Origin of the sequence: Salinivibrio sp. ML290 (assembly GCF_001995695.1) — a bacterium.
GTDB classification, from domain to species: Bacteria; Pseudomonadota; Gammaproteobacteria; order Enterobacterales; family Vibrionaceae; genus Salinivibrio; species Salinivibrio siamensis.
In genome coordinates this window covers 1-57,545 of the sequence record NZ_MUEY01000020.1, presented here as the reverse complement: position 1 = coordinate 57,545, position 57,545 = coordinate 1, and the positions used below count along the sequence as shown (strand labels likewise).

At 47.0% G+C, this 57,545-nt stretch carries 54 protein-coding genes and 1 riboswitch; of the genes, 22 read left to right on the top strand and 32 right to left on the bottom strand.

Features of this window, described 5'->3' with window-relative positions:
- Positions 1–4: 4 nt before the first annotated feature.
- From BZG23_RS15075 to BZG23_RS15060, 4 genes are all read right to left on the bottom strand, one after another.
- The gene (locus BZG23_RS15075) at positions 5–787 is read right to left on the bottom strand and encodes a substrate-binding periplasmic protein (RefSeq protein WP_077578353.1); all 783 of its coding nucleotides are present in this window, start codon (positions 785–787) and stop codon (positions 5–7) included.
- Positions 788–863: 76 nt separating this feature from the next.
- A complete protein-coding gene (locus BZG23_RS15070; protein WP_077607404.1) occupies positions 864–1,907 on the bottom strand; it encodes an efflux RND transporter periplasmic adaptor subunit in 1,044 nt (347 codons plus the stop codon).
- Entirely contained in the window at positions 1,904–5,212 is a 3,309-nt protein-coding gene (locus tag BZG23_RS15065; protein WP_077607403.1) for an efflux RND transporter permease subunit, read from the bottom strand. The genes BZG23_RS15070 and BZG23_RS15065 overlap by 4 nt, the downstream gene beginning before the upstream one ends.
- A gap of 121 nt (positions 5,213–5,333) precedes the next feature.
- Positions 5,334–5,627, bottom strand: coding sequence for an ArsR/SmtB family transcription factor (locus BZG23_RS15060; RefSeq protein WP_077607408.1), 294 nt, complete (start codon positions 5,625–5,627; stop codon positions 5,334–5,336).
- Between the two features lie 243 nt (positions 5,628–5,870).
- Between BZG23_RS15060 and BZG23_RS15055 the strand changes: the two genes are divergently transcribed.
- Both BZG23_RS15055 and BZG23_RS15050 read left to right on the top strand, forming a co-directional pair.
- On the top strand, positions 5,871–6,062 hold the full coding sequence (locus tag BZG23_RS15055) for a YgaP family membrane protein (RefSeq protein ID WP_069586663.1): 192 nt from the start codon (positions 5,871–5,873) through the stop codon (positions 6,060–6,062).
- 10 nt (positions 6,063–6,072) lie between these two features.
- On the top strand, positions 6,073–7,773 hold the full coding sequence (locus tag BZG23_RS15050) for an FAD-dependent oxidoreductase (RefSeq protein ID WP_077607402.1): 1,701 nt from the start codon (positions 6,073–6,075) through the stop codon (positions 7,771–7,773).
- Positions 7,774–7,845: 72 nt separating this feature from the next.
- Here the strand turns inward: BZG23_RS15050 and cysM are convergent, their stop codons facing one another.
- On the bottom strand, positions 7,846–8,736 hold the full coding sequence (gene cysM / locus BZG23_RS15045) for a cysteine synthase CysM (RefSeq protein WP_077607407.1): 891 nt from the start codon (positions 8,734–8,736) through the stop codon (positions 7,846–7,848).
- Between the two features lie 244 nt (positions 8,737–8,980).
- Here cysM and cysP point away from each other — a divergent pair, with 244 nt between their 5' ends.
- The 4 genes from cysP to BZG23_RS15025 are packed head-to-tail and all read left to right on the top strand — an operon-like array spanning position 8,981 to position 12,924.
- Positions 8,981–9,985 carry a thiosulfate ABC transporter substrate-binding protein CysP gene (gene cysP / locus BZG23_RS15040; protein WP_077607401.1) on the top strand — a complete coding sequence of 335 codons (1,005 nt, stop codon included), beginning with the start codon at positions 8,981–8,983 and terminating at the stop codon, positions 9,983–9,985.
- Positions 9,986–10,008: 23 nt separating this feature from the next.
- Entirely contained in the window at positions 10,009–10,875 is an 867-nt protein-coding gene (gene cysT / locus BZG23_RS15035; RefSeq protein ID WP_077607400.1) for a sulfate/thiosulfate ABC transporter permease CysT, read from the top strand.
- A 9-nt stretch (positions 10,876–10,884) separates the two neighbouring features.
- Positions 10,885–11,793: a sulfate ABC transporter permease subunit CysW gene (cysW, locus tag BZG23_RS15030; protein ID WP_077607399.1), complete on the top strand. Its 909-nt coding sequence runs from the start codon at positions 10,885–10,887 to the stop codon at positions 11,791–11,793.
- A 3-nt stretch (positions 11,794–11,796) separates the two neighbouring features.
- A complete protein-coding gene (locus BZG23_RS15025; protein ID WP_077607398.1) occupies positions 11,797–12,924 on the top strand; it encodes a sulfate/molybdate ABC transporter ATP-binding protein in 1,128 nt (375 codons plus the stop codon).
- Between the two features lie 58 nt (positions 12,925–12,982).
- On the opposite strand, the gene BZG23_RS15020 is transcribed toward BZG23_RS15025, so the two are convergent.
- The 6 genes from BZG23_RS15020 to BZG23_RS14995 all read right to left on the bottom strand — a co-directional run bounded on the left by BZG23_RS15020 (position 12,983) and on the right by BZG23_RS14995 (position 22,433).
- Complete coding sequence (locus tag BZG23_RS15020) at positions 12,983–14,464, bottom strand: putative bifunctional diguanylate cyclase/phosphodiesterase (protein WP_077607406.1); 1,482 nt, start codon at positions 14,462–14,464, stop codon at positions 12,983–12,985.
- 368 nt (positions 14,465–14,832) lie between these two features.
- A complete protein-coding gene (locus BZG23_RS15015; RefSeq protein WP_077607397.1) occupies positions 14,833–15,627 on the bottom strand; it encodes a peptidylprolyl isomerase in 795 nt (264 codons plus the stop codon).
- Between the two features lie 51 nt (positions 15,628–15,678).
- Positions 15,679–16,359, bottom strand: coding sequence for a respiratory nitrate reductase subunit gamma (gene narI, locus BZG23_RS15010; protein WP_077607396.1), 681 nt, complete (start codon positions 16,357–16,359; stop codon positions 15,679–15,681).
- A 2-nt stretch (positions 16,360–16,361) separates the two neighbouring features.
- Complete coding sequence (narJ, locus tag BZG23_RS15005) at positions 16,362–17,126, bottom strand: nitrate reductase molybdenum cofactor assembly chaperone (RefSeq protein WP_077607395.1); 765 nt, start codon at positions 17,124–17,126, stop codon at positions 16,362–16,364.
- A gap of 5 nt (positions 17,127–17,131) precedes the next feature.
- Positions 17,132–18,658, bottom strand: coding sequence for a nitrate reductase subunit beta (gene narH / locus BZG23_RS15000; protein ID WP_077607394.1), 1,527 nt, complete (start codon positions 18,656–18,658; stop codon positions 17,132–17,134).
- A 1-nt stretch (position 18,659) separates the two neighbouring features.
- Positions 18,660–22,433 (bottom strand): nitrate reductase subunit alpha, encoded by a 3,774-nt coding sequence (locus BZG23_RS14995; protein ID WP_077607393.1) that lies wholly within the window; start codon positions 22,431–22,433, stop codon positions 18,660–18,662.
- Between the two features lie 252 nt (positions 22,434–22,685).
- Between BZG23_RS14995 and BZG23_RS14990 the strand changes: the two genes are divergently transcribed.
- From BZG23_RS14990 to moeA, 3 genes are read left to right on the top strand one after another with little or no spacing between them, the layout of a single operon-like run.
- Complete coding sequence (locus tag BZG23_RS14990; RefSeq protein WP_077607392.1) at positions 22,686–24,563, top strand: histidine kinase; 1,878 nt, start codon at positions 22,686–22,688, stop codon at positions 24,561–24,563.
- On the top strand, positions 24,556–25,215 hold the full coding sequence (gene narL / locus BZG23_RS14985; protein ID WP_077607391.1) for a two-component system response regulator NarL: 660 nt from the start codon (positions 24,556–24,558) through the stop codon (positions 25,213–25,215). Before BZG23_RS14990 ends, narL begins: the two co-directional genes overlap by 8 nt.
- Position 25,216: 1 nt before the next feature.
- The gene (moeA, locus tag BZG23_RS14980) at positions 25,217–26,449 is read left to right on the top strand and encodes a molybdopterin molybdotransferase MoeA (RefSeq protein WP_077607390.1); all 1,233 of its coding nucleotides are present in this window, start codon (positions 25,217–25,219) and stop codon (positions 26,447–26,449) included.
- Between the two features lie 42 nt (positions 26,450–26,491).
- Here moeA and BZG23_RS14975 read toward each other — a convergent pair whose 3' ends face one another.
- The 9 genes from BZG23_RS14975 to BZG23_RS14935 form a co-directional block, all read right to left on the bottom strand.
- On the bottom strand, positions 26,492–26,947 hold the full coding sequence (locus BZG23_RS14975; protein ID WP_198532190.1) for a molybdenum cofactor biosynthesis protein MoaE: 456 nt from the start codon (positions 26,945–26,947) through the stop codon (positions 26,492–26,494).
- Between the two features lie 2 nt (positions 26,948–26,949).
- Positions 26,950–27,195, bottom strand: coding sequence for a MoaD/ThiS family protein (locus tag BZG23_RS16955; RefSeq protein ID WP_077607388.1), 246 nt, complete (start codon positions 27,193–27,195; stop codon positions 26,950–26,952).
- Positions 27,188–27,664 carry a cyclic pyranopterin monophosphate synthase MoaC gene (gene moaC / locus BZG23_RS14965; RefSeq protein ID WP_077607387.1) on the bottom strand — a complete coding sequence of 159 codons (477 nt, stop codon included), beginning with the start codon at positions 27,662–27,664 and terminating at the stop codon, positions 27,188–27,190. Before moaC ends, BZG23_RS16955 begins: the two co-directional genes overlap by 8 nt.
- 2 nt (positions 27,665–27,666) lie before the next feature.
- Complete coding sequence (gene moaB, locus BZG23_RS14960; RefSeq protein ID WP_077607386.1) at positions 27,667–28,203, bottom strand: molybdenum cofactor biosynthesis protein B; 537 nt, start codon at positions 28,201–28,203, stop codon at positions 27,667–27,669.
- Entirely contained in the window at positions 28,196–28,780 is a 585-nt protein-coding gene (mobA, locus tag BZG23_RS14955; protein WP_077607385.1) for a molybdenum cofactor guanylyltransferase, read from the bottom strand. The genes moaB and mobA overlap by 8 nt, the downstream gene beginning before the upstream one ends.
- 4 nt (positions 28,781–28,784) lie before the next feature.
- Positions 28,785–29,756, bottom strand: a complete 972-nt coding sequence (gene moaA / locus BZG23_RS14950; RefSeq protein WP_077607405.1) for a GTP 3',8-cyclase MoaA — start codon at positions 29,754–29,756, stop codon at positions 28,785–28,787.
- Positions 29,745–29,901, bottom strand: a riboswitch (molybdenum cofactor riboswitch). It overlaps the preceding gene by 12 nt.
- A gap of 70 nt (positions 29,902–29,971) precedes the next feature.
- On the bottom strand, positions 29,972–30,520 hold the full coding sequence (locus BZG23_RS14945; RefSeq protein ID WP_131825384.1) for a hypothetical protein: 549 nt from the start codon (positions 30,518–30,520) through the stop codon (positions 29,972–29,974).
- Complete coding sequence (locus BZG23_RS14940) at positions 30,511–31,134, bottom strand: MFS transporter (RefSeq protein WP_077607383.1); 624 nt, start codon at positions 31,132–31,134, stop codon at positions 30,511–30,513. Before BZG23_RS14940 ends, BZG23_RS14945 begins: the two co-directional genes overlap by 10 nt.
- A gap of 24 nt (positions 31,135–31,158) precedes the next feature.
- Positions 31,159–32,442: an MFS transporter gene (locus tag BZG23_RS14935; RefSeq protein WP_077607382.1), complete on the bottom strand. Its 1,284-nt coding sequence runs from the start codon at positions 32,440–32,442 to the stop codon at positions 31,159–31,161.
- A gap of 401 nt (positions 32,443–32,843) precedes the next feature.
- Here BZG23_RS14935 and BZG23_RS14930 point away from each other — a divergent pair, with 401 nt between their 5' ends.
- The 6 genes from BZG23_RS14930 (at position 32,844) to modC (ending at position 38,366) form a co-directional block, all read left to right on the top strand.
- Positions 32,844–34,457 (top strand): antiporter, encoded by a 1,614-nt coding sequence (locus BZG23_RS14930; RefSeq protein WP_077607381.1) that lies wholly within the window; start codon positions 32,844–32,846, stop codon positions 34,455–34,457.
- Positions 34,458–34,540: 83 nt separating this feature from the next.
- Positions 34,541–34,951, top strand: a complete 411-nt coding sequence (locus BZG23_RS14925) for a ribonucleotide reductase subunit alpha (protein ID WP_077607380.1) — start codon at positions 34,541–34,543, stop codon at positions 34,949–34,951.
- A gap of 13 nt (positions 34,952–34,964) precedes the next feature.
- Entirely contained in the window at positions 34,965–35,708 is a 744-nt protein-coding gene (locus tag BZG23_RS14920) for a HesA/MoeB/ThiF family protein (RefSeq protein ID WP_077607379.1), read from the top strand.
- 59 nt (positions 35,709–35,767) lie between these two features.
- Positions 35,768–36,619, top strand: a complete 852-nt coding sequence (gene modA / locus BZG23_RS14915; protein ID WP_077607378.1) for a molybdate ABC transporter substrate-binding protein — start codon at positions 35,768–35,770, stop codon at positions 36,617–36,619.
- Positions 36,616–37,299: a molybdate ABC transporter permease subunit gene (modB, locus tag BZG23_RS14910; protein WP_077607377.1), complete on the top strand. Its 684-nt coding sequence runs from the start codon at positions 36,616–36,618 to the stop codon at positions 37,297–37,299. The genes modA and modB overlap by 4 nt, the downstream gene beginning before the upstream one ends.
- On the top strand, positions 37,296–38,366 hold the full coding sequence (gene modC / locus BZG23_RS14905) for a molybdenum ABC transporter ATP-binding protein (RefSeq protein WP_077607376.1): 1,071 nt from the start codon (positions 37,296–37,298) through the stop codon (positions 38,364–38,366). Before modB ends, modC begins: the two co-directional genes overlap by 4 nt.
- A gap of 17 nt (positions 38,367–38,383) precedes the next feature.
- Here the strand turns inward: modC and norW are convergent, their stop codons facing one another.
- Positions 38,384–39,535 (bottom strand): NADH:flavorubredoxin reductase NorW, encoded by a 1,152-nt coding sequence (gene norW / locus BZG23_RS14900; protein WP_077607375.1) that lies wholly within the window; start codon positions 39,533–39,535, stop codon positions 38,384–38,386.
- Between the two features lie 9 nt (positions 39,536–39,544).
- Positions 39,545–41,044 (bottom strand): anaerobic nitric oxide reductase flavorubredoxin, encoded by a 1,500-nt coding sequence (norV, locus tag BZG23_RS14895; RefSeq protein ID WP_077607374.1) that lies wholly within the window; start codon positions 41,042–41,044, stop codon positions 39,545–39,547.
- Positions 41,045–41,228: 184 nt separating this feature from the next.
- On the opposite strand from norV, the gene norR reads away from it, so the two are divergent.
- Complete coding sequence (norR, locus tag BZG23_RS14890) at positions 41,229–42,764, top strand: nitric oxide reductase transcriptional regulator NorR (RefSeq protein WP_077607373.1); 1,536 nt, start codon at positions 41,229–41,231, stop codon at positions 42,762–42,764.
- 57 nt (positions 42,765–42,821) lie between these two features.
- On the opposite strand, the gene BZG23_RS14885 is transcribed toward norR, so the two are convergent.
- Positions 42,822–43,214, bottom strand: coding sequence for a nitrous oxide-stimulated promoter family protein (locus tag BZG23_RS14885; protein WP_077607372.1), 393 nt, complete (start codon positions 43,212–43,214; stop codon positions 42,822–42,824).
- 104 nt (positions 43,215–43,318) lie between these two features.
- On the bottom strand, positions 43,319–44,506 hold the full coding sequence (locus tag BZG23_RS14880; protein WP_158011389.1) for an NnrS family protein: 1,188 nt from the start codon (positions 44,504–44,506) through the stop codon (positions 43,319–43,321).
- A 334-nt stretch (positions 44,507–44,840) separates the two neighbouring features.
- Between BZG23_RS14880 and BZG23_RS14875 the strand changes: the two genes are divergently transcribed.
- Complete coding sequence (locus tag BZG23_RS14875; RefSeq protein ID WP_077578364.1) at positions 44,841–45,041, top strand: hypothetical protein; 201 nt, start codon at positions 44,841–44,843, stop codon at positions 45,039–45,041.
- 127 nt (positions 45,042–45,168) lie between these two features.
- The gene (locus BZG23_RS14870) at positions 45,169–46,332 is read left to right on the top strand and encodes a DEAD/DEAH box helicase (RefSeq protein ID WP_077607370.1); all 1,164 of its coding nucleotides are present in this window, start codon (positions 45,169–45,171) and stop codon (positions 46,330–46,332) included.
- A gap of 63 nt (positions 46,333–46,395) precedes the next feature.
- On the opposite strand, the gene BZG23_RS14865 is transcribed toward BZG23_RS14870, so the two are convergent.
- Together BZG23_RS14865 and BZG23_RS14860 are read right to left on the bottom strand one after the other, a co-directional pair.
- Positions 46,396–47,022, bottom strand: a complete 627-nt coding sequence (locus BZG23_RS14865; RefSeq protein ID WP_077607369.1) for a DsbA family protein — start codon at positions 47,020–47,022, stop codon at positions 46,396–46,398.
- On the bottom strand, positions 47,016–47,885 hold the full coding sequence (locus tag BZG23_RS14860; protein ID WP_077607368.1) for an MBL fold metallo-hydrolase: 870 nt from the start codon (positions 47,883–47,885) through the stop codon (positions 47,016–47,018). Before BZG23_RS14860 ends, BZG23_RS14865 begins: the two co-directional genes overlap by 7 nt.
- Before the next feature lie 167 nt (positions 47,886–48,052).
- On the opposite strand from BZG23_RS14860, the gene BZG23_RS14855 reads away from it, so the two are divergent.
- On the top strand, positions 48,053–48,955 hold the full coding sequence (locus tag BZG23_RS14855; RefSeq protein ID WP_069587831.1) for a LysR family transcriptional regulator: 903 nt from the start codon (positions 48,053–48,055) through the stop codon (positions 48,953–48,955).
- A 56-nt stretch (positions 48,956–49,011) separates the two neighbouring features.
- Here BZG23_RS14855 and BZG23_RS14850 read toward each other — a convergent pair whose 3' ends face one another.
- From BZG23_RS14850 to BZG23_RS14825, 6 genes are all read right to left on the bottom strand, one after another.
- Positions 49,012–49,491, bottom strand: a complete 480-nt coding sequence (locus BZG23_RS14850; protein ID WP_077607367.1) for a YaiI/YqxD family protein — start codon at positions 49,489–49,491, stop codon at positions 49,012–49,014.
- Positions 49,492–49,555: 64 nt separating this feature from the next.
- Positions 49,556–50,677, bottom strand: coding sequence for an alpha/beta hydrolase family protein (locus BZG23_RS14845; RefSeq protein ID WP_077607366.1), 1,122 nt, complete (start codon positions 50,675–50,677; stop codon positions 49,556–49,558).
- A 27-nt stretch (positions 50,678–50,704) separates the two neighbouring features.
- Entirely contained in the window at positions 50,705–51,463 is a 759-nt protein-coding gene (locus BZG23_RS14840; RefSeq protein WP_077607365.1) for a MipA/OmpV family protein, read from the bottom strand.
- A 75-nt stretch (positions 51,464–51,538) separates the two neighbouring features.
- Entirely contained in the window at positions 51,539–52,828 is a 1,290-nt protein-coding gene (locus BZG23_RS14835; RefSeq protein WP_077607364.1) for a sensor histidine kinase, read from the bottom strand.
- Positions 52,825–53,499 (bottom strand): response regulator transcription factor, encoded by a 675-nt coding sequence (locus BZG23_RS14830; protein WP_077607363.1) that lies wholly within the window; start codon positions 53,497–53,499, stop codon positions 52,825–52,827. The genes BZG23_RS14835 and BZG23_RS14830 overlap by 4 nt, the downstream gene beginning before the upstream one ends.
- A 133-nt stretch (positions 53,500–53,632) precedes the next feature.
- Positions 53,633–54,322: a type 1 glutamine amidotransferase domain-containing protein gene (locus BZG23_RS14825; RefSeq protein WP_443216293.1), complete on the bottom strand. Its 690-nt coding sequence runs from the start codon at positions 54,320–54,322 to the stop codon at positions 53,633–53,635.
- Positions 54,323–54,580: 258 nt separating this feature from the next.
- On the opposite strand from BZG23_RS14825, the gene BZG23_RS14820 reads away from it, so the two are divergent.
- The 3 genes from BZG23_RS14820 (at position 54,581) to BZG23_RS14810 (ending at position 56,644) form a co-directional block, all read left to right on the top strand.
- On the top strand, positions 54,581–55,123 hold the full coding sequence (locus BZG23_RS14820; RefSeq protein ID WP_046075759.1) for a copper resistance protein NlpE: 543 nt from the start codon (positions 54,581–54,583) through the stop codon (positions 55,121–55,123).
- 283 nt (positions 55,124–55,406) lie between these two features.
- Positions 55,407–55,883 carry a type VI secretion system tube protein TssD gene (gene tssD / locus BZG23_RS14815; protein ID WP_077458326.1) on the top strand — a complete coding sequence of 159 codons (477 nt, stop codon included), beginning with the start codon at positions 55,407–55,409 and terminating at the stop codon, positions 55,881–55,883.
- On the top strand, positions 55,874–56,644 hold the full coding sequence (locus BZG23_RS14810) for a DUF4225 domain-containing protein (RefSeq protein WP_077607362.1): 771 nt from the start codon (positions 55,874–55,876) through the stop codon (positions 56,642–56,644). Before tssD ends, BZG23_RS14810 begins: the two co-directional genes overlap by 10 nt.
- The last annotated feature ends 901 nt before the right edge of the window (positions 56,645–57,545 follow it).

The following is a 57,545-nucleotide window of genomic DNA, read 5'->3' as shown; positions in this document are numbered from 1 at the left end:
CCATTTATTTAATATAAGTATCGAGAATAGACTGTAATTCACCGGCGTTACGCATTGACTCAAACCCGGCATCCAGCGTGGCTTTTATTTCCATGGCTTCTGGATGCTCACGCGAGATCATCATGTGGAACTTATCCCCACTGTTGCCCGGAATAGGTTCAGCTTTCATACCACCGGCGAGATAATCAGTCCCTTGGGAAACTTTAAATCCAGCCAATATTTCGTAACGCGCCAAGAAGACATCACAGCGTCCTGCTTCCGTTTTTTGCACGAGCTGTTCGAAACTTTTTGCTGATTTTCTGACTTTACTGTCGTCAACACCAAAACCGGTATAATTATAGCCAAGTAAGCCACACATTCTTAGGCCGTTTAAATCGTCCACTGAGTTTATATTCAAGCCATTAGGATGTTGGCTTGTCGAATAAATATAGCTAGGCTGTAACGTATAGTAATAATCAGTAAGAAGATAATTTTTATCTCGTTCTTCACTGTACGAAGCACTGAGGGCGATATCATAGTTGCCGGCCTTCGTTTGCAGTACACAACGTTTCCAAGGAGGCATTTCGACCGAAACATCAACCCCTTCTTTGCCGAATATCGCGTCAAGGACGTCAACATCATACCCTTGCACTTGTCCGCCTTTTTCAAAGGTATATGGTGGCCAACCAGCACCGTCTCCACAGGCTTTGAGTGATGATGTCTCTAAAGCGAGCGCTGGCCCAGATAGTAGGGAACCAGTGAGTGCTGTCGCGGCGATTGCGGTTGCAGAAAGTGTCGCTATTTTCATAGTGAACTCCTTTTAGGAAAACTCACCTTAAGTATTGACGATATTCTCCATAATGCGACCTGAATCACTGCATTTTTTACGGATTCAATATAACCACCTCGCCAGGCTTTAACCCCTTACGTACGCGTCTTTGCTGTGTGAGCGATACAAGCCGTGTGCTCACCTCACCCGCATCGAGCACCTTCACATAGTTAAGTTGTCCAATTTGATAATACGCATTGCTCGGTAAGTAAAGCACAGGTTCGGACTTTTGTGACACGGTCACTTTTGCAAACATGCCTGGCAGCAAGCTATCGTTAGGATCCGAATGAGGCAGTGTCACCACGACACGATAACTACGTGAGCTCGTATCGGCGGCGGGCGTCATCGTGCGCACCATACCTGTCAGCGTTTTATCATAGGTGGGCAATTCAACCGTTAACGATTGGCCAATCGCCACAAAAGGCAAAACAGACTCAGCCATATTCACCGCCGCTTCAATACTGGCGGGGTTATACAGGGATAACATTGCCGCGCCCGGTGTTGCCGTATCACCTTGGTTGATGATCTTTTCCGTGATCACGCCCGAAAAAGGCGCTCGCACCAAACTAAAACCAAATTGGGTTTCTGCCTCGTCCACCGCAGCAAGGGCGCGGCGATAATCAGACTGCGCCGTTTTTAAGCGATTTTCCGCTTCATCAAACTGAGATTGAGGCACCAGTTTTTTCGCCAACAAGGTCTCCATTCGGCGGTAATCACTGCGCGCGGTATTCAGTTGTGATTGCGCCGAGGCCAAGGCTTGTTGCAATTGGCGAACTTTGGCACTGAGGTCGGCATTATCTAAACGCAGTAATACATCGCCTTGCTCAACGCGGTCACCGACATCAACCAACACTTCCGCGACAGTGGCCGTCATCCGCGCTGCCAGCGTGGCGTTTTGTCGTGCCACTAGCTTACCCGAGAAGGTACGCGTTTGCGGCTGTTCGACCGCTTCCAGTGTTAGCGTTTTCATATCGCTTGCTACACGGTTGGGGGTCGGTTCTGACGCCACTTTCTCGGTAAAGGCGCCAGCCATCGCCAAAAATAACACCAATAACCCAGTGCCTAGCACCAGTGCGAGTAAGCCTTTTTTTGCCTTCATGCATCCTCTCCTTCTACTGATAAGCCATGGGTCGGGTGGTGTTGATACGCAAGGTTGTACACCACAGGCACAACCAGCAAGGTAAACACGGTAGACGCAGCAATACCGAAAATAATTGCCCACGCTAAGCCATTGAAAATAGGGTCGAGGGTGATAATCACATTCCCCAATAAGGTGGTGCCGGCGGTGAGCAAAATAGGCCGCATTCGCACCGCGCCCGCTTGTACTAGGGCTTCACTCAGCACCATGCCTTGTGCAAGTGACTGTTGAATAAATTCAATCAACACCAGTGAGTTACGCACCACAATCCCTGCCAATGCAATCATGCCAATCATCGCGGTGGCGGTGAATAGCGCCGGATTTGGGTAGCCATTGATCTCACCGCTTAAGCCATTGAGTAACCAAAAGCCCGGCATAATGCCAATTACAGTCAGTGGGATCGCAAGCATAATAATGCCCGACACCGCCGGTAGCCCAGTTTGTATCAGCATCACAATAAAGACACCCAGCAGTGCTGCGCCATAGGCAATCCCCAGATCGCGAAAGACATCAATGGTGATCTTCCACTCTCCTTCACCACTCCATAACACCTCGATACCCTCATCAACTTGCCAGCCATCACCCGCGCCATTATCCAAATAACTACGCGCTGATAGCGGGCGAGCACTATCCGATTCAGGTTGATTAAAGTCGGCCATCACATCGGCGACTACTTCGCCCGGCACGCGTCCAGTGGGTTCGGCGTACACATACACGACGGGGCGCAAATTTTTATGATAGATAGGCTGATCAACCGGTTGCCGCGTAAAATGACCGAGCTCACTCAAGGCGACCAGCGGCTGCGGCGCATCCACCAAGGCACCTTGAACAGATTGTTTAGCTACCCCAGCCCGACCGCGTACGTGCAGTGCAAGCAGCGCATCAAGTTGATCGCGCGCATCCGGCGCAAGCTGCAGCCTCACGGGCAAGGGATCCATTTCATCGGCATCCGCTAAATGGGCCAGCGTGACCCCTTGGTTCGCGGCCCTGAGCGCTTGGTTGATATCGGCCACAGCAATACCCGACAAGGCGGCTTTTTCTTGGTCCACCACAAACTGCCAGCTCGATAAAGGTCCTTGAATACTGGTGCTCACTTCTGACACCAAGGCTTCACGCTTTAATCGCTCGGCCACCTGCGTCGCTTGCGCTTGCAGGGTTGAATAAGGCGTGCTTGGTGAGCCATACACTTCCGCGACAATGGTTGCCAGCACCGGCGGCCCTGGCGGCATTTCCACTAATTGCACCTCGGCATCATAATTTGCTGCAATGGCTTCTAATTCATCACGCATGCGCGTGACCAAGCCATGCGATTGCAACGTGCGCCGGTGCTTATCCACCAGCACCACACGCAGTTCACCCTGGTAAGGCGCTTGGCGAGTAAAGTAATGTCGCACCATGCCATTAAAATCCATCGGTGAGGCGAGCCCGGCAAAGCCGGATACCGACACCACCTCGGCTTGCGTTTGTAGATAACGGTTCATTTCTCGCAGCACGTTGGAGGTATCAACATGATTGGCGGTTTCCGGCAAATCCAGTACCACCTGAAACTCGTTTTTATTGTCATACGGCAAGAGTTTGAGTGGCACGAGGCGCAAAGCAGGCAGCAAGGCGGCGATGACGAACAACACGCCCACTAGCCATAAAAACGCTTTGGCGCGACGATTACTCTCGAGCAATGGCAGCAACACGCGTCGGTAGCCACGGTACAACGGCGTGGTCTCTATGCGATAGTCATCACCTTTATTGGAAGCGCGGACAATTTTTTTGGCAAGCCAAGGGGTGACTAAAAACGCTACCAAGGTACTGATCACCACACTGACCGGCACATTGAATGCAAGGGGCGCCATATACGGCCCCATCATGCCGGTGATAAAAAACATCGGGGTAAACACAATCACAATCGCCACCGTCGACATGATCAATGCGCGTTTGATTTCCAACATCGCCAGCACAATCGTGCGTCCACGCGGCTTATTATCATGAGTCAGGTGCCGTTCAATGTTGTCGATACTGGCAATCGGATCATCAACAATCAGTCCCAGCGCCAAAATTAACGCAAACAGGGTGACGCGGTTAATCGAATAGCCAAAGGCTAAATCCAGCCCTAATGCCGCGCCATAACTGATTGGGATCGCAATCGCTACCACTAAGGCACTTCGCCAGTTTAAGAACAAGCCAACAAAGACCACCACGGTGAGCACCGCAATACCGAGGCTGGACACCAAGTTTTTTACTTTGGCATCGGCGGTTTGACCGTAATTGCGAATAATCTCAACGCTCACGCCCTCGGGAAATTGTGTGGCGATCAGATGATTGAGCGTGGCGGTGATATCCTCGGCCACGCTCACCGCGTTCGAACCTTTTTGCTTGGCCACCGAGAGAAACACTGCTGGATGCGGCTGGCTATCATCGGTCGATTGGATCCAGGTATCTGTGGTGGACTCTTGCGCGCCGTCGGATAATTCGGCTACATCCTGCAGGTACACAGGTTTGCCATTAACCACCGCCACCACTAAATGGCGTATCTCCTCAAGGCTTTGATACCACTGGCCGGTTTTTAATACATAGCGCTCACCCTGATGCTGAATATCCCCGACATCACGCTTTTGATGGCTTAGCGAAAAGGCATTAGTCAGATCAGACACGCTGATTTGATAGCTAGCCATAGCCGCAGGATCGAGCGTGACCAATACCTGCCGCGGCACACCACCCACCACCTTCACCTCATTGGTTTCGGGAAGGGCTTTGAGATCCAAGGTGGCCTGCTCGGCAATGCGTCGAAGCGCATAATGGTCGAGCTGGTCAGGGTTTTCGCTACGCAGTGCCGCAATCACAATTGGCACATCATCAATTTCCACCGGCTTGATTGCCCATTCGCTCACAGCAGCTGGGATCGCATCTTGGTTGGCGTACAGCTTGTTATAAAGTTTCACCAAGGCTGCCTCGCGATCTTCACCCACGTAAAAGCGCACCGTGACCAACGCGGAGCCTGCTTGGGTGGTGGAATACACATACTCCACCCCATCAATTTGWCTGACTTTTTTCTCGAGCGGCTGCGTCACCTGCTTTGCCACTTGTGGCGCACTCAAACCAGGCGCTTGTACCACCACATCTGCCATTGGTACCACGATTTGCGGATCTTCTTCTTTGGGTGTAAGCCACAGCGCCGCCGCCCCGACCAGCAGTGCAAGCACGATGAGGATGGGCGGGAAGAAGCTATTCATTACTCGGGTGATCAGCTGACCTTGTGGCTGGGCATCTCGCATATTCGATCCTTTGGCTGATGTCAGTAACGACAAGAAAACGATAGGTAAAAACGCTGAATATTAATTAACTTAGCGCATCGACGGGCAATAAATGTATGCTGATCGCTCAGATTCAGACACATCAGGCACAATAGAGCCGCTGCAAGGTGGCGATAATCGCCGCGACGTGGGGGTCATTGAGCTGATAAAACACCTGCTGAGATGACTTGCGCACCTTAACCAGTTGATGCCGCTTTAACACGCTAAGGTGCTGGGAAAACGCCGACTGACTGAGCGACGACCCTTGCAGCAATTGCCCCACGGAGCACTCTCCGGCCAAGAGCTGGCACAGCACAATTAAGCGCTCAGGATGGGCCATCACTTTCAACATGGTCGCCACCAAAGACGCTTGCTCACGCATGGCAACAATGTCCATGTCAGGTATGCTTTCTGTCTCAAACGGCACGCTTGACTCTGCCATCGCCTACTCCTCTCTCGCCAATACTCATAGCTTAGCGCGCCATTTTGTTTAGTCAATCCTAATTTAGATTAAATATAATTAGACTTTTCTAAATATAACTTCTAGAGTGATCCCAGTGCCGACAAACACTGAAGGCGTTCGAGCCAAAGCGGTTCGGTCTGTCGGGGAATCGTATAGAGGATGCAAAGGAGTCTTGCTATGACAATTGATAATGGCGTACGCGTAATCGCTGGCATGATGGTGCTACTTTCTGTCGTGCTTACCCTCACAGTTCACAGCCAATTTATTTGGTTAACCGTCTTCATTGGCGTAAACCTGATCCAAAGTGCGTTTACAGGGATTTGTCCGGCTGCCTTTTTCCTGAAAAAACTTGGACTAAGCAACGCTTGATGGAGTCATAATGACCAAAATCGTAATTATTGGCGGCGTCGCTGGTGGCGCCTCTGCCGCCGCTCGCGCCCGTCGCTTAAGTGAACAAGCCGAAATTATCATGTTCGAACGTGGCCCGTACGTCTCGTTCGCTAATTGTGGTTTGCCYTATCATATCGGCGGAGATATTACCGATCGCAGTAAACTCTTGCTGCAAACCCCAGATAGTTTTCGCGCCCGCTTTAATGTGGATGTGCGCATCAACAGTACGGTCACTGCGATTAATCGCGAAGCCAAAACCGTTACCGTCACCCGTGCCGATGGCAGCAATTATCAAGAAAGCTACGACAAGTTGTTGTTAAGCCCAGGTGCGGCCCCCATCATGCCGCCCATCCCTGGCTTAGATAACCCGCTGACCCACTCTCTCCGCAATATTCCAGATATGGATGCGATTTTGCATACCATTGATATGAATAACCCCAGCCATGCGACTGTCGTTGGCGGAGGATTTATTGGCCTTGAGATGATGGAAGCGCTGCATCAACGCGGGATTAAAACCACCCTATTGGAGATGGCCGATCAGGTCATGACGCCGGTTGATCGCGAAATGGCGGGCTTTGTTCATCAAACCATTCGCGATCAAGGAGTGGATTTACGCCTAGGCACAGCACTGGAGTCCGCTGAGTTTATTCCTACCACGCATGTTGCCAGTGATGATGCCGGCGAGCCCAGTGAGCCGCAACACTTAGAAGGTTCACTGAACCTCACGCTAAATAATGGTGACACGCTGCATACTGAATTGTTGATCATGGCGGTTGGCGTTAAGCCTGAAGTCACGCTGGCGCAACAAGCGGGCCTTGCCATTGGTGAAAAAGGCGGCATTGTGGTCAACAGCACTCTGCAGACCCAAGATCCCGATATTTACGCGGTCGGCGATGCAGTCGAAGAAATCGACTTTGTGACCCATAAACCGACGTTAGTGCCACTGGCGGGTCCGGCGAACCGTCAAGGACGCATGGCCGCTGACAACATGCTAGGAAGCACCGAGCACTATCTCGGCACCCAAGGCACCGCCATCTGTAAAGTGTTCGATCTCGCCGTCGCCTCGGTGGGCCAAAATGAGAAACAACTTAAGCACGCTGATATCGATTATCAAAAGGTCTATGTCCACGCCGCAAGTCATGCCGGTTATTATCCCGGTGCGGAAATCGTCTCATTTAAGCTGCTGTTTGCCCCGGATACCGGCGCGATTTTAGGCGCACAAGCGGTGGGTAAAGATGGCATTGATAAGCGCATTGATGTCATGGCCGTAGCACAACGTGCTGGAATGACCGTTGAGCAGTTACAACATCTAGAACTCACCTACGCACCGCCGTATGGCAGTGCCAAAGATGTGATTAACCAAGCGGCGTTTGTGGCCACCAATATTCTTAAAGGTGAAGCGACGCCAATCCACTTTGATGAGGTAGACAATCTGGCCGACGATCAAGTGTTACTTGATGTGCGCAATGCGCCCGAGCGAGAAAACGGTCAGCTTATTGAAGGTGATGTGCATATTCCGGTCGACGAGCTGCGCGGACGCATCGATGAACTACCGAAAGACAAAGAAATTGTGGTGTACTGCCAAGTCGGTCTGCGCGGCAACGTCGCCTACCGCCAGTTAGTCAACAAYGGTTTTAAAGCTCGCAACTTGATTGGTGGCTATCGTACTTACAAATTCGCCACAGCGTAGTGCGAACACTGTGTTCAAATTCAGCTAGGTGACCCGACTTGGGTCACCTTTTTTATGCTCGCCAGTAAACGGTTACGAGAATAACCCCGACGACAAATACCGATCGCCGCGATCGCAAATAATGGMTACCACCACAGAGCCGGGTTCGGCTTTCGCGACTTGCAGGGCAGCAAACACGGCACCACCCGAGCTAACCCCCGCACAAATACCCTCTTCTCTGGCGAGGGTGCGCGCGGTCTCTTTCGCATCTTGCTCGGAAATATCCATCACCTCGTCGATGTGCTCGTCGGTATAGATGCCGGGGAGATATTCAGCCGGCCAGCGGCGAATACCAGGGATCGCACTCCCTTCGGTAGGCTGTAAGCCAATAGTTTTAATCGCGGAATTTTGCGTTTTTAGATACTTTGAGGTTCCCACAATGGTGCCTGTGGTGCCCATGCTGGCAATAAAGTGGGTAGTTTGTTGCTGGCTTTGTTGCCAAATTTCTGGCCCCGTACCCGTTAAGTGCGCCTGCCAGTTATCCGCRTTATTGAACTGATCCAACACTTTGCCCTTGCCCTGTGCYTGCATGGATAAMGCYAAATCRCGMGCGCCCTCCATMCCCGMCGCTTKAGAGACGAGRATCAACTCACTGCCATAGGCWCRCATSGCATCTTTGCGCTCCTGTGTGGCGTTTTCAGGCATGATTAAAATCAGTCGATAACCTTTAATCGCCGCCGCCATCGCCAACGCGATCCCTGTGTTGCCACTGGTCGCTTCAATCAAGGTATCGCCGGGTTGGATATCACCCCGCGCTTCTGCCTGCACGATCATATTGAGTGCGGGTCTGTCTTTCACCGAACCGGCCGGATTATTACCCTCGAGTTTGACTAAAACAGTGCTGCCTGTCTCTGCGGCTAACCGCTGCAAGCGCACCAAAGGGGTCTGACCCACATAGTCTTCAAGCGTGGGGAAATCAGCCACGTTGTTTACCTCTTCATGTTTCATGAATTGCCTGCCTGATGGATGCTCTCAACACCGCGTAAGACACTGTCTACCGCCACATCCTACAAGGAGGCTTGATACGACACGCAGACATTTTTTCACTAACATATACAAAATGGTTATATTTAAACTATTTTTTATTCCCTTCAATTGCTTTTATTCTGTGACCTATCCCAACTTTCTTTGCTGATAACAGCAACAAACGGCCATCAAGGATTTAACAATGAAGGTATTCAAAACTCTGGCTCTTTCGGCCTTGCTTGCCACCAGCGCGGCGCCGGTATCTGCCGCCGAGCAAACCCTCTTGAATTCGTCTTACGATATCGCACGTGAGCTTTTTGCTGATTACAATCCGCTGTTTGCAGCGCACTGGCAAGAAAAAACCGGAGAGTCGGTGACCATTAAGCAGTCGCACGGTGGATCCTCGGCGCAGGCGCGCGCCATCATGCAAGGGCTGCAAGCAGATGTGGTCACCTTCAACCAAGTCACGGATGTGCAGGTGTTGTACGATCGCGGCAAGTTGATCGATAAAAACTGGAAAGAGAATTTCCCTAACAGTAGCTCGCCGTACTACTCCACCACCGCGTTTTTGGTGCGCAAGGGCAACCCAAAGAACATTAAAAATTGGGATGATTTAGCCAAGGACGACGTTGCCTCTGTCTTCCCAAACCCAAAAACCTCTGGTAACGCCCGTTATACCTACCTTGCCGCACTCGGTTATGCACAAAAGGCATTCGGCAAAGATAACACCGAGCAGCAAGACCAATTTTTGAAACAGCTTCTCGCCAATGTGGCGGTGTTTGATACCGGCGGCCGCGGCGCAACCACCTCGTTTGTTGAACGCGGAATTGGCGATGTGCTGGTCACCTTTGAATCAGAGGTCAATAATATCCGCCAGCAATATGGCAGTGATAAATACGATATTGTGGTGCCTAAAACCTCGATTTTGGCCGAGTTCCCCGTCGCCGTGGTCGAGCGCAACGCCAAACGCAACGGCACTACCAAGCTGGCGACCGAGTATTTGTCTTACCTTTACAGCGAAAAAGCACAACGCTTACTGGCCGATTTTAACTACCGCGTCCATCATCCTGACGTGGTCAAAGACAATGCCGATCGTTTCCCTGAAGTCGAACTGCTGACCGTAGAAGCCATCGCAGGGAGTTGGGATCAGGCCATGAAAACGCACTTTGCCAGTGGCGGAAAACTCGACCAACTACAACGCCGTTAATGTTTTCTAGGTATTGAGACGCTATGCCATCGCTATCGTATCAACGCCAATCCACACCTTGGGCAGCACGTCAGCAGCGCGTGCTGCCCGGGTTTGGCATCAGTTTGGGCGTGTCTTTGCTGTTCATCAGCTTAATCCTGCTGTTACCGGCCAGCGGCCTTATCATGCAAACCAGCCAAATGAGTTGGCAAGAATACTGGTTTGCCATCACTGACCCACGCATTGTCGCCAGTTATAAAGTCACAGCCGTTGCGGCGCTGATTGCCTCACTACTAAATGGTGTGATTGGCCTGCTCTTTGCGTGGGTCCTGGTGCGATACGATTTTGCGGGCAAACGCTTGGTCGATGCGCTGGTTGATTTGCCGTTTGCACTGCCTACCGCCGTTGCCGGTGTCACGCTCGCCACCCTGTACGCCGATAACGGCTGGATAGGCAGTGTGCTTGCTAACGTCGGTATCCAAGTTGCTTACACGCCGCTTGGGATCGTGATTGCCATGATGTTCACCAGCTTGCCGTTTGTGGTGCGTACCGTCCAACCCGTGTTGGAGGAAATTTCCCAAGAGGAAGAAGAGGCCGGTACTGTGCTCGGGGCGAGCGACGCTGCGGTATTTTGGCGGATTATTCTGCCGACCATCAAGCCAGCGTTGTTAGTCGGTGTGGCCTTATCGTTTACCCGCAGCTTGGGCGAGTTCGGCGCGGTGATTTTTATTGCTGGCAATATGCCCTACGTCAGCGAGATCACGTCGCTGATGATCTTTGTTCGCTTGCAAGAGTTTGATTTTCCAGCGGCTAGCGCCATTGCCTCGGTGATCTTGATGGCATCCCTGTCATTGTTGTTTGCCATTAACCTTTGGCAAGGTCGCTACTTAAAGCGCATTCACGGGCGATAAGGACACCTTATGAGTAGAAACACGGTGAGAATCGGTGATACCCCATGGATCAGGCGCAGTTTAATCGCGCTTATGCTGCTGCTCGTGGCGTTGGTGTTGGTTGTGCCACTGGTGAGCATCTTTTCCATTGCCTTCGCCGATGGCATCGCCAGTTATTTTCAGCATTTACTCGCGCCCGATACCCGCCACGCGATTGGCCTTACATTGTTGGTGGCCGTTCTTACGGTGCCCATCAACCTCGTATTTGGCGTGATGTTGGCATGGGCCGTCACCCGCTTCCAATTTCCGGGGCGAAAACTGATCACCACCTTGATTGATATCCCGTTTGCCGTGTCGCCCGTGGTCGCAGGCTTACTCTATTTGCTGCTGTATGGCAGTAACGGCTGGCTAGGCGCATGGCTATTTGAGCATGATCTTCAAGTAATGTTTGCCCTACCCGGCATTGTGTTGGTCACTATTTTTGTTACCTGCCCTTTTGTCGCCCGCGAGCTGATCCCGCTCATGCAACAGCAAGGGCAAGCCGAGGAAGAAGCAGCGGTGGTGTTAGGCGCATCATGGTGGCAGCTTTTTCGCCGCGTCACCTTGCCCAATATTAAGTGGGCCCTCATCTACGGGGTCATTTTGACTAATGCGCGCGCCATCGGCGAGTTTGGTGCGGTCGCTGTGGTGTCAGGCAGCATTCGCGGTCAAACCAATACCCTGCCTTTGCAGGTACAGCTGCTCTATGAGGACTACCAAACCCAAGCGGCGTTTGCCTGTGCGTCATTACTTGCCTTTATGGCACTCGCCACCTTGGCGCTAAAAGCTTTGGTGGAATGGCGTCAGTATCGTGTGCACGCCAATACCGCGCCAATGGATGAAAGCAGTGCATCAACGCCTGCCCACTTAACCTTACAAACGAACCAGAGTGAGCCGTAAGCCATGCGCATTCAACTGAACGATATCACCAAACACTTTGGCCAATTCCAAGCGTTATCGCCGTTATCACTCACCATTGAGCAAGGTGAAATGATGGGGCTGCTTGGCCCCTCAGGATCCGGGAAAACCACTTTATTGCGTATTATTGCCGGATTAGAAAGCAGTAACAGCGGCCAGATCCTGTTTGGAGAGCGCGATGTCACCCGCGTTCATGTGCGAGATCGCCGTGTCGGGTTTGTTTTTCAAAACTATGCCTTGTTTAAACACATGACGGTGGCGGAGAACATCGCCTTTGGCTTGCAAGTGATGCCGCGGCGCGAGCGTCCTTCACCGGCCACGATGACACAAAGGGTTAATCAACTGCTTGAAGTCGTGCAGTTAGGCCACCTGGGCCAGCGGTATCCCGAACAATTATCAGGCGGGCAAAAGCAACGTATCGCGCTGGCGCGAGCGTTAGCGACACAGCCGGAAATCCTGTTGCTTGATGAGCCATTTGGGGCATTAGATGCCCAAGTGCGCAAAGAGTTACGCCAATGGTTACGCCGACTGCACGATGAAATGGCTTTTACCAGTGTGTTTGTTACCCACGACCAAGACGAAGCACTGGAACTATCGGATCGCGTGGTGGTGATGAGTAATGGTCAAATTGAACAAGTCGACAGCCCGGTTGATCTATATGCTGCGCCGAAAAGTCGCTTTGTGTTTGATTTTTTGGGGAATGTAAATGTCTTTTCCGGCGCCTATCAACAAGGCGTCTGGAAAAATGGCAATGCCTTTATCCAACCCAAATTAAACACGCACACCCAACAATCAGGCACTTTGTATGTGCGCAGCCATGAGTTAACTCTGGCCGATAAACCCAATAGCCAACTCTCGCTGCCCATGCGTGTGGTCTCTATCAATCCAGTCGGTGCCGAGGTGCGGGTTTCACTCGCTCCACAAGGCTGGGAGAGTGAACAACTGTGGGAGGCCACCTTGACCCATCATGCGTGGCAAGCCGCAGCGTATCAAAAGGGCGATACCGTGTATGCGATGCCGCACCGCGGATACTTTTTCAACGGCACTGACATGGAGCCACAACGCCTTAATTGGCCATTTTTGGCGAAAGATAGCTTGGTATACGATATTTAATGGTTTTGCGGGTAAATCTTGGCGGTGCTTTATCAACTCTCTACTCAGTATCCGCCTTTCAAACAGACATCGCCACTTTCAATTCGGATAGCGAAGAAGGGTAGCCTAGGTAATAACCTTGTGCATATTCGCACTCAAAGCTTTTCAACAATGCAAGCTGAGTGTCCGTTTCCACGCCTTCAGCCACCACGTTAATGTCAAGTCGTTTGGCAATATCAATAATACCTGCAGTGATCGCTTTGGCACGACTGTCGGTTTCCATCGATTGGATGAAACTGCGGTCAATCTTGATCTCATCGACGTTGATTCGGTTAAACATCCCTAAAGAGGTATATCCCACACCAAAATCATCAATGGAGAAGGCCACGCCATGGCGTTTGAGGGTATCAACCACTCGTGCGCACTCAAGAATATCATCAAGTGCCGCGGTTTCGGTTATTTCTAGGCACAGGTAACGCGCAAATTCTGAATTCAATTGCAAGTAGTCATCAATACGCCGGATCGCACTCTCACTATTAAACTCAACCGCAGAAATATTAACCGACACACGCTGAATGACAGTTCCCAACAGACCGCTATCATGTAACTGCTTGGCAGCTTTTTCGAGCACGAGCGCCGTTAGGTCTTCGCAAAACCCCTGCTCTTCGGCAAGCGTGATAAACGTACTCGGTGGCACCACACCATAGGTTTCATGGGTCCATCTCGCCAATACTTCTAAGCCGGTTAGCTCGCCTGATGCCAAGCGATATTGCGGCTGAAAGACAACCTCAATCTCTTTGTTATTGATTGCAATCCTGAGTGCGGAAACGAGCTGCCTACGCTTTTGAGCTTGCTCAGTTAAATGAATATCATGATACGTTATCGCCCCTTTGCGCTTTTTGGCATCATTCAGGGCGCGCGTAGCCGCCGTCATCAAGGTGGCGGCATCGTCACCATCTGGCCCAAATAACGCCACCCCTATCGAGCAAGTGGCTTTTTGATCGTATCGTTGCAAATGACGATGACACTCACGGTGCAACCTATCAATATAAAGGGCCATATCGCTGGCACCGTCTAACGCTACAAGGCAGGCAAAGCGGTCTGCATGGACGCGCGACGTGAGTTTATCGAATAGCGTTGATACCTCAATGGCATGAGCCATGTCAGACAGCAGGTGATTAGTACGTTCAAACCCAAGTTTATTGGTGAGTGATGTAAACCCATCAATGTCGATAATCACCAAAACATACGAGGTTTGTTGCTCCCGTGGGGCAAGCAAGGTATCCACATGACGCATAAACACTGACGGGCTGTGCAACCCTGTGACACTATCAATGTCACTCGCTCGCTCTAACGCTAGGTGATTCCTTCTTGCCAGGTTCCAGAGCATAATCGATGTCACCACCACAAAGAAATGCCCTTTAAATGCTTGTGCTAATTCATGCATCTCTAGATTCGTTGATAAGGCAGTCACCACGCGATCGGAGAATAAGATCCACAAAGTCGCAAAAAAGAAATAGATAAACGCCAGCTTCAGTGCGTAGTAGTTCGTTTTTTTCATTGTGGTTCCCTGCTTGCGAGCAATGGTTTTCATATCATTCTAGTCGATATCTAAGTTATCGAAACCTCCCTTGTTCGTTACTTACATCAGCTCTTATACTTCTAAAGCCGCTGTTTCGCCATGCGTTTGCCCGATATTGCATCAAAAAAGAGAGCCTAGTGAATCCAATGTGACAGCACTACAACCAAGAGTTACGTCAATAGCCGGCTATTATAGAATAGTTATAGGCTTTCTCTCAACGACAGCAGCAAGCAAGAGACAAAAACGAAGAGCCGTTAGACTCATGAAACCTCATAATGGCTCGATTGTGGCTGTGGCCAAACTAATATGCCACTAACTGCATGCAGTTAACAACAAACTGTATACATTTATTGCATAAGTGGTGAGTTCTCTATTTGAAAATCAAACCCTTTAATATTTGCCGCTATCAGCAGGCTTTGGATATATTGAGCGAGATTCTTACGCTTTACTTTCTCATCCAGATAAAGGGAAATAGAGTTTTTGACCATATCAAAGTCAATTTGACGGCCTTCAACTCGCCGATGAATACTCGCAACATGAACACCATACCGAGTTTCAATGGGCTTATTCACCAACCCCACCGAAGCCTTGAATAGTTGCTTTTCAAACTCTGGAACTGTTTGACCTTGTGTAATTTGCCCCAAGCTACCTCCCTGCCGGGCTGAAGGACAATCAGAGTGTTTACTCGCAATCTCACCGAAAACAGCTTCTTGGCGTTGTAGCATTCCAATGAGTGACTCTGCTAGTTCCAAGGCTTTTGCTCTCTCTGCTACGTCCTCAGGCGGACACGCTAAAAGTATATGGTTCACCTCCAATAGCGGCGCTGTACAAAATTTCTCTTTGTTGGTTTGATAGTATTGATAACACTCTTTCTCAGTTGCGGAGGGGTACAGCCCCTCCGTCTGAATCAACATCTCTATCACATCATACTCTTCTGTGGGTAGCAGAGGTTTACCTCCATCCCAAAGCGATAATTCAGTGGCGCGCTGTTTCACCACTTCGTTAATTATTAATGCCTCTGCCGCTTTGACCATTGCCTCACGCTTTGTCTCAGCCGGGTGATACTGTACCTCTTGCATAAGTAAACTTGCGTCTAGTTCAATACCATTTACGGTAATCTTGGGTACATCTGAAACCTTCATTACAATACTCCTTTCTTGGAATAGGCAAGCCCTATCAAGGCTTGCCTATTTTTATTTTTGTCGCACAACTTGATACTGCCTCGTCAAATATTCAACTGGCACACTCCAAATATGTACTAACCGGCTAAATGGGAACAATAGGAATAATGTTATACCCCAAAAGACATGTGCGCGGTAAATCCAATGAACGTCAGATATAAAGGTTATAGCCTCTCCCGGCCTAAAGGTTAATAAGTACTTTGACCATGTCATTAAGTTTTTCATCTCTTCGCCATCCATGTGACCGCTCGATACGAAGATTGACAGTATTCCAAGGATCAATTGGAGGTAGATAACGAGTACAATGGCCGTGTCCATACGAGAGCTCGTTGCCCGCACTCGTTCATTGAACAAACGTCGATATACCAAATAACTCAACCCAATAAAGCAAAGTATACCAAAGAACCCTCCGGCTCCCATTGCGATCAATTGTTTGGCTTTCAGTGAAACACCTAACATGTGCCACACTTCATAAGGTATTACTAGCCCTCCAAAATGACCAAAGAAAATACCAATAATGCCAATATGAAATAAGTTGCTTGCTACGCGGAAATACTTATTTGATAGAATCTGACTTGAGCCCGCCTTCCAAGTATACTGGTCTTTGTCATACCGTATGAGGCAACCCAAAAAGAATATCACTGATACTATATACGGGTAGATTCCGAACACTAACATATCGATAAAATTCATAGCTAGGCTCCTCGTGCATTACTATTTTTGTGGCGCGCATCCATGGGTGACCAATTAAGTGGTACGTCACAATCTTTACGCTGCTTTTCTGTAGGCCGATACTTGTTAGTTGGGCATCCGCCATTAATCTCATCACCACCGAACGTAACCGCTTCCTCTTCCCAAACTTTATCGAGCTGTTTTGCCGTATGATCCTCAGACTCATTTTGCACTTGCTCACGAAGCTCTGAAATATCGACACTAGCACCACATAGCTTTAGTAGGCTCCACATGAGTGTCGAATAGTTAGATCCACGTTTCTCTAGCCGCACAGCAAGTAAGCTTAAGACAGGGACTATATCTTGAACCCATCCTATCGACTGCTCTCCTTGTGTCGATACAAACTCAAGAAATAACGGCAGATGATCGGGAAGCTCATTCGCTGCAATTTCAAGCCCTGCTTTCTCATATTGGGCAAGTAAATCAACCATAGCTTGCCCTCGGTCACGCGACTCACCATGAATGTGTTCGTAAATCAGTAACGATAATGAACGCCCTCGCTCAAACAGCCCATCATAATCAGATTGCCAATCAAGTAATGGAATTTCACTATAATTCTCAATAAAGCCAGTCAAGTTAAGTTTGGCGTCTTGAGGCAGCGGGCTGTTATCGACTATGTCGATGAGCTCTTGACGATAAGGGTTAAGACCCGCTTCAGGATACTCGAGTAACCGACCAATCAGCGCAATCAATTGCGCTGCACTGCTCTTCGCATTTTGTTCATTCATTAGCTCTACTCCTGTATCTCCACGGGAATAACTTCACGCACTGTCTGGCTCTTACCACCAAATAAGTCAGTGTCACTTCCTGAACAGCCATTACCAAACGTAAAACCGCAGCCACCTTTAATGTCATATGCATTCTCTGCATATTGAGTATGGCTAGTCGGTATCACAAAACGATCTTCATAGTTAGCAAGGGCCATTACTTGATACATCTCTTCAATTTGAGGTTGCGATAGGCTCACGGCATCCAAAACATCCAGGTTTTCCTCGCACTCAACTTGCTGGCTCCGTTTATATTCACGCATTGCCATCAAGCGTTCCAGAGAGCGGATCACCGGCTTCTCTTCACCAGCAGTAAGTAAATTGGCGAGATACTTGACTGGGATTCTTAACGACTTCAAGTCGGGAAGAACATCGCTTTTCTCTACATCACCAGCCTCAATAGCGGATTGAATCGGTGATAATGGCGGCACGTACCAAACCATCGGCAGTGTTCGGTACTCTGGGTGAAGCGGTAATGCTACTTCCCACTCCATGGCCATCTTATAAACCGGAGACTGTTGCGCAGCTTCGATCCAATTAGAAGCTATACCTTCCTTTTCCGCTTCCGCAATTACCTTGGGGTCAAAGGGGTCGAGGAAAATATCGCGTTGAGCCTGATACAAATCTTTGTCATTGGCGACAGATGCTGCTTGCTCAATTTTATCCGCATCATAAAGCATCACACCGAGATAACGGATTCGACCTACACACGTCTCTGAGCATACTGTTGGTTGCCCTGCCTCAATACGTGGGTAGCAAAAAATACACTTTTCCGACTTACCGTTTTTCCAGTTGTAATAAATCTTCTTATAGGGACAACCAGATACACACATCCGCCAGCCACGACACTTTTCCTGATCGATAAGGACAATACCGTCTTCTTCTCGTTTATAAATGGCACCACTTGGACAAGAGGCGACACAAGCAGGATTAAGGCAGTGCTCGCACAAGCGAGGCAAATACATCATGAACGTATTTTCGAATTGTCCATAAATATCCGCCTGAATTTGATCAAAGTTTTTATCTTTTCGGCGTTTTTTAAATTCGGTTCCGAGGATCTCTTCCCAGTTCGGGCCCCACTCAATTTTCTCCATCCGCTTGCCTGATATCAACGAGCGTGGGCGTGCAACGGGCTGATGCTTGCTTTCTCCTGCACGGTGAAGGTGTTGATAGTCAAAATCAAAAGGCTCGTAGTAGTCATCAATTTCAGGAAGGTCCGGGTTCGCGAATATATTGGCCAAAACGCGACGCTTTCCACCTTGTTTAGGTTCTAGCTTTCCATTCTTATGGCGAATCCATCCACCATTCCACTTTTCTTGATCTTCCCAATCTTTTGGGTAACCAATTCCRGGTTTGGTTTCTACATTATTAAACCACGCATACTCCATTCCCTCGCGAGACGTCCAGACGTTTTTACAGGTCACCGAACATGTATGACAACCGATACACTTGTCGAGGTTCAAAACCATTCCAATTTGAGCTCTTACTTTCATACTATTTCTCCAACTCGCGAAGGTTGTCATCCAGCATGTCTTCGCTATCGTCATCTAACCAATCAATGTGATCCATTTTACGAACGACAACGAATTCATCTCGGTTACATCCCACCGTACCGTAGTAGTTAAATCCATATGATTGCTGGGCATATCCGCCAATCATATGAGTCGGTTTTAGAGTGGCGCGGGTCACTGAGTTATGAATACCACCTCGTGTTCCTGTAAGCTCTGAACCAGGGATATTTACAATCCGTTCTTGCGCGTGATACATCATGCCCATTCCTTCAGGAACGCGTTGGGAAACGACTGCACGCGCAGCAATAGCGCCATTAGCATTGAAAGCTTCGATCCAATCGTTATCTTCGATGCCCGCCAATTGCGCATCAACTTCTGACAACCAAATAATAGGTCCACCACGAGACAGCGTGAGCATGAGTAAATTATCTGAATATGTGCTGTGAATACCCCATTTTTGGTGTGGCGTAATCCAATTAAGCACAACTTCTTTATTGCCATTGGACTTCATTCCCAACACGGTCTGGGTCGTTTTTAAGTTGACTGGCGGCTTGTATAGACAGTGCATCTCGCCAAAATCACGCATCCATTGGTGATCTTGATAGAATTGCTGTCGTCCCGTGATAGTTCTCCAAGGAATTAATTCATGAACATTAGTATAACCAGCGTTATATGAAACATGCTCATCTTCTAACCCTGACCAAGTCGGAGAGCTAATAATTTTTCGTGGTTGAGCAACAATGTCTCTAAACCGAATTTTTTCTTCCTCTTTCGGTTTAGCCAAATGTGTATGATCTAGGCCTGTCACTTTACCTAGTTGCTCCCAGGCTTTAACGGCGACTTGGCCATTGGTTTCCGGTGCCAAAGACAGCACAACTTCAGCAGCGTCAATGGCTGACTCTATTTTGGGTCGTCCTTTGTTTACACCGGAACCAGAGTGGGTGTGATTTAGCTTGCCCAGAAATTCAACCTCATCTTGGGTGTTCCAGCTAATGCCCTTGCCACCGTTTCCTAGTGTATCCAGAAGTGGCCCTAATGATGTGAACTTTGCATAAGTGTTCGGATAGTCTCGCTCTACCACCATCATATTCGGAGCAGTCTTGCCAGGAATGAGATCGCATTCCCCTTTCCACCAAGCTTTAATATCAAATGGCTGAGCAAGCTCACCTGGGGTGTCGTGCTGCATAGGCACAGTCACGATATCGTTTTCAACACCGAGGTGCCCTTCGCACTGTTGTGAAAATGATTTCGCTATGCCTTTGAAAATATCCCAGTCGCTTTTAGACTGCCAAACAGGATCTACGGCTTTCGATAAAGGATGAATAAACGGATGCATATCCGATGTATTGAGATCATCTTTCTCGTACCACGTTGCTGTCGGGAGAACGATATCTGAATATAGGCATGTGGTAGACATTCTGAAATCAAGCGTTACCAATAGATCTACCTTTCCTTCCGGCGATTGCTCGTGCCACTTCACATCTTCTGGTTTTTCTTCCCCTTCTTCTCCTAGGTCTTTCCCAAGTAAACCATGCTTTGTTCCCAGAAGGTGACGAAGCATATACTCGTGTCCCTTGCCTGACGATCCAAGTAAGTTCGAGCGCCAGATAAACATGTTTCTTGGATAGTTCTTAGGGTTATCAGGATCGAGGCATGCAAATTCGATATTCCCCGATTTTAACTGCTCGATCGTATAGGATTTCGGATCTTTGCCCTGGCGCTCTGCTTCTTTACAGATCTCAAGAGGGTTAGTGCTCAATTGCGGGGCAGAAGGAAGCCAACCCATCCGCTCTGCGCGGGCATTAAAATCAATCACTGAGCCCTCCCAGTCTTTCTTGTTTGAAAGAGGAGAGACAATTTCACTCATACGCAGCTTCTCGTAGCGCCACTGATCGGAATGGGCGTAGAAGAAAGACGTGCTGTTCATATGACGAGGGGGTCTGCTCCAATCGAGCCCGAATGCAAGAGGAAGCCAACCCGTTTGAGGACGGAGCTTTTCTTGTCCCACATAATGCGCCCATCCACCACCGCTTTGGCCAATACAACCGCACATAATTAGCATATTGATTAACCCACGGTAGTTCATATCCATGTTGTACCAGTGGTTTAGTCCCGCGCCGACGATAATCATAGAGCGGCCGCGAGTCTTCGCAGCAGTGTCAGCAAACTCACGAGCAATTTTGATCACATCTTTCTGTGGCACACCAGTAATTTGCTCTTGCCACGCGGGTGTATAAGGTAGGTTATCACCATAGCTGCTTGCGCAGTTCGGGTCGTCAAAACCATTGTCGACACCATAGTTTGCCAATGTTAAATCGAAAACCGTTGTTACCCACACTTCTGATTTATCGGCAAGTACAACTTTCTTCGCAGGCACTCGGTGAGTCGTGATCTCATTATGATCAGTGTGTTGGAAATATCCCAACTCGTGCTCACTGCCACCAAAGTAAGGAAAATTAACGGTCACCACCGCATCATGGTCATCTTTTAAGCTCAGGCGTAGGCACACTTCGCGATTACTTGCCCCATCTCGTTGGTCAAGGTTCCATTTCGCTTCGGCCTCTCCCCAACGGTAACCAATTGATCCTTTTGGCGATGTCAAAGCGTTGGATTTTTCATCAATTGCGATCGTTTTCCACTCAGGATTATTATCTTGTCCCGCTTTATCATCCAGATCCGATGCACGAAGAAAACGCCCTTGTTGCAAACCGCCATCTTCCGATGCCTCTAGCATCACAAGCATCGGCATATCTGAATAGCGACGAACATAGTCTTCAAAATATGGGGTGGTCTGGTTGACATAAAACTCGTTCAGAATAACGTGTCCGAATGCCATACTTAGTGCGGCGTCAGTTCCTTGTTTAGGTGCCAACCATTGGTCGGTCAGTTTTGCGACTTCGGAATAATCTGGCGTGATACCGATAACCTTAGTGCCCTTGTAACGCACCTCGGTTAAAAAGTGTGCATCTGGTGTTCGCGTTTGCGGGACGTTTGACCCCCAGCAAAGTATGTAATTTGAGTTGTACCAGTCTGCAGATTCTGGTACGTCCGTCTGTTCACCCCAAATTTGCGGCGACGCGGGGGGCAAATCACAATACCAATCATAAAAACTTAAACAATTGCCGCCAATTAAAGATAAGTAGCGGGCTCCTGCCGCATAAGAGACCATGGACATCGCAGGGATCGGTGAAAATCCAAAAATACGGTCCGGACCATACTCTTTCGCGGTATAAACGTTTGAGGCTCCGATGATTTCATAGACTTCATCCCAATGCGCACGAACGAATCCACCCATACCACGTTTCTCTTTGTATTCACGGGCTTTCTTTGGATCATTGACAATCGATGCCCACGCATCCACCGGATTAGCGTGCTGTTTCTTAGCTTCTCGCCACAGTCTAATTAAACGCTTACGCACCTTCGGATATTTAAGCCTATTGGCGCTGTATATGTACCAAGAGTAGCTCGCACCACGCGGGCACCCTCTAGGTTCATGATTAGGAAGATCTGGGCGTGTTCTCGGATAGTCTGTTTGCTGTGTTTCCCACGTCACCAATCCATTTTTTACGTAGATTTTCCAACTACATGAACCCGTGCAGTTGACCCCGTGGGTCGAACGTACAACTTTGTCATGCTGCCATCGTTGCCTATAACTATTTTCCCACTGGCGAGGCTCTGCTGTGGTAACACCGTGTCCATCAGAAAACGTTTCTCGTTTCTGGGTGAAATAACGTAGCCGATTTAGAAATTGGCTCATGCCTGACTCCTGTTAGATGGCTTAACTAATACGCCGTTAACGCTATACGCTACACTGTGATCAGTTTTAAACTCATTTCAGAATTTACTCGTGTATATATGAGTAGACGCCAGCAAAAGGGATTACGCAAGGCAGTAAAAGCAAGGAAAAACAGGCAACTACCCACAAAGAGGTATGGGTGGGTATCTAGTAAAAAACTTTATTTTCAATAAAATAGAAAGCTGAAAAGATTAATAGACGGGCTGTATTATCATGAACAATTACTTAGAGGTAACCCCTGGTGAGCAGGGTATAAACCAGCCTATTGGCATTTTTGACTCCTTAGTATTTAAAATAGGCACGCTATTGATAATGATTAGCGTTATCGCTCTCATTAGTATGGTTTCAGCCGTGTATATTTCAGATAATGCTCAAACTGACGCCTATGCCATCAACTTGTCTGGCTCAATGCGTATGCAATCTTATCTTATATTGAATAAAAAAATAACCAGCAATAAACAGAATGAGATAGGCCATTTAATCGATGAATTTGAAAGGAAGTTATCTAATCCTATACTATTAAAAGCCACCAAACAAACTACAAAAACAAAACTGCATGATTCTATCTTACACGACTGGGAAGATGAAATTAAACCATTGATATTAGAATCACCTCTGACAAAAAAACAGCTTAGTGTTCTAGAGGAAAAACTAAACGCTCTCGTTTCCAAAATTGACCATCTAGTAAAAACATACCAAGTACACGCTKAAGATAACAATCGTTTAATAAGGCAGATACAGGCAGCCTCTCTTTTAATCACAATTTCATTTATATTTTTAGCTATTTACATGGTCAACCACCTCATCAGGCGCCCACTCTCTGATTTAACAATAATAGCCAACAAAATAGGTCAAGGTGATTATACTGTTCAAGCTGATGAGCACGGCCGTGATGAACTATCAATTCTTGCTAAAACCATCAATAGAATGGTCAGAGCCATTAATGACTCACATCTTCGTATGGAAGAAAAAGTACGTGAAAAAACAAAGCAACTAGAAAGAACTAATGAATCTATTCAGCTTCTTTACTCCATTTCCAATAAATCCAATCACTCTCATGAAAGCAACATTGACTTTCAGCCACATCTTTCGAAGCTGTCAGAAGTAACAGGCATTGAGGGATTAGAACTATGTCTGATGACAGAAAACGGCACTAAACCCTACCATCATTTAAATACTAAAAAAAATATTTTGCCGTTAACTTGCCGCAATCGCGACTGTAGTGACTGTGTAAGCTTCGAAAACCCCGTCGAATCTGAGGAGGCCTACACATTTCCTCTTGTCTATGATCATAATCATTTCGGTGTGTTGAACTGTGTGCCTGGTAGCCATGAATCACTGCAGCCCTGGCAATCACAGCTTATTCAGTCTGTTGCCGAACAGTTCGCGATTACATTAAGTTTAAAACATCGCCAAGACGAGGGACGGCGATTAGCACTCGCTCGTGAGCGCACTGTAATTGCACGTGAGTTACATGACTCTCTCGCACAAGCACTGTCCTACTTAAAAATACAAGTTGCTGTATTACAAAAAGCGCTCAATGATCCGTCGGTTGATATCAGCATTGAAGACACTATTTCAGATATAAAAACCGCGTTAAATGGCGCATATAAGGAGTTAAGAGAATTGTTGACCACCTTCAGGTTAAAACTTGAGGGTAGTAGCTTACACGAGGCACTCCAGGAAAGCTTTAAACAATTGTCAGATCGTTTCAGTGACAAAGAAATCAAGTTTAATAATGAAATAAAAAACATGCCCTTTTCAGCTACAGAACAAGTTCACTTACTACAAATAGCTAGGGAGGCAGTACAGAACGCTATCAACCATTCCGAGGGGGATGAAATCACTGTCTTGCTTACAAGTCACAAAAAAAGTGGCTATGTTACTTTGTTAATTCATGATAACGGCATCGGCATTGATACGTTAGAGAAAAAAGAAAACCACTATGGTCTTGCCATTATGAAGGAAAGAAGTAGAAGCCTAAAAGGCAACCTTGTAATTGGTAACCACCCAGAAGGCGGTACAGAAGTTAGATTTGACTTCCAGCCTGAATTTAATATTCCTTTAGATGTAGAGAGAGTTTATGACTGAAAATTCATCAATCGGGACGATCTTAATGGTAGATGATCACCCAGTTTTTCGCAGAGGACTATCGCAGCTTTTTTCATTGGATAATGACTTAAAAGTTGTTGGAGAAGCAGACTCCGGTCATGATGCTGTCGGGTTAGTGACAGAGCTCGATCCAGATTTAGTAACACTGGACCTCAACATGGACGGTATGAATGGCCTGGAAACCATACAAGCACTCAGAGATTCTGGTTATACAGGACGCATCATCATGTTAACTGTCTCTGACCAAGATGATGACGTTGTCGAGGCAATACGACTAGGTGTTGATGGCTATTTATTAAAAGATATGGACCCTGATGATATCGTCGAGTCCATTAAACAAGCAGCGGTGGGAAAAATGGCAATCAGCCCTAAACTCACACAGACACTTGCCGGCGCGCTACGTCAACCAGCCTCGCACAGTGATCAGCGATCATTGTCTACTCTCACTGCCAGAGAAAAAGAAATCATAAAACTGATTGCAAAAGGTCTCAGTAATAAACTTATTGCGAGAGAGTTGGATATATCTGACGGAACCGTCAAAGTACATGTCAAACACCTGCTAAAAAAATTAAATTTACGCTCCAGAGTGGAAGCTGCGGTTTGGATGGTTAACGAAGACAAAGAGGTTTAAAATGGAATGCTGTAACGAAGCGTCTGCGTTAACAGTCGAAGACGCACAAGAAAAAATAGTTGATACTATTCAGTGTAAAAAAAGCACAGAAGTTGTTCAGTTAGACAATGCCGGTAATCGATACCTAGCTGAAGATATTTTTGCTCCCTTTGACACGCCTTTTTTTAATAATTCAGCAATGGATGGCTTTGGATTTATTCATAACGATTTCCAGCATCACAACGAATTTAAAGAGGTTGGAGAGTCATTAGCTGGACATCCCTTCATGGGCTCAATCAAAAGCGGCGAATGCATCCGTATAATGACAGGGGCTATGGTTCCAGAAGGGATTGACACTGTTGTAATGAGAGAAAAAGTATCGGTGCAAGATCAAAGAATCCAAGTCCACACTATCCCTCAACTCGGACAAAACATTCGCTTAAAAGGAGAAGATATAAAAGAGGGGCAGGTCGTACTCGAAAAGAATAAGAAGATAAATGCTGCCGATATAGCCATCATGGCCACTTTAGGTGTTACAGAGGTCACGGTGTACCAGCCTGTCACTGTGGCTGTCTTTTCTACCGGTGACGAAATTATCTCAACCGATGAGCTTCAAGGTTCCGGGCTTATTTACGATTCAAATAAGCCAATGCTTATTCACCTACTCAAAGAATATGGCTTTAATGTTTTAGACCTTGGGATCATTCCAGATGATAAAGACGCGATAGAATCCGCGATTAATAAAGCGGAGAAAGCCGATGCAATTGTAACATCTGGAGGCGTATCGGTTGGAGATGCAGACTTCACAACAGAAGTGCTTAGCGAAAAGGGAGATATTAATTTTTGGAAATTAGCGATTAAACCTGGTAAACCCTTCGCTTTTGGGCTTGTGGGAGCCACCCCATTCTTTGGATTACCGGGCAACCCAGTATCAGCATTACTAACATGCCAGATCCTAGCAATTCCTGGTTTGTTAAAACTAAGCGGTTGTGCCGCTATTTACCCACAATGGCTCACCGCCACCTTAACAACACCACTTAAAAAACATCCCGGGCGCACAGATTTTCAACGTGGTATCTATTCGATCAACGATCAAGGGCGTCTCAGTGTCGCAAGCTCTGGGCCACAAGGCTCTGCACTACTTATGTCTGTATGCAAAGCTAACTGCCTGATCCGATTACCGAAAGATAGTGGAGATGTAGAGAAAGGCAGTCACGTTGAGGTACTTCCCTTTAGCTTTATTCCTGGCTTATAAAATAAGAGGGTGGCTAGATAACGCCACCCTCATTTCCAATTATCAATACCAGCGCAGAGCAGCTTGTTTGTCAGAGGATTTGGCATTCACCCATGCCCATCCTTGCCCCTCTATGTTCTCTTTTTTCCACAAAGGCACTGATGTTTTTAGCTGATCCATTATAAAGCTTGCTGCCTCGAAGCTATCTTTTCGGTGTTTGCTGGACACGCCAACAAATACGATAGGCTCACACAATCCAATCACACCTACGCGGTGAATAATGGAAACCTTTTCTACCGCACGCCATCTAAGTTTAACCTCCTCAACAATCTCCATCATTGCTTTATTTGTCATGGAAGGATAGCTTTCTAAATATATCTCTTTAACACCCATGTTTGCTTCGGAACTGCCACGCACACGACCAGTAAAGGTAACAATAGCACCACATTCACTACTACTTTCAGTCAACTCTTGCGTTAATACATTGATATCGAGGGGTGCCTCTTGGATTCGATACACTGTCAGCCTCCCGTAACTGGGGGAAAAAAAGCGACTTCATCATTTTTATTGACCGTGAAGGCACTGTCTACGATCGTATGATTGACTGCAGATATCACTTCAAGATCATCAAGCCATTGGAAGCAACTCTCTCTTTCAATAAGGTGCGTCCTTAACTGAGACACGGACAAGGGTGTCGGTACTTCAAGACTAATAGCGGTTTCCCCAACACGCTCCCGTAGCAGACCAAAAAACCTCACTTCAACCATGTTCCACCCCGCTATCACCTGATTGTCCGCCTGATTTCTCTAGGACGTAAATACCTTCAATAACCATTTTTTTATCAACAGCTTTACACATATCAAACAAGGTAAGAGCAGCCACGGAAACGCCAGTTAGCGCCTCCATCTCGACCCCTGTTTTATCATCCAAAATACAGCCACAAGTAATCTTGACACCACCACTGACATAATCAAAATCTACCCAAACTTTCGATAAATTAAGTGGATGGCATAGTGGGATAAGATCCGAGCATTTTTTAGCGGCTTGGATAGCGGCTATCCTAGCAGTCGATAGCACATCCCCTTTTTTTATCTGATTCTCTTTGATTAGCGCGACAGTAGACGGTGACATTTTTACAGTGCCCACTGCAATCGCTTCGCGCCGAGTTATATCTTTATCACCCACATCGACCATATTCGCTTGGCCAGCAGAGTTTACATGGCTAAAATCACACATATTTACCCTCTCGACGCACAGTTACTCGCATTGGCAATATGGGGGACAAAGTTACACGGGCCATGCTCCGCATCCAACTGTTCCTTGATTAACATATTCCAGCCCGTTTTACATGCACCAGTAGAACCAGGAAGCGCAAATATAATCGTTCTATTAGCGACACCCGCCACACAGCGAGATTGAATGGTTGATGTTCCTATTTCTTGATAAGACACCAACCTAAAGATCTCACCAAAACCTTCAACGTCTTTGTCAAAAAGAGGTTTAATAGCTTCCGGTGTTGAATCCCGTTCACTGAACCCTGTTCCGCCAGTGATTATGATGGCAGAGATCGAGTCGTCAGCGATCCATCTAGAAACAACCGCTCTGATGTCATAGATATCATCACGCACAATCAGGTGCTCACTCACACTGTGACCGGCTTCTTTCACTGATAAAGATAGAAAATTCCCTGATGTATCATTAGTGCTATTTCTGGTATCAGAAACAGTAAGCACTGCAACATTCAGAGCAATAAAATATGAGGTATGATCAGCCATTTACACTCTCCAATAGATGTTTCGCGTAGAGCCAGTCTCCAGGCGTATTACAATTATGTAGCTCATGACTCTGTATGTATAAGTCACCTGAACTTACTGCGAGTTTTTCACACGCTCGGTTAACAGAAAGATCTCTATTTTCCTTTATCACTTCACCAATAATCTCTTTTTCGCGTTTACGATTCATCATAACTAAAGGAAAAACGTTATTTTTAGAAATTTTTTTTGACTCATTACTTCTTTTAGCCTCATGAACCAATGAGGTTATTGTTAATGATGTTACAAGTGGCATATCTATAGGTATAAAAACGAGTATGGCGTGAGGAAAGTAAGTCATTGCAGAATAAATACCACCTAAAGGACCGCGATTTGAATATATATCGCGAATATCACTGTATTCTTTTTTATCCGCGCAAATAAGAACTCTATCGCATATTGACTGTCTCAGTATAACGGCTTGCCGCTCAATAAGGCTTTGGGCACGATGAGTAAGAAGCGCTTTGTCTTCCCCCATCCTTCTAGACAATCCACCTGCCAGCACCACGCCGACAATTTCTTTCTCTTTATCATTGATCATGATACTAGCCACCTAACATTGCTAGGTTTTTTGTTAACCCACTTTCGCCATGATGTAAGAAATGACTCTCTCGCTTATACTGTAACAAAGCTTCGACCTGCTCTTTCGTGCCCACAACGTCTCCTCGACACAAGTTGTCCCTTAGACTTGATGCGCTACTAGCAAAAAGACATAGATGTAAATTTCCTGTAGAAGAAACTCGAAGACGATTACAAGACTTACAAAAGTCGTCACTATAAGGCATGATCAAACCAATTTTCCCTAGGTAGTCAGGGTGAAAGTACTCATCAGCTGGACCTGCGTTGGCTTCTTTTTGTGTCTTTTTCCAGCCTTGATCAATAAGACGATTTTGCAGTACCTGGCCACTTACGTGTTGATTTCGATGGAAATTACTATTATCACCCGTGCGCATCAACTCAATAAACCGCCAGGTGACTTCTTTATCTTTTGTAAAAGCTAAAAACTGCTCCCATTGGGCTAAATTGTATTCTTTCATCAGAACTGTATTAATCTTCACTGTATCCAAATTGTTGTCTAGCGCGAGATCAATGGTATCTATAACCGACTGCAGCTTTTGTTTCCCTGTTATTGCTCGAAACTGGTATGGATCTAGTGAGTCAGCACTAATGTTTAATGCTGACAGTCCTGATTTAATATACCCGGGTAATGTTTTAGAAAGGTTAAAGGCATTAGAAGTCATCGCGACCTTTTTAATACCCGTTGTGGATGAAGCAATTGCGATAATATCACGAAGATCTTTTCTTAAAGTCGGTTCTCCACCTGTTATTCTAATTTTAGAGGTCCCCAACAGAGAAAAGGCGTGCAATAAAGTTTCAATCTCTAGCAATGACAAGTCATTTTGACCAGCATCACTATCATTACCATTGGGCAGACAATAGTTGCAACGGAAGTTACACAAGTCTGTTACCGATAGGCGCAGATATTCAAACCTACGACCAAATGCGTCATACAGCATGTCAACACCTTTCCAAATCCGGGAGGCTGGCTGGTTTCCCAAGCCAACCCGGTAGTATCTATTAAATACTACGGCTCATCGCTCATATACAAGCGCGCATGTGCCTTGTACGTAGATAGTGATGTGCTTCGGGTTGATTAAAGCTTTACTATAGCTTTGAGTATCTCAAAACTATATAGTCCTTAATGTATACCCACAAAGGAGTATGAAACAACTCATTGATTTATATATTTTTTGGCTGCAATTGACAAGATTATTAATTTCAAAGAAAGTAAAAAAATGATTACATAAGACATGTCTGGATAAAACATAATGATCGATATAGGGATAGACATTGAGAAAAATGCGCTCAGCGCACCACTCACACCAAAAAACGAAAATATATTCTGATGCAGACTGCTCACCTCCTCTTCGTATAAGGAAGAGGAGAAAGACATCGCCATTCCTGACTCAACCCCAAAGATAAACATGAAAAACAAATAGAATGAGATGTATAACACAAAAGACTCTTCTATTCTGATCCCGGTCATAAAGAAAAAAAGGAATACGACAACAACAAATGCATTTATGGTAAAAAATCGTTTAATATCAGATTCACCCTCAGTAATAAAGTTACCTAAAGCTTTACCAATTACACCCATGATCGGTATAAAAAATGCGTAATCTAGTGGGTTTACACTTTCAAAATATAAGCGAGTAATAAACGGAAACACAAAGGTTGCCCCCAATAAAAAAGCAAGCGAACTTCCATAAATCACTGCCAAAAAAAGTCTTTCTTACACAGCTTACAAGTAATTATCTCATCTGAATTAAGGCGACCCCTAACGCTTTTAACCGAAAACAACAGAATGAAAAACAACACAATTATTAATGGAACACATATAAGTGGGTATAGATACAATAAATCGCGACTTATATCACTTTGATAAAAAACAAGTCCGATAAATAATGAGAGCGAAAAACCAACACCACCGACACTATCAGCATAAGTAATCCGAGATGCTACATCATGCTGAGTAAACCTTAATGCCATAAATCGCATTACGGTGGCTGAACTACCAGACGCTAACCCTGTAAAGCTAGCTATGGCCAGCAACATGATGTAATTATTGCTAGGAAAGAGTAGAATTGCAGCCATCCATAAACATGGAAAAACCAGGAGAAGTGTAGAAATAAGCAGCCAGTTCACCACACCAAAAATTGTCGCTAAGAAGCCCCAAAGAAGTCGCGACAACCCACTCCCCAAAAAACAAAATAAGATAAGTATAAGCTTAGAAATGAACGTTAGATTATATCCATGATCTGGTAGATTCAAGACGACAACGGGCCACGCTCCCCAAACTAAGAAGGAGATAAATAAGTGAATGATAATTACCATCGTTATCTCCTTTTCACATTTGTGTCATTCACTTAGTTCTGGAAGGTCATTTTCTGTTCTTCCAGACCGCCACTCTTTGCTTTCAGACTTCCTAATTGAAAAATGCATCCAAGTTAGCGCTAAACTACATAATACAAAGAGCAACATAAAGCATGTTTGCCAGACTCCAACTAGGTCGTTTAACATGCCAAATGTTAACGGAAGAAAAAAGCCACCTAGCCCACCAACCATGCCAACAGCACCACTTACAACACCTACATTATTAGGGTAATAAACAGGGATGTGTTTAAAGACTGCCGCTTTTCCTAACGACATAAAAAAGCCAAGAACAACACAGATTACTGCGAATTGATATACATTGGTTTCTAAGGAGAAATTGATAACACCCTGAATTCCTTCAACACTATAATGAGTGTTGGGGTAGCTAAGGATAAAGGTACAGGCTACCGAAGCAATAAACGTCCAGTACATCACTTTACGTGCACCATACCTGTCGGACAGTATCCCACCAAGAATGCGAAACAAGGAGCCTGGAACCGTGTAAAGCCCAGCGATCAAACCCGCCTGGGCCAAAGAGACATCGAATACGCCGATTGTATATTGCGGTAGCCATAGAGCTAATGCTACAAATGCACCGAATACGAAAAAGTAGTATAAGGAGAAACGCCAGACCCTAACCTCTTTCAAAGGTTGAAGCTGGCTAAATATGGATATCTTCTCTCGCGGTGTTTCTCTGTGTTCGTTCTTTGCCAGCAGATAAAACCCGACGCCCGCTGTTGCTAAAATGATCGCATAGACTTGCACAGCGCTGCGCCAGTCCATGATCAGTAATAACATTGGCATACAAAGTGAGGTAACAGAGGAGCCGACATTTCCCGCACCAAATATACCTAAGGCTGTACCTTGTTGATTTTTATCGAACCAAGCCGATACGTACGCAACCCCAACGACGAAACTACCACCCGCCAATCCAATACCAAGCGCACAAAGTAATAGCAAGTAGTAGCTGTGAGATAAACTCAGCAGCCATGCAGCACCAGACGAGAGGAGCATGACAACCGAGAAAACAGCACGGCCTCCAAAGAAATCAGACGCGATCCCCAGAAATAATCGACTGACTGAACCTGTGAGAATAGGAGTAGCCATTAAAAGTCCCAGCTCAGTACTAGAAAGTTGAAATTCTTCCGCTATTTTTACACCAAGTATGGAAAATATCGTCCACATGGCAAAGCAAAGCGTAAACGAAAATGTTGACATTCCCAACGCAAACTTTTGTTTCGTCCCTGAACTATCGACTGGCTGGCCCATATAGCTTTCCTCCGACTTGTAGTTAAATGTAATCTATAAGATCAGAAAAAAACCGCTATACGTTTAAAGTATCATAATCTTTTCAAAAGATACTCAATTGGTAGTAGGCGGGCATATTACATTTTATGTAAACCATAAATAAGAAGAAAATCTAGAAATAATAACAAACAAGCAATCAAGACCGATTGAAACGAAAGGGGCAAAAACAACACGGCGCACAACTAAACCGCATGTGCTTGAATTAAAATAAGAAAACAATCTTGATACCTACTATTAGATACTCCCTTCGCGTCAAATCATGACGCCGACTACCTCCTGCTAGTAATTGTTTTATTTTTCCTTGGGTGCTTTAGTTAAGCGAGATGAAAAAATCCTTTTCCGTTTGAATCATGGGGGAGTAAATGGGAAACATCCATCGTTGGAAGCCAGAAGACAGTGAATTCTGGGAACAGTCAGGTAAGCGAATAGCAAGCCGAAATTTATGGATATCTATTCCGAGTCTCCTCTCCGGATTCGCGGTTTGGTTATACTGGGGAATATTAACCGTACAAATGATTAATGCTGGTTATAGTTTCAAGCCAGAGGAGCTATTCACACTAACAGCAATTGCCGGTCTCTCAGGCGCTACACTACGCATACCAAGTAGCTTCTTTATCCGTTTTTGTGGGGGAAGGAATACTATTTTCTTTACCACTTCATTGCTGATCATTCCCTCACTATTTACAGGAATAGCGCTACAAGATCCTAATACACCACTATGGCAATATCAGTTGCTCGCCCTTTTATCAGGTATAGGTGGCGGGAACTTCGCCTCGTCAATGTCCAACATTAGCTTTTTTTACCCAAAACAGAAACAGGGTTTAGCCTTAGGGCTCAATGCTGGCCTGGGCAACTTTGGCGTTACCACAATGCAGGTCGTTATACCGATAGTGATGACATTTGCTGCCTTTGGTGCTTTGAGTGGCGACCCGACTCAACTTGTTATTGATTCAGGTACGATTGTCGGCAAGATCAAGGCTGGCACACCTACTTGGATTCAAAATGGCGCGTTTGTTTGGCTGTTGTTTTTAGTGCCACTCGCTATCGCCAGTTGGTTTGGCATGGATAACATAGCCACCCAAGAAGTGACGCCTGATCTCCCCTCTCCTCCAAAGGCCTTTACCATGATAGGCATGATGCTACTCATTGGGTTGGTTACATCTGGGGCGGGGCTCTGGCTCATGTTACCTACTGGGGCCAACGGAAGTGGTTGGAATGTACCGAAAGAGGCAGCGTTATTGCTTGTGCTGGTTTCAACGTTGCTACTTCTCAAAACACTGCCCGGCGCAATTAGTGACAGCCTCACCCATCAGTATCGAATCTTCAAAAACAAGCACACATGGATAATGAGTGTCATTTATACCATGACATTTGGTTCATTTATTGGCTTTTCCGCAGCGTTTCCTCTGGCGATTCAATTGATCTTTGGCTATCAACATATCGTCGTTGACGGTGTGATGACCCACTCAACACCCAACCCAGCTGGTCCGAGCGCACTTACATATGCGTGGATGGCTCCTTTTATTGGGGCGCTAGTACGGCCTGTTGGAGGCTGGTTAGGTGATAAGTTTGGTGGCTCCAAAGTGACTCAAGTGTGTGCTGCGGTCATGACACTATCAGCACTTGGCGCGGCCTTTTATATGGCGCAGGCGTACGAATCAGACACACCGCAAGAGTATTTTCTACCTTTCTTTGTGTTGTTTCTATTCCTATTTACAGCATCCGGTGTGGCAAACGGATCGGTGTTCCGCAGTATCGCCATTATTTTCCCCAAGTCAGAGGCAGGCCCTGTTTTAGGGTGGACATCGGCCGTCGCCGCATACGGTGCATTTTACATTCCCATGGTGTTTGGTGAGCAAATCAAAGCAACAACACCTGAAAACGCTCTTATCGGGTTTGCCATTTTCTATGCAACTTGCTTYATCGTGAACTGGGTATTTTATCTTAGAAAAAAGGGTGAGTTTTATAACCCATAGTATCTACGCTATTTTCATTGTTTTTAATCCAATCTATGGGCAGTCATGGCTGCCCTCAATTCATTAGGCTTAATAGGTTAAGAATGCAAATAACCAGCTATAAAGATTTAATTGATGCCGCCAGTATGCAATCAGAGCCACAGAGGCTGCTTTTTGTGTTTGCGAAAGCCGAATTACCAGAAGGTCATACAGCACAACAAAAGAATGTTTTTCAATCAGGAAAAGGCGGCACACTTACCCCTGTCCTTTGTGTGGATAAACTTCCCAAAGAGGTAGAAGCTTTTTCTACATTGGTTGCAGAGTCCCTCACAACCGGCTTCGACTGGGACGTAGTGTTCATTTCTTCACTCGATGGACGAGGTGGCTATCCACCCAATAGCGATCAGGCGCAACAGCCACTAAGAATGATGCTGAATCAGATAAACGAAGGCAAAATCGGCATGTTTATTACAGCAAATAGAAACGGTGACCTGATTTCTCTTAATCCAGCTTAACAAGGTAAACACTATGATACTAGTTGAACACGAGTATCAACGCTATGACCGTCAAATCGCTCTCAAATGTGTGGACATCGAAGGCCAAGAGCGGCTCAAAGCAACTCGCATTTTGGTTATAGGGGCGGGAGGTTTAGGATGCGCCGCGGCACCATACCTCGCCTCCTCTGGAGTGGGGCACATTACCGTTTCGGACTTTGACAAAGTAGAGCTGTCTAACTTACACCGACAAACATGCTTTACTGAAGGTGATATCGGCAGCTATAAATCTGAAGCAATGTGCGCCCGTATGCTGGCTAACAACAGCCATATATCTTGTACACCAATAACGTCGAAACAATCCTCGCAACAGCTGACCGAAGCAATTCTAGAGCATGACCTTGTTCTCGACTGTACCGACAATAAGCCTACGCGAGAGCTTATTAATGAGATCTGTTGGCAGCAGAAGACCCTACTGATCTCAGGTTCGGCCATTCGCACCGAAGGGCAGATAGGGGTTTTTACCGCCAATAAGGGCGAAGCTTGTTATCAATGTATCAGCTCACAGTTTAGCGCCGCTACCCCTAGCTGTGTCATGTCCGGGATCCTTCCTCCAGTTGTTGGCATCATAGGACTAACCCAAGCCCTTATCGCGATTAAAAGCGTCATCGTACCGAGCTCAGTGGCGACTAACGCGTTTCACTATTTCGATGGACTATCAATGGAGTGGTTCAAGTTCAAAGTAAACCCTAGCCCCGATTGCGAAACCTGTGGGTAGTCAAGTTTAAACAACGTCCGCCACGTTAAATAAGAGTTGTACATGATGGAGCTAGAAAAATGCATTTGAATCAATTTGTACTTACAGCGACGCTGAGTCTACTGTGCTTTTTCTCTGGTGCTACGATGGCAAAGACCTCCCCGCTACGTGTTGCTGTTTCAGCGAATTTTAATGGTACTTTCAATAAACTTGCTTGCGCCTATCAACGAGAGTTCGAACAACCCTTTCTTGTCAGCTCTGGCTCTTCGGGCTCTCTGTTTGCAAAAATAAAACACGCAGCGCCCTACCATCTGTTTTTTTCCGCGGATAAACTACGTCCAGCCTTACTGGATAAAGCAGGGCTGACCGTTGAAGGCTCTCGCTTTACCTACGCCATTGGCATTCCCGTTTTGTGGTCTAAAGACCGTATTCTACTCAATAAAACCGGTAAGAAAATCTTTGAAGCACAGAACTTCAAATACATTGCCATCGCAGATCCTCGTATTGCTCCATATGGCCTTGCCGCCAAACAGATTTTACAACGCCTTGAATACTGGGACGACTTAAACACGAATGCAAAAATTGTAAAAGCACAATCTATTGGCCAAACATATGGCCAGGTAGCATCAAGAGCCGCCGAAATGGGATTCTTATCGTTGTCGCAAGTAAAGGATCATGTTGAGACAATCGGCGGTTCATATTGGATACCTCCTCAACCTCTTTACGATCCCATTGAACAACAAGCAGTTATTCTCAACTACGCAAAAAAAGCGCCTCGTATATTTGATTCAGCGGTTCATTTTCTTAACTGGGTAAAAACCAGCCAAACTGCTAAAGCCATTATCAAGGCCTCAGGTTACAAAATAAAACAGTCATCAGTATCGAGCCAATCGATGTCAATGCACTCAGAGAAAGGCAATATTGAACAATGATTTCTCCAAACGATGTCACTGCGCTTTTCATCACCCTAAAGCTCGCTTTCGTTAGCACGAGTATTTTGCTTGTTATTTGTACACCGCTGGCATGGTGGATAGTCAACACACGGACGCGTGTAAAAGTCTTCATTGAAGCATTAGTGATGTTACCTTTAGTCTTGCCGCCTACTGTGTTGGGCTTCTACCTACTCCTACTTTTGGGGCCTAATGGATGGATAGGGGGAAGTTTAGAGGCGCTGGGCTTCAACCATTTAGCATTTTCATTCTCTGGGATAGTGGTTGGCTCCATGATCTATTCGCTGCCATTCGTGATGCAACCACTTCTGTCATCTTTTCAGTCCGCAACCGGTAGCGTATTGGACGTCGCCGCGACATTAAGGGCCTCCCCTATTGATCGCTTTTTTAATGTCGTTCTGCCTTTATCACGTAGGGGGTTTTTAACCGCAGGTGTCCTTTCATTTGCACACTCATTAGGTGAGTTTGGCATTATAATAATGATTGGTGGAAACATTCCAGGACAAACCCAACTCGCGTCTATAGCTATCTACAACCACGTTGAGTCAATGAACTACGCTGCCGCACACACATTGGCTGCCATACTTGTCTCTCTGTCATTTATCTTGCTATTGGCAACCTACACGATGAATAAAAAATTTAAACCAGTGAGCTTCTTATGACCATTCAAGTCGCCTTGAAATTGGCCAGAGCCGAGTTCCTGTTGGATCTTAATTTGCGTTTGCCGGGGAAGGGGGTGACCGCTCTATTTGGTCGTTCTGGCTCTGGCAAAACAACCATATTACGCAGTATTGCTGGACTTGAGACCCTAGATAATGCGACGATTATTGTCAATGGGAAAACATGGCAATGCCAAGAAACATACCTACCAACCCATCAGCGCCCTATCGGTTATGTGTTTCAAGAACCGAACCTCTTCCCCCACTTAGATGTCAACGAGAATTTGTTGTTTAGTTATAATCGTGTGGATAAGGCAGAGCGCTATGTGAGTTTTGAAGCAACGGTTAAAAGCCTTGGACTAACCAACATTACTCACTGCTACCCTCACCAGTTATCTGGTGGGCAAAAACAACGAGTGGCAATAGCAAGAGCGCTGCTCACCAGCCCACGCTTGCTGCTAATGGACGAACCAATGGCTTCATTAGACCTCGCCAGTAAAGCAGAAATACTGCCCTATATTGAAACACTCCAATCGACCCTAAAGATACCTATCATCTATGTCAGCCATGCCATCGAAGAGGTATCAAGGCTCGCCGATCATATTGTTTTATTAGACAGCGGAAAGATACTAGCGCAAGGCTCAACGCGAGATATGCTCACAAGGACTGATTTATATCTAGCAAGAGATGATAACGCTGCTGCGGTGGTGCACTGTGTTGTTAAAACGCATACACACGACTATATGACTGTGCTTGATTTATCTAATCATCAACAATTACACGTCCCTTTGCAGCAGGTCGAAACAAATACCATCATTAAAGCTCGTATACACGCAAAAGATGTGTCAATCGCCTTAGAAGCGCCCCGCCAATTAAGTATTAATAATTGCTTAACGGCACAGCTCATGGAAGTAAGTGACGACACACATCCCGCTAACGTCTTGTTGCGATTAGATGTCAGTGGCCAGCCTATATTATCACGGATCAGTCGCCGATCATTTTCTCGACTTAACCTTAAACTAGGGCAAATGCTTTATGCCCTAGTCAAAGCGGTCAGTTTTGATTCGTGACTGACCGCACAACACGGTTACAATGGCTTAGTAGCGACGGATAATTGTCTGAACAGCGTATACGCCTGAGTCACTTGCTCGCCTGTGACAACGAACCCTGTTAGCTGCTGATCGTCGTCAGAGGCTTGCATGACAATCCCCGAATTGGTCATATTGATAGCCCAGCTTGTTGACGAATGAATATTGCCTGCCATATATATGGGGTAATTAGGTGTTTTCACTCTAATCATCATGGCAGGTAAGTTTAAACCGCTGTCGACGCCGAGCAGTTGTTGACCAAGGGTATTTGCACTTAGAGAGATAGCTTGAAGATAAGGCCTAACGCGCCCCTCAATTTCTGCACAATCTCCCAGCGCAAATACGTCGGTGGCGGATGTTCGCAACGTTGTATCGACGCAAATACCCTTGTTCACCTTAATACCTGCTTGCGAAGCAAGCGTGGTATTGGGGCTCAAGCCAGCCGCAGAGATAACAACGTCTACAGCCATTGTTTTTCCACTCTGCAACGTGAGTGAAAGCGCCTGATCCTGTTGATTGATTTCCGTCACACTCTCTTCAAGGCACAGCGTAGTGCCTAGTTGCAACATCTGCCTTTCAAGCGGCCTGGCAATAAACTCAGGAACAAGATCACCAAGAAGATTGATATTGGGCTCAATAACCACGACAGATTTCCCACTACGTGCCAGATCCATCGCAATTTCAACACCTATCAACCCACCCCCCATAATGGCAATACGCTTCGCACGACGCACACTCGGCTCCAATGCCCGCAATTCTGTCAATGAGTTGACCGTCATGACGTGATCCGCAGCATTGCCTTGAACCGGGGGAATGTAAGCAGTCGCACCTGTTGCAAAGACCAGCTTTGAATACGAATACTTTTTTCCATTTGAGAAGACACAATGAGACTGCGTATCGATATCCTCAACAACAGCCTGAGTCAATAAAGTAATATTATGTTCATTTGCGAACACATCAGCGCGTTTTAATACTAAGTCATCCGCTGTTTGTTGTTTACTAAATGCGTGGCTCAAGTCCGGCTTGTTGTATTCATGGCCATCATCCGCTGTCAACACGGTCAACGGGACCTCACCATCCATACGCCGAATTGTTTTAACCAGTTGGTAAGCAGCAAAGCCACTACCAATAATGATAATTGGTTCTGACATCTTCACTTCCTAACTTTGGTGTATTGCAAACACGTCTTTGCCCAGGTGGCATTCAGGGCATAAGAAGTACTGCGGAACATCACTCCACACAGTTCCAGGCTCAATACCTTGATTAGGCTCTCCCACGGCCGGGTCATAGACCCAATTACAGACAGTACAAATCATGCACTGGCAGTCAGCGGAGTGGGACGGTTCTGAATCTTGGCTAGGTTGTGTTTTTTRTGTGTTTGGTTCTTCAATATGTGGTTTCAATGACTGCGGCAGGGAATTTTTTGCGCTCGGCTCCGCAGCGATATGCATACGAGCGGGCGTCTTGTTGGCCCACAACTTTGCAATATATTGACCGTGTTCTCGACATCTCTCTATTCCATCACTATCTGGACGCCATTTTGTCTTTAAGCTCATCGACGTTTCAAAACCTGCATCCATAAGACGCGTGTGGATACGATCAACGGCACCGCCAGTCCAACCGAAGCTACCGAACGCACCCGCCTTTTTAGCTTTGAAACGCAGTCCAGTGATTTCTTCCAGCATCCCTGCAACCTTCGGCATCATGACATTATTCATCGTTGAGGAGCCGACCAACACACCTTTAGAACGAAACACATTCGATATGATTTCATTTTTATCGTGTTTAGAAACATTAAACACTTTTACTGCGACATCTGGGTCGACGTCATGGATGCCCTGCGCGATAGCATCAGCCATCATTCGCGTATTGTTAGACATGGAGTCATAAAAAATGGTGATTCGGTCTTCCTGATAGTCATCAGCCCACGCAAGATACTGCTCAATTATTTGCGTAGGATTATCGCGCCAAACCACGCCGTGAGAGGTGGCGATCATATCGACTGGCAAATTAAAGCTTAAAACTTCCTTTATTTTTTCCGTTACTAGACGACTGAAAGGTGTAAGAATATTGGAATAGTATCGTAAGCATTGTTCCATCAGCTCGTTTTGATCAACTTCATCATTAAACAAGCGCTCATCACAGTAATGCTGGCCAAAAGCGTCATTGCTGAATAAAACCGCGTCCCCAGTTAAATACGTCATCATGCTATCGGGCCAGTGGAGCATGGGCGCTTCTACAAAAATGAGCTGTTTACCATTACCAATATCGATACTGTCGCCCGTTTTCACCGTATTAAAATTCCACTCTGGATGGTGGTGGTGGCCGACTATCGAGTCTATTGCCGCTTCAGTGCAATATATCGGCGTGTCAGGGATCTTCTCCATCAAGGCGGACATTGCTCCGGAGTGATCTTCTTCTGCGTGATTAACAACAATAAAATCAATACGTTGTAGATCTATCTCTCTTTCAAGATTTTGCAAAAACTGTTGGCTAAAACGGTGGTCAACCGTGTCGATCAGTACAGTTTTCTCTTCTTGGATTAGGTAGCTGTTATAACTTGTTCCTTGAGTGATTTTATACTCAGTCCCATGGAAATCTTGCACTTCCCAATCTCGTTGACCCACCCAGCGAATGTTGTTTTTTACCTGTATTGTCATGATTACTACCTTAAATGACATTGAAAATGTAACACCCTCTAATAGCATGAGTCGTGCCAACAAAAAATATCGTTTATAGTCAATAGTTTATTATCAAAATGGATTTGTGAAGTGTCTAATTGACAGCATTGATCATTGTCTTTTTGACATATATGATTGTTAAAAAGACACTAATGCTGATCCCATGACAGAATTGCTCACCCATTGGCTGCACATTACGCAAGACTTGAACTCTGCACTGATTCGAAAAGACCGGTTTGATACCTTATTAACGACAATAAAAGAAGTGCTTCGCTGTGATGCATCCGCACTACTTTTTTATGAGAATCAAACGTTTACTCCTCTGGCCATTAATGGATTATCGCATGACGTCTTAGGTCGTCGTTTTGCTCTCGCTCAGCACCCGCGTTTGGAAGCCATTGCACGAGCAGGTGATGTCGTACGTTTTCCGGCTAACAGCGATTTACCCGACCCTTATGATGGATTAATTCCTAACCATGATGGCAAGCTTCAGGTTCACTCTTGTATCGGACTCCCGCTATTAGTGGACGATCAGCTAATTGGCGCAATCACTATTGATGCGTTTGACGAAAACCAATTTGATGGCCTCCTCAACCAGGACTTACGGTTTATCAGCGCACTCGCAGCAGGCGGCTTACAAACAGCTCTGCTACTGGAGCAATTAGAAACACAAGCCAATGTCACGCATGACGTATTGACAGAGCGGCGGACATTTAGTGATCAAATTATCGCTCGCTCTGCGGCAATGCAGACGCTTCAACAACAAATCGATGCGGTCGCACATACGGAGTTATCAGTATTAATAACGGGGGAAACCGGGGTTGGTAAGGAGCTAGTGGCCAACGCTGTCCATCAACGTTCTGCAAGAGCGTCGAAGCCATTGGTATATCTTAACTGCGCTGCACTGCCGGAGACTGTCGCGGAAAGTGAACTATTCGGCCACATTAAAGGGGCATTTACAGGTGCGATTAGTGACCGAAAAGGTAAGTTTGAGCAAGCTGRTGACGGCACCTTGTTTCTGGATGAAGTTGGCGAACTATCGTTAGAGCTGCAGGCCAAGTTGCTGCGTGCACTCCAATTCGGCGACATTCAACGGGTCGGCGATGACCGTCATATTCAAGTTAATACCCGCATCGTCGCCGCGACCAACCGCGTGTTATATGACGAGGTAATAGCCGGCCGTTTTAGAGCCGATCTATACCATCGTCTCAGTGTATTTCCTCTCAATGTTCCACCCCTTCGCGAAAGAGATGACGATGTCGTGCTATTAGCCGGTTTTTTTGCCGAGCAAATGAAAGCTAAGTTTAACTTAAGCAGTATTCGCCTATCTGAATCATTACTTCAAGAACTCACCCACTATTCATGGCCTGGCAATGTACGTGAGTTAGAGCATGCTATAAAACGAGCCAGTGTCCTAGCTAAGTCACGAACGCAATCGATGGATCTAGAGCTTATTATGCAAGATTTTGATCTATTTACATCTGACAAACAGGCACATGCTCTTCCCCACTCACAGCCAAAGAGAGAGCCAATCGACGTTCCTATATTGGGTTTAAGAGCAGAAACAGATAATTTTCAGAAAAGAATAATCGCGGACGCACTATCACAAAATCACGGTAACTGGGCAGCTACCGCAAGACAACTCGATATGGATAGTGGTAATTTACATCGCCTAGCAAAACGGTTGGGCCTAAAATAAGAGCAACAGATAAGAAGTTCGTAAACTAATGCCCTACTGGGATTCACTTGACGTATTTTACTCGTTATCCGCTTTTGATTTTGCCAGTCGTTTGTGACGGTTAGAGTTTTTAGGGGTTAGAGACGACGGCACCGCTTTGCGCTCATGGTATAGATGTCTAAACGCAAGGAAGGGATGAAACAATAGCATTCTTGGGCCAGCGTAGCGCATGACTGTCTTCATCTGTTGCTTTTCTGCCTTCTTATAGCAGTGGATAGGACAACGATTGCAAGTCGGTTTATCTTGACCATAAGGGCAACGATCCAACTTCACTTCTGCGTAGTCTCTCAAATGTTGGCACTCTGAACAGAGCGGTTTCCCCTGGTGGTGGTGACGACAATAGATTTTAATCATGCATGAAACGGTTTTAAACTCTGTTGCAAGCTCACCGGTTAACCACTTTGAATACATGCCTTACTCCTAGAAATAATAGCAGTAATAGTGGTAAGCCAGAAGAGGAATAACCGTAATTGAGCCAACTCCAAGCTTACCCTTCATTAATCATATGATGGTGATTACCCCGCCGCGCCATCTGCGCGTGCTTGACTCAACATGGGGCCAAATCGTACCGCAAACCAGCCATAGCTGATCGTCCAAAGCAGTGCTGATGCAGCAACAAGCTCTAGGGTATAAACGGGCCAAAACCACATGCCAAATACACGGACGAGGGCTGAAATGAGTAAGGCATAAAAGAGCCAAGAAACAGTGGGACCTTGATAGACATTGCGCCCAGTATGGCCGAGCGTGACTCGCACAATCATGGCCAAGACAACGCCACCGAGCGCACCTATCGCGAATAAGTGCCAGATAAGATTTGATGCCCAGGGGTTAATCACCAAGGCTTTTAATAACAAGCCAAGTGGTAAAAAGAGATAGAATAGGTGCAGCGAGAACAGCATAGGTACCTGGTACGCTCTCCAACCTTTCCAGCGGTAAAGCCGAACACATTGCGCAATACCCGCTGTAAGCAGCAACCCACGCGCGACCATGTTATCAGTGCCGGACACCAAAGTGACGCCAATCAGTAGCACAAACAGAGCAATAATCGCTCGCTCTAGCCACACAGGTGGGCTGGACACCTGTATACCCAACTTCTTCTCCGTGAAAAACGGGATCACGCGGCCACCCATGACGCTAATAAGCAGCATGAACCACAACAAGGTACTGTGCCAAACTTGATTAATAGGTAGTGAGACTTTCCCTAGCATTACGCCGTAAGACAATGCGTTAAGCAAAGCCGCCACCGCTAAAATAGGAATAAACAGGTAATTGCGCTGACGCTTAGTCACTACCACGCGATAACCCAACGACCATGCCACGCAGGCCATAAACAAGGTATCCAGTACTAGGCTCGCCCAAATCGGGACATCCACCCAGAAGCTCAACCGCGCCAACAGCCATAATGAAAAAATGGCGAAAAGCTTCAGCCCTCGGGTACCCGGCACACCCGTCCAGTTTTGCACCGCCGTCATTAAGAACCCACCGACAATGGCCATCGAAAACCCAAACAGCATCTCGTGGGCATGCCACCAAAGGGAGGGAACGGTCAGTGAAACCATTCCAGGATGCGTGTAAAGCCCACTCCATATAATAATAACCAGACATGAGTAAAGAGCACCAAAGAGGAAGAAGGGCCGAAAGCCCAATCGGAGCAACGGTGGGATCTTATCTTCTTTTTGTTTGTCGGTGACATTCAGTAGCATGGTAAAGCACTCCATAGGAGAATTTCGATGATGTCACCCTAGCACACACGAAAACACTGCCTTTGATATTAAACAAATCCAAACCACTTTAATGTGCTACAAAAAATAGGGTTATTATATCTATTGAGTAACCGATTTTCGTCTTGTCGTGTCACTCGGTTAAGGCCGTCAATAGAAGAAGAAACCCAAACCACTAAATAGAACCACGCTACTGAAAATTAATTACAACATTGTCATTTAATACAGATATTAATTAAACATTGATCACAAATGAAACACGAACTATGCTCTAAATATACCAATATGTAATTTAGTTACACATAAGGAGCGTGTTATGTTATCTGCGATTAAGGAACTTTTTACCCCTCATAAAGATTATGCGGGCCGACATATTGACGCCGTTATCGATCGATTAGCGGCACAAACAGGGACAGAGCCCCATGTTTGGTCTTACCTTCGAGAGCAAGCTGTTTATGAAAACACCCTCAATGGCATGCGTGTATATCCTCATGAGCTCAGAAAGTACGCGGCCTAGAACAAACTGTTCCTAGAACACCAACAGATTTTGCGTCGTGCTACTGTAAGGTTCGTGCTAGACTCCACGCCATTCAGTGTGTTTGTGCAGTAACGCGGACACACGCTTCTTGTTTGTTGAGTCTGTTATGCCATTTAAAAAACTGGGTTTAAGCGACCCACTTTGCCAAGCCATATCCCAACGCGGCTTTACCACGCCAACATCTATTCAAGTCAAAGCGATTCCAATCATCCAACAAGGGCATGATCTGATTGCCGCGGCACAAACGGGCACCGGAAAAACCTCGAGTTTTATCTGGCCTATCATCGATAAATTATCTGCCGGTGAAGCAGGACGTAAAAAGCGCGCTCGCGCACTCGTCATCGCTCCCACTCGTGAGCTCGCCCTGCAAGTGGCAGAGAGCGCACGTCAAGACAGCCAGTTTACTGAGCTAAAGACCTTGGCGATGGTTGGCGGCATGGACGAGCAGGCACAAAAGCAAGCCTTGATCGACGGCGTCGACATTTTGGTCGCCACCCCGGGACGACTACGCGATTTACTCAGCCAACGTGCCGTCTATTTAGATGAAGTGGAAGTGCTGGTTCTCGACGAAGCGGATCGCATGCTGGATATGGGCTTTATTGATGCGATTCAACATATTCTAGACCGCTTGCCGGCAAGCACGCAGTGCTTACTGTTTTCGGCCACGCTATCTAATAAAGTGCGCGATCTAGCCAAAGCGACCATTGGCGATGAAGGCAAAGAAATCAGCATTGCCGCACGAGATGCCTCGAAAGACAACATTACTCAATGGTGTATTCCAGTCGATAAAGATAAGAAATCCGCACTACTTAGCCATTTAATTAAAGAGAATGGCTGGACGCAAGCGTTGATTTTTATCGAAACCAAACACGGCGCCGCCAAACTCGCCACCCAGTTGGAAAAACGGGGCATTGCTGCGGAAGCGTTTCACAGTGGACGCAGCCAAGCCGTGCGGACCCAATTGCTGGAAGACTTTAAAAACGGTGACATCCAATTTTTAATTGCCACCGGTGTCGCCGCACGCGGCATTGATATTGAGTCGCTTGAGCGCGTGGTCAATTACGATCTGCCCTTCCCAGCAGACGAGTACGTCCACCGAATTGGCCGTACCGGTCGCGCCAGTGCTCAAGGCGAAGCGATTTCATTGGTCTCGAAAGATAACACCAAAAACTTGCGCATGATTGAAGCACGTCTCGGGCATCCACTTGAACGTCGCATCATCGAAGGCTTTGAGCCTAAAAAGCCGGTACCGCAGACTGCACCCAAGTGATAATGTGCTAACAATGATCGTGACAAAAAACGGCGAGCCTCATGCTCGCCGGTTTTGTTTGCTTTATGCCTGAGTCAGTGTTTGCCAGAGCGCCTGCCATGCATCTGGGCGGCGATAGTATTGGCTCACTGTGATAGCTTGCCATTGACCGTTTTGCTCCACCAGCATGGATGGAAAACCGCGTAAGCCATGCGCTGCCATCAATTGACGGGTTTGATTCACCGCCGGCATCACGTCATTTTCGGCGCGATTCATCGCCTGTTGCCAAGCCCCTGCCTCTATCCCCATCTCACTGGCAAGCTCTGCGAGCGTGTCAGCTTCATAGACGGAGCGACCTTGCTGATAATGGCCACGCTGGATGCGTTTCAGCATCTCTGCACCCTGACCATCAAGCTGCTGAGCAGCGAGTATGGCTTGCGCGGTCATAAAGGAGTCCAAAATTACCGGCTGGTCGCTTGCCACGCGGTCAAGATAGGCTTGACCAAATGCCTGTCCGGTTTGATCGGCAATGGTCTGATCTGCCGCCAAGATGTGTTGACGAAAGCTGTCTTCAATCGGCGCACGCTCTCGCATACCACCTGGATGAAGCTGCAAGTTAATCTCAGGGGTGTTGCTCAAGCTTTCAATCAAGGTGGCGGCGCCAAAGCACCAGCCACACATTGGGTCAAAAATATAGTGGACGTTTACCATTCCATCTCTCCCATATGTACTTTGGCACCAATTTCCAAAGCCATCGGCAAACCCGCTTTCGGATATTTCGCTTGCATGGTTTTAATCAGCTCAGCACTGTCTTTGCTGCTTGCTTTCGCCTCGGCAAAGTCTTGCAAATACTGCTGGGCAAAAGTAATGGTGTCAGCGTTCAGTGCCGTGCCCGCGGTCATGTGTCCTGGGATCACGACGTTAGGCTTCAGTGCTGCCATTTCTTCTAGTTGTGCGGCCCAACCTTCACGCGCTTGGTCAGATTGTGCGTCTGCCATCCAAAGGTGAACATTGCCATATACAGCGACGTTACCCAGGATCGCCTTGTTGGCTGGGATCCAAAGATACGGACGATGTGCCAACTCGCCTTTCGCGCCGCGAATTTCAATTTTACGACCGTCCAGTGTCAATGATGAACGGGTATAAGCAGCAGGCACTACAGGGTTTTGCGGGGCATTATCACCCATTTTTGGAGCCCAAAATGCCATTTTTCCATCCAGTTTTTCTGCAATGGTGGCGCGCACTGCCGGTGTGGTGATCACGTTTGCGTCAGGGAACATGCCGTGCAGCACTTCCGCGCCAAAATAGTAATCTGGGTCTGCTTGGCTAATAAAGATAGTGGTCAGCTCTTTCCCAGAGTCCAGCACTTTAGCGGCAATACGTAGCGCGTCTGCTTTAGTAAAGCCCGTATCAACCACCATGGCTTCGGTTTCGCCATACACCAAGGTTGAGTTTACGTGGAAGCTATTACCATCCGCGTTATACACGTCCAAGTTCAAGGGTTCAGCATTATTTGCTGCCATTGCGCTGCCGGTCAGTAATAAAGAGGCGGCTAGGGTTTTTATCAATTTCATCGTCGTGCTCCGTTGTTTGCATTCGGTGTTGAGATGCTGTGCAGTTTACGGGCTCGACTTGTTCGAATATATAGCTAATAATTTACATCATTATTTCACAATTCGAGCATGTAAACGGGTCGTACCGCCTTACGAACGGCTGGCTCTTAAGCATAGATGAGATTGACATGGACACACTGACTGCAGCCCGCGTATTGATTGATGTCGCCCTTACGCAAAGTTTTACCGCCACTGCCGAGCGGCTCGAGATGTCGCGCCCCATGGTGACTCGTCATGTCGAAGCGCTGGAAGACTGGTTAGGCGTGCGCTTATTGCAGCGCACCACGCGCAAAGTATCGTTAACCTCCGCTGGCGAGCAAAGCTTGCCACAACTGGAACAATGGGTTGAACAAGCCAATGCCCTGACACAGCAATGGCAACAAGACGCGGGCTTGACCGGAAAAGTACGGGTGGCCACCAGTATGTCGTTTGGTTTTGCGCAACTGATCCCCGCGGTAAAGCCCTTTATGGCCGCTCACCCCGGGGTCGATGTAGATATTGAAGTGCAAGACAAGGCCGTCGATTTGATTGCGGAACGGATTGATATAGCCATCCGCATTGCATCCAACCCGGATCCTTCCCTAATTGGTCGTCCGATCGCCGCGTGTGATTCCGTTTTGGTAGCGGCACCGGATTATTTGGCGGCCCATGCACCGATCCGCTCACCGGAAGATCTCACCGCGCATAGCTGTCTCAGTTACAAGCAGTTTGATCGACCGATTTGGCATTTAGACAAAGGCGAGGAACACGCCGCGGTTGAAGTGCAAGGTAAGCTCTCAGCTAACGAGGCGACCACCTTACTCAGTGCTGCCATTCAGGGCATGGGCGTAAGCATGCAGCCGGTGTACCTGGCTCATAGTGCCATTGCGCGAGGTCAGTTGGAGGTCGTGCTCCCCGATTGGCAACCCAAGGCAATGGATATCTACGCCTTGTATCCGTCACGTCGCAACCAGCCACCGGCGGTGCGTGCGTTGCTGGATGCGCTGATTGCCCACTTCGCCAATCGCGAGTGGGCACCGGTTGCTATTTAGCTAGCAGAAAAAATTGCGTAAGAAGAGCTATTTAGTGAGAGGATAAGCTCGCAGGCTTAATCAGACGATTTTGCTCGCGCAGCATGATAACGCTGGGCTTTAACCAGCCATTTATCAAGCTGATTGGCAAAGGCTTGTTTTTGCTGCGGACCAAGCGGAGCAGGCCCACCTGTGTGCACACCGCTACTGCGCATGGTTTCCATAAAATCACGGATATTAAGCCGGGCGCGGATGTTTTCTTTGGTCAGCAATTCGCCGCGGGTGTTAATCACCGTCACGCCCTTTTCAATCACTTCATCCGCGAGCGGAATGTCTTGGGTGATCACCAAATCGCCCGCCTCTGCCTCGGCAACAACTTGGTTGTCCGCCACATCAAAGCCCTTTTCTACCTGACGTGAACTGGCGTAAGGCGACGGCGGTAAACGGATAAACTGGTTGGCAATAAAGGTGGCTTGAATGTGCGTTCGGTGTGCCGCGCGTACTATCATCTCGCGCATCGCGACCGGACAAGCGTCCGCATCTACCCATATTTGCATGCTGGTTCTCTTAGCGTTAGCGTCAATGCCTGCATTAAACCCCAATTCACCGCAAATTGAAACGTTACCCCTGCGTCGTATCCGCGTTTAGTACTGGCTTTACATCGCTTAGCTGCTCAGACGCGCAGACATTAGTCTGTGTTGGCCGCCCGCTCTCAAACTGCGCTAGCCAAGACGTTAAGCATGGCATCACGCCATCTGCAAATGCTGCATCGCCTTGCCACCAAATTCGGGCCAGAGTTAACCAGCGGTGACGCTCACTGTGTGCATTGGCGATGTTGTCGGTGCGCAGTAGGCTGTGGTCGGCCTGTTCAAACACACGCACGTGATAAAACGGCAGCGGCGCGTTAGCAAGCAGCTGGTGATACGTAGAAGCGGTTTTATCTGAGTCGACATAAGCATCCCGCGCACCAAACAACGCTAACGTGGGCACGTCGAGATCGATTAAATCAGCAGTCACATCCGAGGCCCAATTACGTTGTACAAATTGCCAAAAAGCCTCGCTCATTGGGGCGTTGTCATCCTGTTTTACGTGGTTTAGGTACTGTTGATACGACGCGCCGGACTGGATCAAGGCATCCACTGTCGCCTCGGCAGCTTGCTCTTCCGCAATAGCGGATTCACTGTATCCGGCGGCTAATCGCCGTTGACGTCCAGAATACTCGGATTGCGCCATCCAGTTGACTGCTCCACCGACACTGATCAGAAAATCGATGTTTTCGACTTGGTGCGCCACCTTCGGCATCACCCAACCGGCTTGGCTAAAGCCCATCAACCCCAGTTTGCCATCCTTTAGCCCCAAGGTTTGGCGCAAATAGCGAATCGCCGCCGCGACTTCATCGGCCCGATCTTGCATCGATTGCGACCGCCAATCCCCGCTCGACTCTCCCACTCCCGGCTTATCCCAAGACAACGCACACCACCCATTCGCCGCTAACACTCGCCAAAGTGGGAGGTAATAACCAAACGCATCGGTCGGCACGTCACCAGAGCCATGCACAAACACCACACACTGATGCGGGCYCTCAGAACCTAAAGGTAAAATTAACTCACCCGTGAGCTGATTATCACCTACGTTAAAGTGAATGGCTTGACGCTTTAGCCCCGCGTTTGGGTCATCCATGGCTATCACCACAAACGTGCCCATCAGCACCAGCGCTATCAAACCTCGCTTTAGCCACTTCATCCCCTTTCTCCTTCCACCCCATTACCGCTAAAAGGTGTATAAATAGCCGGTATTGAACGACCACAAATCGTCTCTATCAACAATCGGGCTGTCTGATACTTCATCGCCATAGTGGCGATAGCCCACCCCCAACAACAGATGATGCGCGCGGCCAAGCCTGTAATAGAGATTGAGGTCGGATTGAAGCATGCAGGTTTGATCAGGTTGATACGTGGGTCGGCCAGCTTTGGTGTCTTGGGCTGACACACCGACATAATAACGACTCACCGCGCGACCCACACAAGTCAGTGACACTTGAGGATCAAGCACCCACTGGCCTTGTTCCATCGGCGCGCCATAGCGGCCCACCACCGCGCCACTGTTATGATTATCCGAGATATCATGATGGTAGCCGAGCTCAAAATAGCCCACCGACGTTATCCAGCCGGTGGTTAGATTAGCGCTATACACCGTATCGAGACTTTTCATATCTTTGAGGGTTTTGCTGTCACCGCGGGCGTGATCGCCAAACACATCGTCGCCCACGCCCGCCGACACATACCAGCTGTCGCCCTCGGCGAGATACACACCTAGGGTATCGTTGCGATAAAAAATCCCCTCCCATTGCGCCTCAACCACCAGCTCAATGTCTTGGTCATCTTCACCACCGAGATATATCGACGGCTCCGTATAGCCGACCAGGCCGACGGTCAGATAATTATCCGCGGACATACTGTCGGTTTGCGCATGCCCGGCTAAGGGCACCAAGGTCAAAACGAAACAGATAAGTGTGACAAATGGATTCACCGGCGATTCTCCATAATGGCGAAATAGTAACTGAGAGTTCGCCCTTATCTTGAAACAACCGGTATTAAGAAAACCTTAAGACTCTCCCGTCATTTTGTGCGCGGCTTCCCAATTGATAACCGCCTTCGCCATCTGAGCGTCACATTGAAATTCAAAATGCCAGTTGAGCTGTCCGGCAATGCGCTCAACAAGCTGGAGACCTAGGCCAAATCCGATCTGATTCTCATCCACGTCTGAATCAATAGGGTTGGCAATCGAAAACTGCCCGTTGGTGATCTTAATCTCAATCGCACCGGGCGCACTGTAGGTGAGCGCATTGCGAATCAGGTTGGTACTCGCAATACGAAACAATTCCCTCTCAATAGAAATAGGATCACTGTGATTATCGATATGGACAGTCACTGGCTTATGCGCTGCAAGATACGCCAACTCATCCACCAAGGTTGCGCAGAGAGAGCCAAGGTCGACCTTTGATTGGCGAACCTTATCTGGATGTTGCCGTGCCAACCAAAGCAATGATTCAGACAGTGCCATCATATTGGCGTTGGCACGCGAGGCGCGCTGCAAGGCCGGATAACTGGCGTCCTTGTCATCGATGCGCAGTGACAAAGTATCCAAGGATGCCTGCATAATCGCCAACGGCGTACGCAGTTCATGGCTGGCATGCTTTAAGAACTGCTGCTCCCGTTGGTTATGCTCACGCACCTGTTGCAGCGAGGCCATCAAGTGGTCGGCGATTTGGTTAACTTCACGTACCGAAAAGCGTACATCGATAGCTTGATCAGGGTGTGTTTTTACCTGCGCCGACCATGCCACCAACTCTTTGAGTGGCTTCAATGCATTGTTAAACAACAACCCAATCACGGTGACAAGCACCAGCATAAAAGCGGTAATTAACACGCTGGCATCGGCCAACGAGCGCTCGACAATCATGGCGGCTAATGCCTCGATTTTTTCTGCCGCTTCAAACTCGACCAAGTACAGGCCTTGGGATAGGTGCTGATCGGAGTACAACAAATAACCATACTCTCGCGCACCACTGTCATTGATGCGCTGAATTTCAATTGGATCATCGGGCTGTATCGGCTCTGAGGAAAACAAATCACGCACCGATGTCGGGATAGCCTGCCAATCTCGATACGCACTGACAGTGTCACTTTGGGGTAATGGGTAGTTAGGATCGGCGGCCAGCTTCTGCTCTAGCTTGATAGCATCGAGCCGCATGTAGTTTTTGCCTGCCTGACTGATTTGATAAAAGCTAAACACAGTGACAAGTGCCAACAACCCGATAAAGATCGCCACCGCCATGAACACAAGCTGGCGGCGCGATTGCGCGGCGAGGCTTCGAACAGGGCTTTGGCTCATACCGGCGCGGCCTCAGAAAGGGACAAACCAATACCGACATGGGTGTGGATCAGCGTTTTAGCAAAGGGCTTATCAACCACTTTACGCAAATGGTGAAGGTGCACGTTAATGGTTCCTTGGCGCACATCATCGCTGGCCCAAATCGCCTCCTCAATATCGCTTTTGGACACCACAGTGGGTGAGCGGCGCGCGAGTAGCAACAGAATGTTCCAACCGATAGGGGTCAGCTTAAGCGGCGTATCACCGCGCGACGCGATATGCTCTTTGGGATAAATCGTCAGATCAGCGATGGTAATACACTCTCGCACCGGTTGATGACGCCGATGCAAGGCCTGTAAACGTGCGAGTAACAAGGGCATGGTGCAAGGTTTGACAACATAATCATCTACACCGGCGCGAAAGCCCTCAAGCTGGTCGGTGTCCGCGCCGCACGCGGTCAGCATTAACACCGGGGTATCGATACCCTGCTCACGCAGCTCGCGACAAACCGCCATCCCCTGAACGTTGGGCAGCATGTTGTCGAGTATCACACAATCAAACGTCTGCTGGCTGGCAAGCTGGATCCCCGTTTCGCCGTTATAAGCAAAATCACAGTCGATATTATGCAGCTCTAAGTATTCTGAAATCGCTAAGCTGAGGTCGTGGTCATCTTCAATGATGAGTATTTTCATGCGGCATGCTCTTCTATCCGTGTCGTTTTTAATCTACACGAATCCATTGGATAAAATACACCCCACTCTCTTGATCTCGTCCGATACAAAAAAAGCGCCCGCAGGCGCTTTTATCGAAAGACTATCATATGACTTACTTTAGCAATGCCAACACCGCATTGACGCAGGCTTCAGACGACACCGGGTTTTGCCCGGTGACTAAGTTGCCATCAGTAACCACATACGAGGTAAAGTCATCCGCTTTCTCATAAAGACCGCCGTTTTCTTTGAGCATATCCTCAACCAAGAACGGCACCACCTCGGTCAAGCCAACGGCGGCTTCTTCGCCATTGGTAAAACCGGTGACCCGTTTCCCTTTCACTAGTGGCTCGTCGCGATCTGAACGCGTATGGCGGAACACGGCCGGGCCGTGGCACACCGCACCAACCGGTTTGCCCTGATAATAGAAGGTCTCAATCAGCTGACGAGATGTCGGATCTTCCGCCAAGTCCCACAATGGACCGTGTCCACCGGGATAGAAAATCGCGTCATACTCATACGCATTCACATCGCTCAGCTTGACGGTGTTATTAACCATATCTTGCAACTCCGCATCGCCATCAAACCGGCGTGTGGATTCCGATTGCGCATCTTCCGCTTCGCTGTTCGGATCAATCGGTGCCGCGCCACCTTCCGGGCTGGCAACTACAATGCTCGCTCCAGCATCTTTAAACGCGTAATAAGGGGTGGTGAACTCTTCAAGCCAAAAGCCTGTCTTGTGTCCCGTATCGCCCATGGCATCGTGAGATGTCAGCACCATCAAAATTTTGTGTTGTTGCATCATCGCTCCTTATTGTCACGCGTTTGGGTAGTATTTGCTTGGTTTTCATTGAGTAGACTAACAAGACATGAGTGTTAACGTAAAAGGTGGTCGCTTAGATCACTCTCATCAGTTGACGGTTTTTTTACGTTTATTGTCTAACTCTGACCTAATGCTAGCGCAATAATGACACCTAAGCGCAGCAAACGCCTATCATGAAGTCATTCATCGCTGGTCCCCAGCAACGATTTAGCCTTTAAACATTGATTAAACGAGGTAAACATGAAAAAAACCTATTTACTTGCACCACTGGCACTGGTTGTCGCACTGGTCGGCTGTGAACAGCAAACCAACGAACCACAAGAGGCGCAATCGCAAGTCGAATCTAGCTTAGACGACGCCCAAAATGCAGTGAAAGAAGGCACAGAGCAAGCGATGGATAGTGCAGAAAACGCCATCGATAGCGCAGAAAACACCGTTTCTGAAATGGTTGATCATCATAATGCAAAAACATCACTAGACTGGAACGGTACGTATCAAGGTGTGGTGCCCTGCGCCGACTGTGAAGGTATTGATACCACACTAACACTGAACCCAGACAACACGTATTCACTCACCAAAACCTATCTGGGCAAAGAGGGAGAAGCACTTAAAGAATCGGGCACCTTCAAGTGGGATGAAACAGGCAGTGTCGTCATCCTTGAAGGGCTGACTGACAGCCCTAACCACTTCTTTGTGGCGGAAAACCAGGTGATCATGCAAGACATGAATGGCGAAACCATCGAAGGCGACCTTGCTGAGATGTATCACCTGAAAAAGCAGTAATCTACCTAAGGTCTGTGATCGGCTGTTTTGGCAGGTTACAGGCCCTTTTCATCATAACCTTTAACAGGCTTCACCTCTTCTCCATTTGTTAAGTGAATATTGTCGCCGAAATACCCACCAAGATCAGACAGTTCGACATGATCTAACTTGATACATTGACTTTACGATACCTTTACACCTCCCATTCAGATGAGAGATCGATTCCAGAAAATCCTTTGCCTTTATTTCTGGCCAATCAAAGTTGATATATTCGGCCGATAAATAGCCAAGCTAGGAGTAAAACGTGGCCCATACCGCATACATAAAGATGATTGGAGAAACACAAGGCTGTATCTCTCAAGGTTGCAATACCGATGACTCTATTGGGCGAAAAGCGCAGATTTCACACATGGACGAAGCAACCGTTTTAGCTTGCAACTACTCGCTAGAAAAAGAAGCGGACCAAGTCAGAAAAACTCTCAGCGCTTTAACCATCACAAAGCCGATCGACAAGGCTTCCCCTCTTCTTGGTCTTGCTTTTTCAAAACAAGAGAAGATTCAGTGTGAGATAAAGTTTTACAGAACCAATGATAAAGGCCACAACGAAAATTACTATACCATTGAATTAGTTGATGCTGTCATCGCACACCTGTCGTTTAACCAGCCTCATGTCCTTATGTCCGGCGATGAGGACATGTCCGAGGATATTGCTCTTCGGTACAAAGATATCGTCTGGAAGCATAATATTACTGGCACCCAAGGCTACGAACGATGGGAGTAAGATCTAAGCCCTCACCTTACGACATTGCCGTTGTAAGAAAAGCTGGCAAAGGGTTAACCATGCAAGCTACAAGCCTCGCTAATCGTCATATTCGAAGTGGGGTCTTGAAGAATCAATTCGTCAGAGAGATTGATCGGTTTGAACAATGCTTGGTTAATGACGTTGAGCGGGGTAAGAAAACCAAAGCGCAAGCTCTTACCGAAATGAAAAGAGAGCAATCCAGCTTAATGGAGCAGTCTTCGTTAATTGCCTCAAAAGGAATCGGTACTATTGCCGGCGCCATGCAAGTTGCCGCGGGTGGAGCAATATGCATTTACTCTGCCGCATCATTATGCTCGATCGGCGCATTGTTGGTGACTCATGGGCTTAACAACATGTATGAAAACGGTAAATACTTTGTCGATGGCGACGAAGATGCAACTGGCTTGGTTCGCGAAGCTTATCAAGGTGCCGCCGAATTTGCAGGATATCCTAAAAGCTATGGAAACATGGCCTACTACGGTGTCGATTTGGCCTTGTCAGGCTATGGAATGGTAGCAAAAACAACCACAGTAAAAGATGCCGACAAGGCTTATCAAATACTATCAAAGGGCACATCCCAGACTTGGACTAAGAGCAGAAATGCGAAAAGATTTAAGCTCTTCAGATATAGCTCTGAAGATTACTTGAGAGGTTATCAAGCAATGAGCAAGTCCGCCCTGGGAGTGGAAGTGGCAGCAGATTACTATAATATTGACGCTATAAAGGACTCATACAAGTGAGCGAGTTTTTATTTTTTTTAATTACAGCTTTACTGCTATCTGCGTTGAGAGGGATCTCTCGCATATCCTTTAAAAGTTCAGCATGCCTTTTCATCTACGTTGTTCTAGTTATTGGTTTTATCGGTGGGAATTACTACTCTATTTTCATAAATGGAACTTTATTGATGGATATATTCCCAAACCTATCATTTGAAGAAAATGAAGTAATTAGGTGGCTTAGCATCATTATATGTTTATTTTTAGGGCTACTAACTCCCAAAAGGCAGTAAATAAATACTTTCATCACGATCGTTTCTTTTCGAAAAAGTCACACTCCACTGTGGGTATAGCTTATTACAGGAGCCGTTGGTGATGGTATGACTGCTGACTCCTTATACAAAGAGATGAAAAACTGACCAGCATAATAGGTTTTTCTGTTACATCTATTTGTCTTGTCTATTTATTATGGCGAATAAATACCAAGCCATGCAAAGGAAAGTTTTTTCTAAGGGTTATTGTACCTTTTCCCTTTGCAATACAATTTTTTTCTATTTTTCAATATGGAAACAAGACTGCTGGCGTGCCTGTGAGAGTTACTTTCTTTGAGGATATTATAGTTCATCACTTACATCTACCGAACCCTGCCGTTCAGTGGCTATCATTTATTTTTTGTATGCTCATTGTTATTTTTTGCTTTCCCAAAAAGCCAAGGTAAGTGACTGATAAATAAACTACAAATTACTATTTTTACTAAAAATAATGCGTTCATCCTAACGTCTAACACTTGGACTTAAGGGCAAAAAATGCTAAAAATTTAAGCTATTTCGATATAGCTCTGAGGATTATCTGAGAGGTTATCAAGCCTCAAGCCGACTATGCCTGGGGGCAGAGTCCGTAAGTGATAGTTTTACAACATATTCAT

Excerpts from the sequence above, each read along its gene's own strand:
- BZG23_RS15015 (WP_077607397.1), bottom strand. The coding sequence starts at position 15,627 with ATGAAGGTTTCAGATGTACCCAAGATTACCGTAAATGGTATTGAACTA.
- BZG23_RS14850 (WP_077607367.1), bottom strand. The coding sequence starts at position 49,491 with ATGCAAATATGGGTAGATGCGGACGCTTGTCCGGTCGCGATGCGCGAG.
- narI (WP_077607396.1), bottom strand. The coding sequence starts at position 16,359 with ATGAATTTTATCGATATGTTAGTGTTCGGAATCTACCCGTATATAGTA.
- BZG23_RS14810 (WP_077607362.1), top strand. The coding sequence starts at position 55,874 with ATGGGAGTAAGATCTAAGCCCTCACCTTACGACATTGCCGTTGTAAGA.
- BZG23_RS15070 (WP_077607404.1), bottom strand. The coding sequence starts at position 1,907 with ATGAAGGCAAAAAAAGGCTTACTCGCACTGGTGCTAGGCACTGGGTTA.
- modB (WP_077607377.1), top strand. The coding sequence starts at position 36,616 with ATGATTTCTCCAAACGATGTCACTGCGCTTTTCATCACCCTAAAGCTC.
- moaC (WP_077607387.1), bottom strand. The coding sequence starts at position 27,664 with ATGTGTGATTTTAGCCATGTAAACTCTGCTGGCCAAGCGAATATGGTC.
- norW (WP_077607375.1), bottom strand. The coding sequence starts at position 39,535 with ATGTCAGAACCAATTATCATTATTGGTAGTGGCTTTGCTGCTTACCAA.
- BZG23_RS14855 (WP_069587831.1), top strand. The coding sequence starts at position 48,053 with ATGGACACACTGACTGCAGCCCGCGTATTGATTGATGTCGCCCTTACG.
- mobA (WP_077607385.1), bottom strand. The coding sequence starts at position 28,780 with ATGATCAATGATAAAGAGAAAGAAATTGTCGGCGTGGTGCTGGCAGGT.
- BZG23_RS14825 (WP_443216293.1), bottom strand. The coding sequence starts at position 54,322 with ATGATGCAACAACACAAAATTTTGATGGTGCTGACATCTCACGATGCC.
- narL (WP_077607391.1), top strand. The coding sequence starts at position 24,556 with ATGACTGAAAATTCATCAATCGGGACGATCTTAATGGTAGATGATCAC.
- BZG23_RS15025 (WP_077607398.1), top strand. The coding sequence starts at position 11,797 with ATGCGCATTCAACTGAACGATATCACCAAACACTTTGGCCAATTCCAA.
- BZG23_RS14870 (WP_077607370.1), top strand. The coding sequence starts at position 45,169 with ATGCCATTTAAAAAACTGGGTTTAAGCGACCCACTTTGCCAAGCCATA.
- BZG23_RS15055 (WP_069586663.1), top strand. The coding sequence starts at position 5,871 with ATGACAATTGATAATGGCGTACGCGTAATCGCTGGCATGATGGTGCTA.
- cysW (WP_077607399.1), top strand. The coding sequence starts at position 10,885 with ATGAGTAGAAACACGGTGAGAATCGGTGATACCCCATGGATCAGGCGC.
- BZG23_RS14835 (WP_077607364.1), bottom strand. The coding sequence starts at position 52,828 with ATGAGCCAAAGCCCTGTTCGAAGCCTCGCCGCGCAATCGCGCCGCCAG.
- narJ (WP_077607395.1), bottom strand. The coding sequence starts at position 17,126 with ATGAATGAACAAAATGCGAAGAGCAGTGCAGCGCAATTGATTGCGCTG.
- BZG23_RS16955 (WP_077607388.1), bottom strand. The coding sequence starts at position 27,195 with ATGGTTGAAGTGAGGTTTTTTGGTCTGCTACGGGAGCGTGTTGGGGAA.
- BZG23_RS15075 (WP_077578353.1), bottom strand. The coding sequence starts at position 787 with ATGAAAATAGCGACACTTTCTGCAACCGCAATCGCCGCGACAGCACTC.
- BZG23_RS14860 (WP_077607368.1), bottom strand. The coding sequence starts at position 47,885 with ATGAAATTGATAAAAACCCTAGCCGCCTCTTTATTACTGACCGGCAGC.
- BZG23_RS14820 (WP_046075759.1), top strand. The coding sequence starts at position 54,581 with ATGAAAAAAACCTATTTACTTGCACCACTGGCACTGGTTGTCGCACTG.
- BZG23_RS14925 (WP_077607380.1), top strand. The coding sequence starts at position 34,541 with ATGCAAATAACCAGCTATAAAGATTTAATTGATGCCGCCAGTATGCAA.
- moaA (WP_077607405.1), bottom strand. The coding sequence starts at position 29,756 with ATGCTGTATGACGCATTTGGTCGTAGGTTTGAATATCTGCGCCTATCG.
- BZG23_RS14940 (WP_077607383.1), bottom strand. The coding sequence starts at position 31,134 with ATGGTAATTATCATTCACTTATTTATCTCCTTCTTAGTTTGGGGAGCG.
- BZG23_RS15020 (WP_077607406.1), bottom strand. The coding sequence starts at position 14,464 with ATGAAAAAAACGAACTACTACGCACTGAAGCTGGCGTTTATCTATTTC.
- BZG23_RS14885 (WP_077607372.1), bottom strand. The coding sequence starts at position 43,214 with ATGTATTCAAAGTGGTTAACCGGTGAGCTTGCAACAGAGTTTAAAACC.
- BZG23_RS15060 (WP_077607408.1), bottom strand. The coding sequence starts at position 5,627 with ATGGACATTGTTGCCATGCGTGAGCAAGCGTCTTTGGTGGCGACCATG.
- cysP (WP_077607401.1), top strand. The coding sequence starts at position 8,981 with ATGAAGGTATTCAAAACTCTGGCTCTTTCGGCCTTGCTTGCCACCAGC.
- cysT (WP_077607400.1), top strand. The coding sequence starts at position 10,009 with ATGCCATCGCTATCGTATCAACGCCAATCCACACCTTGGGCAGCACGT.
- moaB (WP_077607386.1), bottom strand. The coding sequence starts at position 28,203 with ATGGCTGATCATACCTCATATTTTATTGCTCTGAATGTTGCAGTGCTT.
- BZG23_RS14865 (WP_077607369.1), bottom strand. The coding sequence starts at position 47,022 with ATGGTAAACGTCCACTATATTTTTGACCCAATGTGTGGCTGGTGCTTT.
- BZG23_RS14830 (WP_077607363.1), bottom strand. The coding sequence starts at position 53,499 with ATGAAAATACTCATCATTGAAGATGACCACGACCTCAGCTTAGCGATT.
- BZG23_RS14935 (WP_077607382.1), bottom strand. The coding sequence starts at position 32,442 with ATGGGCCAGCCAGTCGATAGTTCAGGGACGAAACAAAAGTTTGCGTTG.
- BZG23_RS14875 (WP_077578364.1), top strand. The coding sequence starts at position 44,841 with ATGTTATCTGCGATTAAGGAACTTTTTACCCCTCATAAAGATTATGCG.
- moeA (WP_077607390.1), top strand. The coding sequence starts at position 25,217 with ATGGAATGCTGTAACGAAGCGTCTGCGTTAACAGTCGAAGACGCACAA.
- BZG23_RS14995 (WP_077607393.1), bottom strand. The coding sequence starts at position 22,433 with ATGAGCCAATTTCTAAATCGGCTACGTTATTTCACCCAGAAACGAGAA.
- modC (WP_077607376.1), top strand. The coding sequence starts at position 37,296 with ATGACCATTCAAGTCGCCTTGAAATTGGCCAGAGCCGAGTTCCTGTTG.
- BZG23_RS14880 (WP_158011389.1), bottom strand. The coding sequence starts at position 44,506 with ATGCTACTGAATGTCACCGACAAACAAAAAGAAGATAAGATCCCACCG.
- BZG23_RS14920 (WP_077607379.1), top strand. The coding sequence starts at position 34,965 with ATGATACTAGTTGAACACGAGTATCAACGCTATGACCGTCAAATCGCT.
- modA (WP_077607378.1), top strand. The coding sequence starts at position 35,768 with ATGCATTTGAATCAATTTGTACTTACAGCGACGCTGAGTCTACTGTGC.